Here is a 57,250-nt window from a genome sequence, read left to right as displayed (position 1 = left end):
GCTTTTCCGTATAGGTCTGGTGGCCTTCGAAATCGTGCAGCGAAGTCTTCAATATGTCGCCGGCCTTCTTGTCGGGGCAGACGACGTGCACCGTATGGCCAACCGCATGCATGGCCTGTTCAAATACGAAAATCTCGTACTCCTCGCTGAACTCGCCAACGAGCATCAATATCTTCTTGCCTGCCATGCCGGTTCCTCCCTTGCTGGCCAACATTTCGGATCGCGAAATAATGGCCTTATCCTAAGGGCATGCTCGCGACAGGGAAAGACCAAATCGCACAATTGGTCTTACCAGATAAGACAGTTTCCCATCGGAATTCGGGCCTTCCAGACGCGGCCCAGGAGAAACATCAAACGTGGTCCGACCAATGACTTAAAAGGTCAGGCGGCCCTGATCATGTCGGCCGCCTTTTCCGCGATCATGATGGTGGGCGCGTTGGTGTTGCCGCCGATCAAGGTCGGCATGACCGAGGCATCGACGACGCGCAACCCCTGCAGACCGCGCACCTTGAGCTCAGGATCGACCACGGCCATGGCATCGACGCCCATCTTGCAGGTACCGACGGGGTGATAGATCGTGTCGGCGCGCGCCCTGATATGCCCCATCAACTCGGCGTCGCTGGTAACGCCGGCGGTATAGATTTCCTTGTCGCGGTATTTCGCCAGCGCCGGCGCCTCCAATATGGCGCGCATCATCCTGGCACCCTTGAGCAGCAGGTCACCGTCCCTTTCGTCAGATAAAAAGCGAGGATCGATGCGCGGCGGCGCCAACGGGTCCGGGCTCGACAGCCCGACCTCGCCGCGCGAATGCGGCCGAAGCACGCAGACATGGCATGAGAACCCGTAGCCCAGATGCAGCTTGCGGCCGTGATCGTCGACGATGGCGATGCAGAAATGCAGCTGCAGATCGGGCCTGTCGACCGCCGGATCGGATTTGAGGAAGGCACCGGCTTCCGCATAGGGCGTGGCAATCATGCCAGTGCCGTTTCTGCGCCAGCGTGCCATATGCTTGAGCAGGCTAGGCAGACCGCGCAAGCCGATACCCATCATGTCGGCATTCTTCGATGTCCAGGCCAGGATGAAATCGAGATGGTCCTGCAGGTTCCTGCCGACGCCGGGCAGCTCATGGGCGACGGCAATGCCCTGCGCGGCAAGCTCGTCCGCAGGACCTATGCCGGATAGAAGCAGGAGCTGCGGCGAGCCGAAGGCGCCGCCGCAAACGATGACCTCGCGCCTGGCTTTGGCCACCGACTCGCTGTTGCCCTTGCGATAGCGGACGCCGGTGGCGCGCTTGCCGTCGAGCACAATGCCGGTGGCGTGCGCACCGGTGATGATTGTGAGGTTCGGCCGGTTCATCGCCGGATGCAGATAGGCGGCGGCCGCCGAGCAGCGCTCGCCATTCCTGGCCCCACCCCAGAACTGCGTGACCTGATAGAGCCCTGCCCCTTCCTGTTCCGGTCCGTTGAAATCCTCGTTGCGGCGGATCTGGTTTTCACCGCAGGCCTCGATAAAGGCTCGGGCGATCGGGCGCGGCTCCTGCTGTTCGCCGACCCTGAGTGGTCCGTCGCCGCCATGCAGCGCATCCGCGCCGCGCTGGTTACCTTCGGCCCGCCGGAAATAGGGCAGCACCTCACCCCACGACCAGCCCTCGCAGCCGAGACCCGCCCATTCATCGTAGTCGCTGCGATGCCCTCGCGTGTAAAGCATGGCGTTGATGGCGCTGGAGCCGCCCAGCGCCTTGCCGCGCGGCTGGTAACCCTTGCGGCCGCCGAGCCCTTGCTGCGGCACTGTCGCGAACGCCCAGTTGTTGATCTTGGGCCGGCCCGGCAACAGCGCAATGATGCCCGCCGGCGCACGGACCAGCAAATCCTTGCCCTCGCCGCCGGCTTCGATCAGGCAAACCGTTTTCGAAGGATCTTCGGACAGCCTTGCGGCAAGCGTGCAGCCGGCCGAGCCACCGCCCGCGATGACATAGTCGAAGTCCATGTCTCCCTCCCTGGCCGGCGGATATTTCCGTCCGGACAGCCAAGAGAAGGCCTGATTTCAGCCGATGTAAAGGCGGGTGGAATTGCCGCTGCGTCAGCTGTCGCGAACGCGCCGCCAGGAGTATTTCGGTCCCTTCGGCTCCGACGCTTCAGTCGGCTGGTAGTAGAGCCCCAGCCCGCCGATGCGGCCTTCCTCAAGCCGCTTCAGCAGCACCGGATTCGAAATCTCGAACTCGTCGAAGCCGAGCCGCAGCATATGTGGCAGCTGGTCGACCAGCACCTGGCCCGTGGCGCGAACCGCGCCCTCGAAATGGTAGCGGCTGCGCAGCAACTCGCCCTTGGAAAACGAGCGGCCGTCGTTGAAGGCCGGAAAGGCAAGCGCCACCAGCGACAGCTGGTCGAGCAGGTCAGCGATCTTTTCCAGCTGGTCACCGGGCTGCAGCGCAACGCCAAGCCGCTCCTTGGCCGAACGCCGCACTTCAGCATCAAGGCCGAGAAATGCCTGCAGCGGCAGGATGAAGCGGCCATTGCCCGCCAGCGCCTCGGCGCTTTCGGCGTGGCTCCACTCGTCCTCGCGAAAACCCGTCTGGGTCCAGAGCCGGGTCTCCGGTGTCGTCGGTTCAGTCATAAGAAATTCCTAAAAATTCAAACAGCTCAGGATGTGTTGAGATTCAGGTCAGGCCGAGTCGAAAATGGCTGATACCGAGAACCGGAGCGGAGCGTACTTGAAGTACGTGAGCACCGGAAGCGCAGGTAGCAGCCATTTGCAGACCGGCCTCACCTGAATATCAACACGTCCTAAAGGGAAGCGTCGGTCAGCGACTTCTCCAAGCCCGACAGATGGATGCCGCACTCGGTCTTGGCATGACCGGCCCAGCGGCCGCTGCGCGCATCCTCGCCGGGCTGCACCGGCTGCGTGCACGGAAAGCAGCCGATCGACAGATAACCGTAGGCAACCAAGGGATTTTCGCGCAGCGCATGCGCCCGCATATAGTCGGCCTGGTCCGATGTCGTCCAATGCGCCAGCGGGTTGATGCGCACGCGCGGGCCGACTGCCTCGAACACCGGCAGTGCCGCCCGCGTCGACGCCTGGAAACGCTTGCGGCCGGTGAACCAGGCGCGGAACGGTGCGACGCCACGCGCCAGCGGCTCGACCTTGCGCACGTCGCAGCAGGCATCGGTGTTGCTCTGGTGCAGGTTGCCGGTCGGGTCGATCCGCTCAAGCGCTGCTTCCTCGGGCTTGATCACCCTGACGTTGGTCAGCCCGAAATCGGCGACCAGCGCGTCGCGGTAGCCGAGCGTCTCCTCGAAATGCTTGCCGGTGTCGAGGAAGATGACCGGCAGCGTGCGGTCGACCTTGGCGATCATGTGCAACAGCACGGCCGAATCCGCGCCGAACGACGACACGGCGGCGATCTCGTCGTGAAACAACTCACCGGCCGCACGTTCGATGATCTCGAGTGCGCTCAGATGCCCATATAGCGCATCGAAGCCCGCCGCTTTCGCGGCGATGCTGTCGTCGACGTCGACGATACGGTCAAGCGGCCTTGGTTTCGCCAGCATAGAGCGCCTCCTTGAACGGCGCGGGACCGACACGGCGGTAGGCGTCGATAAAACGTTCACTGGGATTGAGCCGAAGGCCGAGATAGGTGTCGACGATCTGCTCGATGGCATCGGTGATCTCTTCCGAGGAAAAGCCGCGGCCGATGATTTCGCCGACCGACGTGTTCTCGTCGGCCGAGCCGCCGAGCGTCACCTGATAGAGCTCGGAGCCCTTCTTCTCGACGCCGAGAATGCCGATATGGCCGACGTGGTGATGGCCGCAGGCATTGATGCAGCCGGAGATCTTCAGCTTCAGTTCACCGATCTCGCGCTGCCGCTCCAGCGAGGCGAAGCGAAGCGAGATCTCCTGGGCGATCGGGATCGAACGCGCGGTCGCCAGCGCGCAATAGTCGAGGCCGGGGCAGGAAATGATGTCGCTGATCAGATTGGAATTGGCTGTCGCCAGGCCGATGTCGACCAGCGCGTCATAGACGGCCTTGAGATCGGCGCGCGCCACATGCGGCAGGATCAGGTTCTGCTCATGGCTGACGCGCAGCTCGTCGAAAGCGTATTTCTCGGCGATGTCGGCGACCGCTTCCATCTGGCTGTCGGTCGCGTCGCCCGGCACCTCGCCGATGCCCTTCAGCGAGATCGTCACCGCCGCATAATCCGGATGCCGATGCGTCACAACGTTCTGGTCGAGCCAGTCCGAGAAGCTTTTGGAATCGAGCCGTGCGAGCTTGACCGCCGCGTCGCCTTCCGGCCGATCCACCAGCCGAGGCGGGGCGAAATAGGCATCGATGGCGCGAATGTCGGCGTCCGGCAGCTTCAGTTCGGCGTCCTTCAATTCCTGCCACTCGGCCTCGACCTGGCGGGTGATTTCCTCGACGCCGGTCTCGTGCACCAGAATCTTGATGCGCGCCTTGTACTTGTTGTCGCGGCGGCCATAGAGATTGTAAACGCGCAGGATCGCCGTGCAGTAGGACAGAAGGTCGGCTTCCGGCAGGAAGTCGCGGATCTTCTTCGCCACCATCGGTGTGCGGCCCTGGCCACCGCCGACATAGACGGCAAAGCCCAGTTCGCCAGCTTCGTTCTTCTTCAGATGCAGGCCGATATCATGCGTCTGGATGGCGGCGCGGTCGCGTTCGGCCCCGGTCACCGCGATCTTGAATTTTCTGGGCAGGAACGAGAATTCCGGATGCACCGACGACCACTGCCGAAGGATCTCGGCGTAGGGGCGCGGATCGGCGACTTCGTCGGCAGCGGCACCGGCGAAGTGATCGGCGGTGACATTGCGGATGCAATTGCCGCTGGTCTGGATGGCGTGCATTTCCACACTGGCCAGATCGGCCAGGATCGCCGGAATGTCCGACAGCGCCGGCCAGTTGAACTGGATGTTCTGACGCGTGGTGAAATGGCCGTAGCCCTTGTCGTATTTGCGCGCGATGTGACCGAGCATGCGAAGCTGCGCGGCGTTCAGCGTGCCATAGGGCACCGCGATGCGCAGCATGTACGCATGCAGCTGCAGATAGACGCCGTTCATCAGCCGCAGCGGCCTGAACTGCTCTTCGGTGATTTCGCCGGACAGCCGGCGCTCGACCTGGTCGCTGAACTCGGCGACGCGGGCCTGGACAAAATCGTGGTCGAACTCATCGTAACGGTACATGCTTCGTCTTTCAGGGCGCGTCCGCCCGTTTTACTCAAAATCCTGGCTATGCCGCCCGCTCGGCCTGCTTGCCCAGATCGTTGCGGATGGTCGGGCCGGCGGCGCGGATCTTTTCGCGCAGCCGCACCGGCTCGACGACGCCATCGACCACTTCGGCGTCGATCAGGTTGACATCGACCACATCATTATCGGCATAGGCCTTGGCGCCGATCGCTTCGAGCCGATCTTCGGCCGCCTTGTCATGGGCGAGGTCGGCGTGGTCCACCGTCTCGGCCCAGCCGCCATCGGCGTACCAGACGGCGATGCCGTCGGTGAGGCGGTTTGCGGTCAGTATCTTCATTGTTCGACCTCTGCGGCGACCGTATTGGCGACGCCCTCATGACTATGTGCCGCGAGCGGCTCGGAACGTTCAAAGTTGGCGCCGGCGACCGCATCGCCGATGATGGTCATCACCGGGCCTGTCAGATCGGCGCGCGCTTCCAGCGACGGCAGATCGGCGAGCGTACCGTGGAAGCGGCGGCGGTTCTGCAGGCTGGCATTCTCGACCACCGCGACCGCCGTGTCCGGCGACAGGCCGGCCTCGATCAGCCGTCCGGCAACCTCGGCGGCGACCGAGCGGCCCATATAGACGGCGACGGTCGCGCCGGAGATGGCAAGCTTGGCCCAATCCGGCAGCGAATTTCCTTTCAGATCATGGCCGGTGGTGAACACCATCGACGACGAGACGCCGCGCAGCGTCAGCGGCAGTTCGAAATCGGCGGCGGCGGCGAAGGCAGCGGTGACACCGGGGATGACGTCATAGGCGATGCCGGCATCGCGCAGTGCGGCCATCTCCTCGCCGGCGCGGCCAAACACCAGCGGGTCGCCCGACTTCAGCCGCACGACGCGCTTGCCCTGCCCGCCGAGATCGACCAGCAACGCATTGATCTCGGCCTGGCTCTTGGTGTGGCAGCCCTTGCGTTTTCCGACAGGCAGGCGTTCGGCATCGCGGCGGCCCATAGCGACGATCGCCTCCGGCACCAGTGCGTCATAGACGATGACGTCGGCTTCCATCAAAAGCCGGTGCGCGCGCAGCGTCAAAAGATCCTCGGCGCCGGGGCCGGCGCCGACCAGGGCGATGTGGCCCGAAGCCGGTGCTTTCGACAGCAACAGATCGACGGCGGCGTCGTGCGCCTGCGAGAGCTCACCGGCCTCGACGGCACGGGCCGGCGCGCCTTGGAAAAAACTCCCCCAGAACTGGCGGCGGGCATTGCCTTTCGGCAGCAGCTTTTCGGCTGCACCGCGGAACGAGGCGGCAAGCGTTGCCAGAGGCCCGAGCGACGGCGACAGCATGCGGTCGATGCGGCTGCGCAGCATCTGCGCCAGCACCGGGCCGGCGCCCTCGGTGCCGATGGCAATGGCGACTGGCGCGCGGTTGACCAGCGCAGGGGTGAAGAAATCGCAGAGCTCCGGCCTGTCGACGGCGTTGACCGGGATACCCCGCCGGCGTGCATCCTCAGCGACGCGACGGTCGAGCGCCTCGTTGCCGCTGGCGGCAAACACCATGACCGCACCTTCGAGATGCGCGGCATCGTAGAGAGCGGCGACGTGGGTGGCGCCGGTCGCGGCGATGAAGGCCAGCAATTCGGCATCGGCCGTGTCAGTGATGATGCGCAGTGTCGCGCTCGACTGATCGAGCAGCCGCGCCTTGGCCAGCGCCTCGGCGCCGCCGCCGACAATGACCACAGCTTCGCCTTCGACCCGCATGAAGACGGGGAACGCGTTGAGCTTGGGATTGACCTGCGGCATGACGAACAGATTCCGGTACAAGGCGGCAGTTTTACGCGCGGGCGTGAAAAAGCTGAAGGAACCCACTCGCGCATCCCCACACGAGAGGCAATCGGTTTTCCGCAAGCCTGAAGGCGAAGAGAAAAATATTCCAGATCGGCTTATCGGGCGGATTCAAGCTGCTGCCGCAGGCCTTGTTCTGCGGCTCTTTTATCCGGGAGCAGGTCAGGCCGCAAAATTGTTTTTTCTAAATTCTACCAATTTAGTAGATTAAAGCCACCACCACGGACGCCGCTGCGATAGCCGGTTCGATCGACCGAATATGGGCTCGACGCGAGCCCGGCGAACGGAGTGGAACGTTCCCGTTCCGCCATGCGTTCTGGTCCCGCCGACGCCGACATCAGTCGGCTCAATTTGAACCCTTCAAGCAGGAGCACGCGATGAACAAAATCAACCTGAAACATGGCCTGTTGGTCATGGTGGCCGATGGCGAGAAAGCGCTGTTCCTGAAGAACGAAGGCGACAATCTCTATCCGAACCTGCAGCTCTTCCAGGAGATGAAGCAGGACAATCCGGCCACGCGCGAGCAAGGCAGCGACAGTCCCGGCCGTTACAATGACGGCCCTTCCGTGCACCGCAGCGCGGTCGAGGACACCGACTGGCACCGGCAGGGCAAGGAACGCTTCGCGCAAGAGATTGCGGATCGGCTCTACAAGTTCGCTCATCACGGCATCTTTAGCGACATGGTGCTGATCGCGCCGCCGCTTGTGCTCGGAACGATGCGCAAGAAATTGCACAAGGAAGTCACAGACAAGGTGCAGGCCGAAATACCGAAGACATTGACCAACCGCCCTCTGATGGACATCGAGGCAATGCTTCAAGCAGCCTGAAAATTAACCGGATGACCATCCGGTATCAGGTCTCAGGCGCGCGCAGGTTTTGCTGCGCGCGCCTTTCGTTTTTCGGCATCCCACCTTTTTTCGAGGCCGGGCAGGTCGTGCTCAGGTCCCGCGCCCCGGCATCAACGTCATCGCGCGCGCCCATTCCGATGCCGAGGTCGAGCATCTGAAGGGTCTCAGCGCCGACACCGTCATCATGGGCGAACGCGAAATCGCCCGCGGCATTGTTGAGGAAGTCATCGGCCATAAGCCACAGATGCCCGAGCCGTCGGCAGCCTAACCAATCAGGCCACGAAGGCAGAGCCGCCATTGTGGGCGACGCTGGCGAGATACTTTGCCGGCGGCTTGCCAAGCGCTTTCTTGAACATGGTGATGAAAGCCGTCACCGATTCATAGCCGAGATCGCCCGAGACCTGCTGTACGCTGGCGCCGGCGGCCAGTTCCCGTATGGCGACGATCAAATGCAGTTGCTGGCGCCAGCGGCCGAAGCTCAGTCCGGTCTCCTTCACCACGAGACGGGCGAGGCTGCTTTCGCTGAGCGCGACGCGACTGGCCCATTCCGCCAATGTGCTGCGATCGGCGGGATCTTGCGCCAGCGCTTCGGCGATCCGCCGCAAGCGGGGTTCGGCGGAGATCGGCAGATGCAGCTGCTGGACCGGCATATCAGGCAGTTCGGCAAGCAGAACGCTTCCCAGGAAAGCGCACCTGTCATCGTCCGGTGCGCAGTCCGACAGTTCGATGATCAGCTCGCGCAGCAGCGGCGAAATCGACAGCGTGCAGCACCGATCCGGCAGATCGGCAGCTCCCGGCTCGATGTAGACGAAGAAAATCCGCGCATTGGCGGTGGCGATGTTGCTGTGTTCCATCCCGCCGGGAATCCAAACCCCGCAATGCGGCGGCACCATCCATAGCCCGCTAGGGACGCGGCATGTGACGCCACCGCCGAGCGCGAAGACAAGTTGCCCTTTGCGATGCCAGTGGGCGGACACTTCTGCCTTGGTCTCGGGGACTTCAACGCGCACCGCAATCGCCGGCGCGGGCACATCGTCGACATCGAAATTGAGCCAGGGATACCGGAGAGGCTGTCTCACGATTGACTGCTTTTAGCAACTATTCGCCATGATAGCTAAATTCTTTGGTCGAGGAAGTCGATAGGGTCCGGCTTTGCGGCTGGCATCCGCAACCAGCAGGAAGGCTCCCGATGCGCGCCCTTGTCATCTCTCCCGAGAGCACCACCCGGCTCGGGCCCGCCGAGATCGACGAACCCCAGCCGCTCGCCAACGAGGCGCTTGTCCGCGTCCACGCAACCTCGCTGAATCGTGGCGAACTGCGCCTGCTCACTATACGCCCGGAAGGATGGATACCCGGCCAGGACGTGGTTGGAGTTGTCGAACGGGCAGCTGCCGACGGCTCCGGGCCGGTCGTTGGCGCCCGGGTTGCCGCCTTGGTCGACGAGGCCGGATGGGCCGAACGTGTCGCCGTTCCGACCGACCGTCTCGCCGTCATCCCGGATGGGGTCAGCTTCGCCTCCGCCGCGACGCTTCCGGTTGCGGGCACGACGGCGCTGCGGACGTTGCGTCATGCCGGCGAACTCGCGGGACAGCAGGTCCTGATCACCGGCGCAAGCGGCGCGGTCGGTCGTTTCCAGATCCAGATCGCCCGCGAGCAAGGCGCCGCGGTGACCGCGATTGCCGCCGCCCGGCACAACGACGATCTTCGTCAGCTGGGAGCCGGGCAGGTCGTCGAGTCGATCGAGCGGGCTGAGGGGCCGTTTTCGCTGATCACCGAGTCGGTCGGCGGTGAAAGCCTCGCCCGCGCCATCGAACGCGTCGCACCGGGCGGCACCATCGTCATGTTCGGCTCGAGCAGCGGCGAACTGACGCCAATTGGCTTCAGACAGTTCGTTCCCGGCCACGAGGGTGCGCGGCTTCAGACCTTCGCTTACTACACATCAGGTGCGGGCATCGGCGCTGATATCGCCTCCCTGCTCGCTCTGGTCGCGGCTGGCCGGCTGGAAACCCGCGTGTCCCTGACCGTTCCGTGGACGGATATCGGCCAAGCCCTGGACGCCCTGCGGCAGCGCAGCTTCAGCGGCAAGGCGGTCCTCACCATCGCCGGATGAGCAGTCCTTGGCTTGACCCTCTAGACGTGCTGGCCGCCATTGATGTGGATTTCCGAGCCCGTCACGTAAGACGCCTGCTGCGAGCACAGGAAGAAGATGATGTCAGCGACCTCCGCGGTCGTGCCGAGGCGCCGGAGCGGGATCGTCTCGACGATCTTGTCGGTGCCCGGCGACAGGATCGCCGTGTCGATCTCGCCCGGAGCAATCGCGTTGACGCGGATGCCGTGCGGGCCGAAATCATGCGCCATCTCGCGCGTCAGCGAACCGAGCGCTGCCTTCGACGTCGCGTAAGCCGTGCCGGCGAAAGGATGCACGCGGGTGCCGGCGATCGAGGTGACGTTGACGATCGAGCCCTTGGCCGCCGCCAACTCCTTGAACAAGCCGCGCGCAAGCATGATCGGCGCAAAGAAATTGACCTGGAACACGTCGCGCCAGACATGCATCGGTGTGTCGATCGAGTTCATCCGGCTGTTACCGTCCTTGAGTTTGGGCGAGATGCCGGCATTGTTGACCAGCGCGTGCAGTTGCCCGCCATGCGCCTCCAGCCGGTGGCGTATCTCGGAAACGGCGATGCCGACATCTTCCTGGTCGGCCAGATCGACCTTGATGTGGTCCTCCGGCCCCGCCGGCCACGGACAATCCTCGGCAAAGGCCTGGCGCGAGCAGGTGATGACCCGCCAGCCCTCACGCGAAAAGCGTTTGACGGTGGCATGCCCGATGCCGCGGCTGGCGCCGGTCAGCACGATGGTTTTGCGGGTGTCGGTCTCGGTCATGTCGCGGTCTCCGGCCGGAGATGTAGCCGAAGGTAACCTTGCTGGCGAGAGCCTACTTGTCGCTCACCCGCCGCCGAGAATATCCAGGATCGACGTCTTCCGCTTCTTGGTCGGGCCGCCGACGCTGCCGGGCGGTACCGGATGCTTGATCGAAGCTGTGGTGCCGCCGTCGCCGGGCATGTCGAAGCCGTCGGCATCGACGGTTTCGGCCGGGCGGCGGACAGCGCGGACCGGCGGCGCAGGAGCCTGGGCGGTCGCGGGAGCCGCTGGGGCAGCCGCCGGAGCTGATTGGCCGACCGACGCCGACGGGACCGGCGCCACTTGATTGTTGCCGGCGGAGGGTATGTCGTCGGGGACAATGGTGTCGGGCGGCGTCGATTTCCAGGTGCCGGGCAGCGGCCTGACCGGCACGCCTTCATGCGCGGCAACCATGAACTCGTGCCAGGCCTGTGCCGGCAGTGCGCCGCCGGTCACCTTCTTCATCGGCGTGCCGTCATCATTGCCGAACCACACGCCGGTGGTCAGATTGGCGGTGTAGCCGACGAACCAGGCGTCGCGCGAGTTCTGGCTGGTGCCGGTCTTGCCGGCCGAAGGCCAGGCAAAGGCCGCCTTCTTCGCCGTACCGATCTCGACCGTGCCGGTCATCATCGAGTTCATCATGCCGACAATGTCCTGCTTGACGACGCGCGGCGCGCTGCCGCCATTGTCGTCGAACAGGACCTTGCCTTCGGCCGTGGTGACGCGGCGGATGAAATGGATGTCGGGCTTGTAGCCGCCATTGGCGAAGGGAACATAGGCCGATGTCAGCTCCAGCGGCGTCACTTCCGAGGTTCCCAGTGCGATCGAGGTGTTGGCCGTCAGATCGGACTGAATGCCCATACGGTGCGCCGCCTCGACCACCGCGTCGGGGCCCACCTCCATGGTCAGCTGTGCGGCGACCGAATTGAGCGATTTCGCCAAGGCGGTCGCCAGCGTCACCTTGCCGAAGTACTTGCCGCCGTAATTGTCCGGCGTCCACTTGCCGATCTTGATCGGCGCGTCGTTGCGCACACTGTCGGGCGTGCGGCCGGCCTCGAGCGCGGCCATATAAACGAACGGCTTGAACGCCGAGCCCGGCTGGCGGCGCGCCTCGGAGGCACGGTCGAACTGGCTGGTCGAATAGTCGTAGCCGCCGACCATGGCGCGCACCGCGCCCGAATTGTCGATCGACACCAGCGCGCCCTGGCTGACATTGAGCTTCTTGCCGCTGTCGTCGATCAGCCGGCGGATCGACTGTTCTGCCAGCTTCTGCAGGTTCAGATCGACGGTCGTGTCGACGACGATGTCGCTGCGCACGTCACCGATCAGGTCGGGCAGTTCTTCCATGATGGTGTCGGCGACATAATTTTCCGAACCGGTCCAGTAGGACGGTGCGCGCGTCGCCGGCGCGCTCATTGCCGAGGCCAGTTCCTTGGCGCTGATCTTCCCTTCATCGCGCATGGCGGCCAGCACCAGCTGCGAGCGCTGTTCCGCGGCCTTCGGGTCGCGCGCCGGCGACAGCCGTGATGGCGCTTTCAACAGGCCGGCGAGAAGGGCCGCCTCCGACAGCGTAACATCGCGCGCGCTCTTGCCGAAATAGCGGCGCGAGGCCGCCTCGACGCCATAAGCGCCGGAGCCGAAATAGACCCGGTTGAGGTACATTTCGAGGATCTGGTCCTTGGTATGCTTGTGCTCCAGCCACAGCGACAGCAGCACTTCCTGCACCTTACGCTCCAGCGTTCGGTCTGGCTTCAGGAACAGGTTCTTGGCCAGCTGCTGGGTCAGCGTCGAGCCGCCCTGCGAGAAATGCCCGCCGAGCACATTGGTCACCATGGCGCGCGACAGGCCGATCGGATCGATGCCGAAATGCGAATAGAAGCGGCGGTCCTCGATGGCGATGACGGCTTCGGGAATGTAGGGCGACATTTCGTGCAGGCCGACCGCCTCGCCGCCGCTCATGCCTCTGTTGGCGAGCAACTGCCCGTCGACCGAAACGATCTTGATGTTTGGGGCGCGGTCGGGGATCGACCAGGTCGTGGCCGCCGGCATCTTGGCGCCGTAGTAGACGACAATGCCGGCCACCGCGATGCCGCCCCAGATGCAAAGCACGAAGCACCAATAGAACATCCGGGCCAGCGCACCGAACAGGCCGCGCCGGCCTTTGCCGCGCCGGCCGCGCGACGATGATTTTCCCTTGGAGGTTTTGCGCGCCGTGGAGGTTTTGCGATTGCCCGGCACGACGCGATCCTCCTCGTTCACCGAAAAACCGGCTGAAGATTTCGCCTTTGGCGATCCCTCGAAGCTGGGTTCGATGCGATTGTCTCTGCGGTTCGCCATGCGTTGCGCTGTCTTCCCGGTGCCAATGGCGCTCGGGTTGCAGGGTAGATGCGGCAGTTTAAGGGCGCGTTAAAGCAGGGTTTATGCACCCTTTTGAAATTTCTTAAGAATTTCTAAATTCGTTTGCGAAGGGCTAGCTTCCCAAGCTGGCAGCAACTAGCATTTTTTAGGCCGATGGAGGATGTCCTTTTGCAGTTTGAGTACACCCCGCCTCAAACCCCTTACGAAGAAATGATGGGTGGCCATCGCTGCATCAACGCCTTTGGGCGGGTTGAACTTGGCGATGATGAGAAATTCTCGGATTTCCTCAGGAAATCTCAGGTTCCATATCGCACAGATTTGTATATCGACTCTGTCGGTGGAAGCGTGGAAGCCGCCATAGAGATAGGCCGCCAAATCAGGGAGAACTGGTTTTCAACACACGTCGGACAGTACATATTAGACGTTGAAAATCAGCCCGAGAACAGAGACATATATAGCAAGCGGAGGTTCCTCACGGGCAAATGCATGAGTGCGGCAACCTTGATGTATCTCGGTGGCCGGCTCAGGTTCTTGCGCGAAAATGATCGCTTTGGCGTCCATCAATTCTCATTTCGAGATCCTACACCTAGTCACATCGGTCGGTCGCAGATACTGTCATCGAGAATAGCTCGGTATATTTCAGATATGGGTATACCGGCAGAATTCTTGGAAATTTCAGCCTCTGTTGATAGCGATGTTGTCAAAGATATCGATCACAGTGAACTTCGAAAATTAAGAGTTGTTACGGACGGCCAAACTCCTGTTGAATGGACTGTGCAGTCCAGAAACGATACGCTCTATGTTCGCGGCGAAAGAGACTCCATATTCGGGCACCACAAGTTGTGCCTCGGATTTGCTAAGCCTCAATTCTACCTTCACGCTGTCATCGAATCGCAAGGCAGAGCCGAGCAACTAACACAATTTGCATTGGTCGAATTGGTGATAGGGCCGAATGACCGTAGCGTTATTGATCTCTCGGAGCGAGCCTTGCGATTCGATGCAGGCTTTTACACCAATGTATTTTCTATGCTCTCTCCGGCAGAAGCGCTCGGTTGGCTGAGTCAGAAGCTTTCGGCCTAAGGGTCCGTGGCGGCCCCGACGCAGGTGTCTTTTTGGGCATCGATACGATGGCGACCAGTGGAAGCGAGGATTTGCTCAAATCGTTTGTGAACAGCCTCTCCGACGGTGCAGTTGCCGGCAGCAAAGCGAACGCTTAGAAACAATCGACCCTTTTTTCACGGGCCTGTAGCACCGAGCATTCGAGACGTCTTTTCTGTAACGCCTTTCAATGAAGGCAATGCCGTTCAGTCAAAGGCGCGCGAAGCAATGTGGATACAATTGGTTTCAGAGCGGGGTTCCACTCAATTCTGCTGGATCGAAATGCCCTTGTCGTCGATCTTGAGCTCGACGCCGTTGGGCTTGGTCTGCTCGCGATAGAGATAGACGCCGAGCACGATGACGACGACCACGAGCGCGCCGATGATGAGATAGAGTGGGTTCTGTTTCATGGCGCGCTCCTGTCGATCTCTAGCATCACGCTCGTTTCAAGACCTTGACCAGAACCAGCAGGATGACGGCGCCGATCGTGGCGTTGATGATAGCAGCCAGAATGCCGCCGCCGATGGCGAAGCCCAGCCTTGGGAACAGCCAACCTGCGATGAGGGCGCCGATGATGCCGACGACGATGTTGCCGATCAGGCCGAAGCCGAAGCCCGAGACGATGAGGCCGGCGAGCCAGCCGGCAATGGCGCCGATGATCAGGAAGATGAGAAGGGTTTGGACGTCCATGGCAGGTTCCTCCAGTAAGAGAGGCGGCGACGAAGCGGAAGGCCCCGAATCGGCCTCGTTATCAACGGTTTCAGGCTATGTGAAAGTGCGTGATCTCGCCAGCGGCGCTCACTGGTCGTCGTCATCGTCGCTGAAGGCCGGCCGCCAACTCGTTGGATCGACCTTCTTCTGGGTATCGCTGTCGGTGTAGACCCACCAGGCGCCGTCGCGATATTGCCCGACGGATTCGCTGACGACACCAGTACCGTCCTTCCACAGAACTGTGACCCTGGACCCGTCCGTAGGGGCGGTCGCTATCGGCTTGCGGTCTGCCATGTCATCCCCTCGTCGAGCAATTCCAGGAAAAGTGTGCAGCGGTTTTTCGTCCGGAATTGCGCAGAACAATTTGAGTCGACAGAAACGCCACGTGGCGGGTCTGGTTCCAAACGGGCCACGAGGACGGCTCAGCTGTGGGCAAAAATGTCCTCTTCGTCCCAGCCCATCAGATCGAGCTTGGCACGCGTCGGCAGGAAACGGAAGCAGGCGTCGGCTTCCTTGGTCCTTCCGTCCCGCGCCAGCCGTCCAGCCAGCACTTCGCGCAGACGGTGCAGGTAGAGCACATCGGAAGCGGCATATTCGAGCTGTTCGGGCGACAGGGTCTCGGCCGCCCAGTCCGACGATTGCTGCGCCTTCGACAGGCCGACGCCGAGCATCTCGAAGCAGATGTCCTTCAACCCGTGCCGGTCGGTATAGGTGCGGGTCAGCCGCGAGGCGATCTTGGTGCAGAACACCGGCTCCGGCATGACGCCAAAGGCGTTGTAGAGCACCGCGAGGTCGAAACGGCCGTAATGGAACAGTTTGGTTATGCCGCGATTCCTGAGCAGGCTGACCAGGTTCGGCGCCTTCTTCTGGCCGGGCGCAATCTGGATCACGTCGGCGGAGCCGTCGCCCGGCGAGATCTGCACCACGCAGAGCCGGTCGCGATGCGGGTTCAGCCCCAGCGTCTCGGTGTCGATCGCCACCGCATCGACATTATAGCGGGACAGGTCGGGCAGATCGTTTTTGTGGAAGCGGATATCGCTCATCGTCTTCTCCGGATCGCGGTTTACGGTGGTCCTCGCCGCGATCCGCTGAAAAATCAACCAGAAACTGGTTTTCCGTCGCTCAGCGCGTCAGCGCATCGAGAATCCTCGCCCAGGAACGCTGGCCCTTGTGGAAGGAGGTCAGTTCGTATTTCTCGTTCGGCGAGTGGATGCGGTCGTCGTCGAGGCCGAAGCCGACCAGCAGCGATTCCATGCCGAGATAGGTCTGGAAGTCGCCCACCACCGGAATCGAGCCGCCGCTGCCTGTCGTCACCGCCGGTTTCGGCCATTCGTCGGACAGTGCATTCTTGGCCTTGGCCAGGAACGGCGAGTCGTAGGAAAGCTGGATCGCCGGCGAGCCGCCATGCGGGTGGAACTCGACCGAACAGTCCGCGGGAATGCGCTCCCTGACGAATTTCTGGAACGCGGCGCGGATCTTTTCGGGGTTCTGCGTGTGGACGAGACGGAAGGAGATTTTCGCCGACGCCTCCGCGGCGATCACCGTCTTGAAGCCCTTGCCGGTATAGCCGCCGATGATGCCGTTGAACTCGGCCGTCGGCCGCGCCCAGGTCAGCTCCAGCACCGAGCGGCCCTTTTCACCCGAAGGAATCGACAAGCCTATAGGCCCAAGGAAGGTCTCGGCGGTCTCGCCGAGCGTCTCCCATGATTTCAGGATCTGCGAGGGCGTCTCCTCGACCCCGTCATAGAAGCCGGGAATGGTGATGTGGCCATTCTCGTCATGGATATCGGCCAGGATTTTCGCCAGGATGCGGATCGGGTTGGCGGCAGCACCGCCATAAAGGCCCGAATGCAGGTCGCGATCGGCCGCCTTCACGGTGATCTCCTCGCCCACCATTCCGCGCAAGGAGACGCAGATCGAGGGCGTCTCGCGGTCCCACATGCCGGTATCGCAGACCAGCGCGAAATCGGCCTTCAGTTCTTCGGCATTGGCCTTCAGGAACGGTATCAGCGACGGCGAGCCGGATTCCTCCTCGCCCTCGAACAGGATGGTGATGCGGCAGGGCAGATTGCCATGCACCTGTTTCCAGGCGCGGCAGGCCTCGACGAAGGTCATCAACTGCCCCTTGTCGTCGGCCGAGCCGCGGCCGGTGATCACCTTGTGGCCGGGCTCGACCTCCTTGACCGCCGGCGCGAACGGGCTGCTCTCCCAAAGCTCGATCGGGTCGACCGGCTGCACGTCGTAATGGCCGTAAAACAGCAGATGCGGCGAACCGGCCGGCCCTTCATGATGCGCCACTACCATCGGATGTCCCGGCGTGTCGCGCACGGACGCGTCGAAGCCGATCAGCTTGAGCTCCGCCACCAGCCACTCCGCGGCCTTGCGGCAGTCGGCGGCGTAGTCGGATTCGGTGGAGATCGACTTGATGCGGAGCAGACCGAACAGGCGCTCCAGGCTCTGGTCGAGATTTGCGTCGAGACGGTCGAGGACAGGGGAAATCGTGGACATTATTGCGGGCCTTTCTTTTCGGTGCCGGGACCGTAAAGGCAGCGCATCAAAACGAAAAGCTCGATGCAGCAGATTCAAAGTTTTAGAGCGTCCTTTGTGCGTCCGATAGGACGCACGGCGCTCTAATGGGCCACGCAATTGTTTGCTGAGGGCAAAAAAGAGCCGCCGTGGTGGAGGGGGAACCACGGCGGCCTTTTACTCGAAACGATGCGGCAGCCCGGAGAGGGGGGATAGGCTGCCGCAATTGTCCGGGATAGGCGGGGGACGGGCCTTGCTCCGGACTCGGCGAAAACTGCCGATGACCTGTATTTGTGTCTTCGAACGTGGCGTTTCAAGGGCAAGAAAATTACACTTTTGTAACATGGCCGTGAGCGCCCCGGGCATCCGGCGGCTTTGAGGCAGTCTCTGTCAGGATGTCGCCGCAACCCTGTTGGAAGTCCGCCTTTGCCATGGACCGCGAAGCTTGGCCGCGCTATCCCTGCCGGCATGAAAAAAGGCGATCATCTCTTCCTTATCGACGGCTCCGGCTACATCTTTCGTGCCTACCACGCGCTGCCGCCGCTGACCCGCAAATCCGATGGCCTGCCGGTTGGCGCCGTATCCGGCTTCTGCAACATGCTGTGGAAGCTGATGCAGGACGCCCGCAACACCGATGTAGGAATTGTGCCGACGCATTTCGCGGTCATTTTCGATTATTCGTCGAAAACCTTCCGCAATGAGCTCTACCCGGAATACAAGGCCAACCGCAACGCGCCGCCCGAAGACCTGATCCCGCAATTCGGCCTGATCCGGCAGGCAACCATCGCCTTCAACCTGCCCTGCATCGAGATGGAAGGGTTCGAGGCCGACGACCTCATCGCCACTTATTGCAAGCTGGCCTGCGAAGCCGGCGGCGACACCACCATCATCTCCTCCGACAAGGATCTGATGCAACTGGTCGGCCCCACGGTCGGCATGTACGACCCGATGAAGGACCGCCAGATCGGCATCCCCGAGGTGATCGAAAAATGGGGCGTGCCGCCCGAAAAGATGATCGACCTGCAGGCACTGACCGGCGACTCCGTCGACAATGTGCCCGGCGTGCCCGGCATCGGACCGAAGACGGCGGCGCAATTGCTGGAACAGTTCGGCGATCTCGACGGGCTGCTGGCGCGCGCCGGCGAGATCAAACAGGACAAAAGACGTGAATCCATCATCGCCAATGCCGACAAGGCTCGGATATCGCGCCAGCTGGTGACGCTAAAGAACGACGTGCCGGTCACCGATGGGCTCGACGATTTCGTGCTGCACGCACCGGACGGGCCGAAGCTGATCGGCTTCCTCAAGACCATGGAATTCACCTCGCTGACCCGCCGCGTGGCCGAGGCGACCAGCACCGAGGCCGGCGACGTCCAGGCCGTCGCTGTAACTGTCGAGCGCGCCGACACCGCGCACGGTCCCGATGTCGGGTCTGGCGCGCCGGCAGTTGCCCGCGGCGACGGAACCAGCGAAGCAGAACAAGCTGCAGCCAAGGCCGATACCGCCAAGGCCGGCGATACCCCTTCTTTGCTTTCAGCGCTTCGTCTCGAAGCGGCGTCCTCCGCCAAAATCGATCCCGGCGCCTATGTCGCGGTCCGCGACACGGCAACGCTCAAGAGCTGGCTGGCCCAGGCGAAGGAAACCGGCATCGTCGCTTTCGACACCGAGACCACATCGTCCGATCCGATGCTTGCCGACCTCATCGGCTTCTCCCTGGCGATTGGCCCCGGCCGCGCCGCCTATGTGCCGCTCGCCCACAAAAGCGGCGCCGGCGACCTGCTCGGCGGCGGCACACTGGAAAACCAGATCCCGGTTCGCGAGGCGCTGGCGCTGCTGAAACCCTTGCTGGAGGACAAATCGGTCCTCAAGATCGCCCAGGACGCCAAATACGACATCGTCGTCATGAGCCGCCACGGCATCGATATCGCGCCCTTCGACGACACCATGCTGATCTCCTACGTGCTCGACGCCGGCACCGGCCACCACACTTTGTCGTCTCTTGCCGACAAATGGCTTGGCCACGCCACGATCCCGCTCAAGGAGCTCGCCGGTTCGGGAAGGAGCTCCATCGGCTTCGAACAGGTCGATATCGACAGGGCAACCGCCTACGCCGCCGGCCATGCCGACGTGGCCTTGCGGCTGTGGCAGGTGCTGAAGCCGCGACTGGCTGCCAAGGGACTGGTCTCGGTCTATGAGCGGCTGGAGCGGCCGCTGGTGCCGGTCCTGGCCCGGATGGAACAGCGCGGCATCTCGGTCGACCGCCAGATCCTGTCGCGGCTCTCGGGCGAGTTGGCGCAAGGTGCGGCGCGGCTGGAAGAGGAAATCTACGGCCTCGTCGGCGAGCGCATCAACATCGGCTCGCCAAAGCAGCTCGGCGACATCCTGTTCGGCCGCATGGGTCTGCCCGGCGGTTCCAAGACCAAGACCGGGCAATGGTCGACCTCGGCGCAGCTTCTGGAAGATCTCGCCGCCGAAGGTCACGAACTGCCGCGCAAGATCGTCGACTGGCGCCAGCTGACCAAGCTGAAATCGACCTATACCGACGCCCTGCCCGGCTTCATCCATCCCGACACCAAGCGCGTGCACACCTCCTACGCGCTCGCCGCAACCACAACTGGCCGGTTGTCCTCCTCCGATCCCAATTTGCAGAACATCCCGGTGCGCACCGCCGAGGGACGCAAGATCAGGACCGCCTTCATCGCCGATAAGGGCCAGAAACTGGTCTCGGCCGACTACAGCCAGATCGAATTGCGCGTGCTTGCCCATGTCGCCGAGATTCCGCAGCTGACGCAGGCTTTTGCCGACGGCGCTGACATCCACGCCATCACCGCTTCGGAAATGTTTTCCGTGCCGGTCGAAGGCATGCCTTCGGAAGTGCGCCGCCGCGCCAAGGCGATCAATTTCGGCATCATCTACGGCATTTCGGCCTTTGGCCTCGCCAACCAGCTGTCGATCCCGCGCGAGGAAGCCGGCGCCTACATCAAGAAGTATTTCGAGCGTTTCCCCGGCATCCGCGACTATATCGAGGCGACCAAGGCCTATGCCCGCGAGCATGGCTTCGTCGAAACCATCTTCGGCCGCCGCATCCACTATCCGGAAATCCGGTCGTCAAACCCGTCGATCCGGGCCTTCAACGAGCGCGCCTCGATCAACGCCAGGCTGCAAGGCACCGCCGCCGACATCATCCGCCGCGCCATGGTGCATATGGACGAGGCGCTGGAGAAGGCCGGCCTGTCGGCCCGCATGCTCTTGCAGGTGCATGACGAATTGATCTTCGAGACGGTGGAAGCGGAAGTCGAGGCGACGATCCCCGTTGTGCGCCGCGTCATGGAGAACGCGCCGATGCCGGCAATTTCGATGTCGGTGCCGCTGCATGTCGATGCACGGGCGGCGAACAACTGGGATGAGGCGCATTAGCGCCCAGCCCTTGCGGCGTCCCGCCGTAGGGACGTCGAGATTCAGGTCAGGCCGAGTCGAAAATGGCTGATGCCGAGAACCGGAGCGGAGCGTACTTTTCGTACGTGAGCACCGCAAGCGCAGGTATCGGCCATTTGCAGGCCGGCCTCACCTGAATATCGGCGTACCTAAGCAGCCTCAGCCCGACACTTGGCACACACGCCTCGAAACTCGATCACCGCCTTCTTGGCGGCAAACCCCGTCGATCGAACCCACTCATCGAGCCGGTGATCGACATCGTGATCCGACATCTCCGTCACCTGCCCGCATGTATCGCAGATGGCAAAGGCGGTCATCGAATGGCTGTGGTCGTGCGGCTCGGCGCAGGCGACGAAGGAGTTGAGGCTTTCGAGCCGGTGCACGAAGCCTGACTTCACCAGACTGTCGAGCGCCCGGTAAACCTGCAGCGGCGCGCGAAAACCGCGCTCGCGCAACTGGTCGAGCAGCGTATAGGCGCTGAGAGGTCCGCTGGCGGCCTCGAGCTTCTCGAGCACGCTCAGCTGATTCTTCGTCAGCACATCCCTTGCCGCCATGATCCTGTTTTCCGATCGTTCAGAGCATGATGCCGAAAAGTGTGAAGCGGTTTTCGGACGACATCATGCTCTATCTCTTCACTTGGAGACGCCACATTATTTCTGCCATGCGACGGTCTCAATTCCCTTGAGATAGCGATGAAACGGGCTTTTTGCCAATGTTTCCGTTATCGCCATCGACGTCATCACCGCTACCGCTGGTTGACGGCACCAACCACCTTCAAAATACTGACAAAATTCGCGACGAAAGGTGCCGCACTTGCAAATTCGATCGGGCTTGGGGAAGCAATCATGATCAAACTGACACGACGCACGCTGCTCGTCGGCACGTCGGCGCTTGTGGCCGCCGGTACGGTCTCGTTCCGCGCCCTCGCCGCCTCGCGTACCTATCATGCGCTGCTGGTCGCCTGCACCGACTATCCCAACCTGCCGCAGAAGAACTGGCTGATCGGGCCGAAGAACGATGCCGGTCTGGTCCGCGACTATCTCCTGAAGAACACGCCCGATCCGGTCAAATTCGCGGCCGGGAACGTGACCTTGCTCGCCAAGGATGTCGAAGGCGCCAACGGCCCGCCGACGCATGCGGCGATCAAGGCCGCTCTTGCCGACCTCGCCGGCAAGGTGCAACGCGACGATTTCGTCTATCTGCATCTGTCGGGCCACGGCGCCCAGCAGCCGCAGGCCAAGGCCGGCGACGAGACCGACGGGCTCGACGAGATTTTCCTTCCCTCCGACATCGACAAGTGGATCAACCGCGAAGAAGGCGTGCCCAACGCACTCGTCGACAATGAGGTCGGCGCCGCGCTCGACGCCATACGCGACAAGGGCGCCTTTGTATGGGTCGTGTTCGACTGCTGCCATTCCGGCACCGCAACGCGCGCCGCGGAAGTCGATGACGAACTGGAGCGCAAGGTCGAGTTCGCCGATCTCGTCGGCGGCGATGATGCGGCGAGAGCAGCGGCCGTGAAGGCCTATGACGACATCTCGGCAAGCGCATCGCGCGGTTTCGACGAGAATGGCGGGCGCAAGCCGGCCTTCAACCTGATGCCGACCGGCGCCGAGCCGATCGCCAGGGGCAAGCTGGTTGCTTTCTATGCCGCGCAGACGGTCGAGACGACGCCCGAAATGCCGCTGCCCAAGGGCACGCCCGACGCGCCGCGCTTCGGCCTGTTCACCTTCACCATCCTGTCGAAATTGGCCGAGAACCCCAACGTCACCTATCGCCAGCTCGGCCAGGCCGTGCTGCAGCAATATTCGGCCGACGGCCGCACAAGGCCGACGCCTTTGTTCGAGGGCGAGCTCGACGCCCGCGTGTTCGGCACCGACAAGACCGACGCGGTCATGCAATGGCCGATTGCCGTCAAGGACGGCGATGTCGCGATCGGCGCCGGGCTGCTGCAAGGCCTGACCCCCGGCAGCAAGCTAGCCATTCTGCCTTCGGCGCTGTCGAAGCTCTCCGAGGCGGTCGGCTATCTCGAAGTGCAATCGGCCAGGAACCTGGAGAGCAACCTCAAGCCGGTCGAATTCGACGGAAAGCCGGCGCTTGCGCCGACGGCCGTGCCTGCCGGCGCGTATGCGCGCGTCGCCGAACTCGCCGTCGACTACAAGCTGCTGGTGGCAAAGCCGGCGGCAACCCCGGGCCTCGAAAAGGAAACCGAGCTGGTGAATTCGGTTCTCGACGAACTGGCGGCGAAGCCGAATTCCGGCTTCCATATCGCGTTGGTCGAGCCCGGCAGGAGCGCCGATCTGCGCCTTGCGGTGCTGCGCGAAAAATCCATTGCCGGCGCCGCGGCAGATGCGACCGAAGAGCCGGCGCTGTGGTTCCTGCCAGCGTCCGGCGACATCAGCCTGAAGGACGGCAGCATGCCGCCGCGCATCGTCATCCATCCTGATGGCCGCGAGAAGCTCGCGGAAAACACCGCCAAGAACCTGACCACCATCTTCCGCGCCACGGGCCTGTCGCGGCTCGCCGCCGCTTGCGACTACCGGCCGGACGAAGTCAGCGTCCAGTTTCTGATCAAGCGCCAGGACAGCGATGCGATGGAGCCGATCGAATCCTCGACCGTGCCACGCGTTTCGCCGGGCGATCAGGTGCATATTGCTGCCAGGAACGAGTCCGACGAGTTTGTCGACATCAACGTGCTCTATATCGGCAGCGACTACTCGATCACCCACATCGTGTCCGAACGGCTGGCGCCGATCAACCAGCAGGCCGACCAGGGCCTGAAGGAAGGTCTGCTTGCTTTCACCGACACCAGCTTCGGCATGGAGCGCATGATTGCCGTGCTGACCGAGGCGCCGCCCCAGAGCGAAAAAGAGGATCTGAGCTTTCTCGCCCAGGAAGGTGTCCGCGCCGTGACGCGGGCAGCTTCGGGAACACCCGGCTTCTCCGACATGCTGGCCGACATCGGCATAGCGCCGGCGACGCGCTCGGTGATGCGGCTTGCCGACAAGACCGGTCCGAAGGGCGCGGTGATGATCTTCCCGATGGAAACGGTGCCGCGCGCCTGAACATGCTTTGTCGGCTCTTGCGCTACCGGCATGATATGGTGAAACATTTCCCGGCTCGCGGCGCCTCGATGTGCCGCGACACGCAACAGATGAGGAATTCAGTGACTATCCTCGTGCTTTCCTGGCGTGCAGCGACTGCCGGCCTTGCCGCCGGCCTGTTGCTGGTTGCCAGTGCCTCGGCGGACGAAAACTGCGGCCTGTGTGCCAAGCAGATCGTCACCAATTCCGAGCTCGCCACCTGCTTTCTCGACCAGTACGACCAGATCGCCAAGACCGGCGGCACGGCCGTCGTCGTCGATCTCTCCAGTTGCGCCTCGCGCGGCGTAGTCGAGCCCTTGCCGTCACCGAACAAGGCGGCTGCCGAGCCGGACGTACAGTTCATGATTTCGCACACGCAGCTCGATTGTCTGAAAAAGAAGCTGGAGGCGCCCGGCATCGTGCTCGATCCCTCCGCCACCATACAACTGGACAGCTGCGGATGAAAAAGCCGGGGGGCACTGCAACACAAAAGTCGCCGGCCGCATCGCTGCCGGCTCCAGCACCGGCACCGGCCAAGAAGCCGGAGAGCTTGCCCGAGACCACCGAAGGCTTTCCGTGGCCCAGCAGTCACGAGATCAAGAAGGAATCGAACCCGTTCACGGATCGCGACTGGCGCATGCTCGCCTACGCCTGGTCGGGCCTCGCCGTGCGCCTGGCGATCATCTTCACCCTGGGTTTCTCGGTCCTTCAGTTTCTGGCAAACCAGGAACAGAAGCGCGTCGAGCAGACCATGTCATTGGTGGAGCTCTGGGAAAGCAAGGATTTTCAGCAGGCGCAACGCGCGCTCAAGGAGCGGCTGGCGGCGCTCAACGCCAAATATGACAATCTGCTCAGCGCCACGCCATCGCCGACCGAGGAGCAGGTGTTTCGGCAACGCATCGGCATCGAGGCGATGACGGCCGGCGGCGGGACCATGTCTGTCGCCGATTTCAACGACAATTTCGACCGCATCGTCTATTTCCTCAACCGTCTCTCCATCTGCGTCGAGGGCAAGCTCTGTTCGCGCGATGTCGCCGATGCCTATTTCCGCGACTATGCCGTGTCGTTCTGGAGCTACTTTGCCGGCTACATAGAAAAGGAACGCAGGACCGGTTCCGCGAATTATGCCCAGGCGATCGAGAACTATGTGCGCCACGGGTCGCCGCCGTCCACTGAATCCAAATAGCGGCGCACAAGATGCCGGGCAGCTCTCTCCCCTTGCGTGCTTTCCGGTGGCTGATCCTGATCGGTCTTGTGGCGCTGGCGTCGACCGCGCGTGCCGAAGACCTCGATTTCCATCTCGATCTCAACACCGGCGGTCACAGCGCCAGGGTTTCCGACCTTGCCTTCACGCCGGACGGTCAGGAACTGGTCTCGGCGTCTGACGACAAGACCATCCGCATCTGGGACTGGCAGAGCGCCGTCACGCTGCGCACCATCCGCGGCTATCTCGGCAACGGCAATGACGGCAAGATCTTTGCGATCGCCGTGTCGCCGGATGGCAAGACCATCGCGGCCGGCGGCTATTTCGGCGCCGGCATCGGCGACAAGCCGCCTTATGGCGATATCAGGCTGTTCGATTTCGCCACCGGCAAGATCAAGGCCGTGCTCAAGGGCGCCGACTACGCAGTCTATGATGTCGCCTTCTCGCCGGACGGGAACATGCTGGCCGCTGGCGGTGGCGATGGCTTCGTTTATCTCTGGCGCGTGGATGACAAATCCGCCTCGGGCTGGATGCTGGCCGAAAAACTCGATGCCGATTCCTGGCGTGTCGAAAAGCTTAGCTTTGCCGCCGCGGGAACCCGGCTGGCAGCGACGACGACCGACAATGGCATAAGGCTCTGGGACGTCGCCAAGTCAGAGGAAATCCCGCTGCCCGCCGAGGCCGAGCCGCTGCGCGACGTCAGCGTCGCCGCACTTGCTGTCTCGCTGGACGGGAACCTCTTCGCCACCGGCAGCAAGGATGGCGATGTTCAGCTATGGCAGGCCAGCGACGGCAAGTTCGTCCGCGCCATGCCGAAGCAGGATTTCCAGATCGGCGCGCTGAGCTTCTCTGCGGGTTCGCGGCTTGTCGCATCCTGCAGCTATCGCTGCGCCGACAAGCACCGCACGGTGGTCTGGAATACCGACAGCGGTGAGCAGGTGCTCGACTATAGCGGCCATGACGGCACGGTCTTTGCCAGCGCCAGCAATGCCGACGGCTCGCTGGTGGCGACGGCAGGCGGCACGCGCAATGCCATCCAGGTCTGGAACCCCGCGACGGGCGAGCGCAAGGCGCTGCTGCAAGGGGTCGGCGAACCGGTGACGGCGGTCGGTATCGATGCGGCAAGCAATTCTGTCGCCTGGGGCAACGCCAACCCCTGCCCCGAACGCGTGTCCTGTCCTGAACTCCAGGGCACGCTGGACAAGACGCTGGCACTACCGACGGTCGACCGGTTCTTCGATGATCCGGAGGCCTTGGCGCAACAGAGCGCCTTTGCCCGCGCCGTGCTGGCCGACAGTCGGTGGTCGCTTCGCGCTGTTCCCGGCGGTAAGGACGGCCTGGAGAATTCCGTGCTGGAACTCTCGAGCGGCGGCAAGGTGGTGCACAGCATAGAGAATGCCGCCACCAATGGCTTCGTCCATTCGGCCTATACGCTGATCGGCAACGGCCTTGGCCTGATCACCGGCGGCAGTGACGGGACGCTGCTGGAATACAAGACCGCGACCGCCGAGGTGTCAGGCGAATTCACTGGCCATACCGGCGAAATCAACGCTATTGCCGCCTCCGGGAAGGAAGGACTGCTGGTCACCGGCAGCGCCGACCAGACCTTGCGGTTGTGGAATTTGAAGACGCACAAACTGATTGTGTCGATGTTCTTTGCCGGCTCCGAATGGATCGTCTGGATGCCGCAGGGCTACTACTATTCCTCGGCCAATGGCGACAAGTTGATCGGCTGGCAGGTCAACCAGGGCCGTGACCATGAGGGGCGCTTCGTCAGCGCCGGTCAGCTGAAGAAGTATCTCTGGAGCCCGGAAATGGTGCGCCGGGCCATCATCCTGGGCAGCGCCGAACAGGCGGTGCAGGAGATGCGCCCGGGCGTCGACCGCCAGCTGGAAAGGCTGCTTGAGCGCAAGCCGCCGGAATTCGGCATCAAGCTTGCCGCCGACCAAAGCAATGTCCGCCAAGGTTATGTCGCCGTCGAGATCACTGGGGCAGCCGAAGCTGGTGCCGATGTCGCCGGGTTTTCGATCCTGTCGAACAGCCGCAATGTCGGCGATGTCACCGAACGCTCGGTCGATGGCGGCAAGAGCACCATCGTCGAAGTGCCGGTCGAGAGTGGCGAAAACACCATCCGCATCACCGGCACCAACGAATTCGGCTACCTGACCGAGCGCAGCGTCACAGCCCTGGCCAGGAAAACCGAGAAGCAAGCCAACAGGGGCAAGCTTTATGTCGCCGTGATCGGCGTCGACAAATATCCCTTCCTCACCGATGCCTGCGCCGGCCGCGCCTGCGATCTGCGCTACCCCGTCGATGACGCGACGGAGTTCCTCAAGGTGATCTCGCAGAAATCGGCCCCCTTGTTCTCGTCGATGGAAACGCTGGTGCTGGTCAACCGCGAAGCGCTGGACGAGGCGCCCGGCGCCGGCAAGGACGTGTTCAAGGTCGCCAGCGCCGACAGCATCCTGGAACCGGACTCCGACACGATCGACGACCAGCTCGCCGACTTCCTCAACAAGCCCGGCGAGAACGATACCACCATCATCTTCGTCGCCGGCCACGGCATCAACATCGACGAGGACTATTATTTCATCCCGACCGATGGCCGCAAACAGGACGCCGACCGCTGGAAGCGCTCCTCGCTGGTCGACTGGGGCGACATCCAGAAATCGGTCGAGCGCGCCAAGGGCATGCGTTTCATGCTGCTCGACACCTGCCATGCCGCCAACGCCTTCAACCCGCGCCTGGAAAAGGACGCGCAGGACGCCCGCATCGTCGTGTTCTCGGCCACCGCCGCCAACAACACCGCCGCCGAACTGCCCGAGCTCGGCCATGGCGTCTTCACCTATTCGATCCTCGAAGGCCTGCGCGGCCGGGCCAAGACATCGGATGGCGGCGTGACGCTGTTCGGCCTCGCCGACTATATCTCGCGCGAAGTGCTGAGGCTGACCGCGTCGAAGCAAAAGCCGTTCTATTATGTCGGCGGTGTCGAAAACATTGTTTTGGCTGAGCCGTGAGAGTGAACCGTCAGCGCCCAGGCACCCCCCTCTGGGTGCGAACTTGGCTGTCAGTCGCAGCAGCATTGTTCACCTTCATCTTCACGCTGCCCGCCCTCGCCGCCCCCATCCCCTGCCCGCCAGGCAACGCAGACTTCCCAGCCTTCTACGACAACCCCGCCCTCTTCACCGACGCCATCACAGCCGTCGCCAAAATCGAGCCCTCCAACCAGCGGCTGACCGGCATCACCGTGCCGCACCATCTGCTGGTCGCCGATCTCGTCGCGCTCGGTTTCCACGCCGCATCCGGCTTCCACTACAAGCGCATCGTCATCCTGTCGCCGGACCATTTTCACAAGACGCAAAAACTCTTCGCCACCACGACGCGCGGCTTCGGGACGGTGCTTGGCCCGGTCTTGGCCGACACGGCAGCCGTGCGACTTCTGGAGGAGAACAGCGACACGGTCGAAGACTCCTGCCTGTTCGCCAAGGAGCATGGCGTGCAGGCCATGCTGCCCTTCCTGCATCATTATTTTCCCGAAGCTGAAATTGTGCCGGTGGCAATGTCGGTCAAGGCCAGACGTGGCGACTGGGACCGGTTGGCTGAGGCCCTGAAGGTGATCGTCGACAAGGACACGCTGATCGTCGAATCCACCGACTTCTCGCACTATCTGCCGCAGCACGAGGCAAGGCGTTTCGATCAGCAGACGCTGAACATACTCGCCACCGGTTCGCTCGACGGCATCGCGGCGCTGCAACAGCCGGATCACGCCGATTCCGTCGGTGCGCTCTACATCCAGACCAGGCTGCAGCGCGAACTGTTTGGTGCTGCGCCGCTGGTCGTCGCCAACGAGAATTCGCAGGCGCATTCGAGCGACTATGTCGAGCGCACCACCAGCTATGTCGTGGCACTGTTTGGCGCCTTCGGCCCCGGTTTCAACAACCCGACCCGACCCGACGACAAGCTCTATTATTTCGCCGGCGATGTGAATTTCGGCCGCGCCATGAAGAAGATCCTGGTCCGCGACGGCGTCACCGAGAAGATCGTCGACAGCGTGCTTGCTTTGACCCGCTCCCGGCCGCTGATCGTCAACCTCGAAGGCGTCATCCTGCCCAACGTTCCAGAAGCGATCGACGACATGACGCTGGCCATGTCCGCCGATCTCGCCATCGGCATGCTCAGGAAATTGCATGTCGCCGCCGTCAGTCTTGCCAACAACCATGCCTACGACCTCGGCCCGTCAGGCTACGCCGAGACGCTGGGCGCACTCGATGCGGCCGGTATCGCCCATTTCGGCCAAAGCGAGACGCTGGCGCTTGCCGACCTCGACCTTGTCGGGCTGACCGACATCGACACCAATGGCTCCAGAAACACCGACCTTTTGACGCCTGCCTTGCTCGACCGGCTGCTGCACGACAATGCCGAGCGGCCGGTGATTGCCTTTGTCCATTGGGGCCGCGAATACAAGACCGAGCCATCGCTGCGCGAAGAGACGCTGGCCGACCAGATGCGGCTGCGCGGCGTGTCAGCCATCGTCGGTGGGCACCCGCATGTGTCGAGCGAAGCAATCCTTCCGCTCGCCGGCGGCGATGTGGCGGAGATCTATTCGCTCGGCAATTTCCTGTTCGACCAGAAGGCCGAGCGATCGTCCGGATCCATGCTGGAACTCAGGGTGTTCAGTCAGGGCACGATCTTTGCCAGGCTGATCCCGCTGCCCAACTATTTCGAGATGGGCTCGAAATAGAGCAATTCCGGGAAGCGGCGTATCAACACCCCTGCAGATCTTCCGGCAGATAGCACACCGCCGGCTTGGTCCTGGTCTCGAACAGGGACTGCTTCGGCCGGAAATAGAAGAAGGTCGCCGGCTTGCTCTCGCGCGTGCTGCCGTCGGCAAAATGGGCGGCGATGCTGAAGCGATGGACCGACGACATAGACGACCACATCTTCAGCCGCGCCGTATAGCTGCTGAGGTTCTTGTTGCCGCGCACCGGCATGGCGATGCTGTAATCGGTCTTGCCGATCGGAAATTCGATGTTCTGGTAACGCAGGGCTTCGGGCGAGGCACCGCCACCATCGCCGCATTCGGCCAGCGATTCGGGAACCTCGATGCTGACCAGCGAGACGACAACGCGAAACGGCTCGCTCTGCTGGTAAACAGCGCCCTGATCGTCGGCCCAGGAATAGTCTAGCTTGCCGATCCCGGTCACGCTCATCTTCTCGACGCTGCCGTTGACGTAATCGGCGACGTCGCCAAACTTGACCTTGTTGGCGACCTGGGCGCGGCAGACGTCGAGCGCGTCCCTCGACGGGCAAGTGAAGCGCTGGGTCTCTAGCGTTGTCGTGTCGACGCCGGCCTCGGCCAGCACATTCTTGACCGACACATCGACGCCATCGCCGAAAGTGCCGATGTCTTTTGTAAACATGCGGCTCGGCTCGCCGGTCGCGTTGTCTTCCTCGTCGGTCCTGGTGAACTGGATCGACATCTTCATGTCTTTCACGTCGCCCCAGCCATTGTTGACGATCGAGAAGTCCGGGCGGAACCCGACGCAGCCATAATGCTCGCTGATCGACAGCATCGGCTTGCGGTAGGCTTCGCTGGAGGCAACCTTCATTTCCAGGCTGTCGAGCTTGACCCGCGACTGATCGGTGGTCTTGAGGTCGACTTCGGCGAATGCCGGCGCCGTCTCCCAGTCCATGCCGTCATAGACATTGCCGGGGCCGAGCTGCCCGGTGCCATTCCAGGCGTCATTGTATTGGTCCGACACCGGATAGATCGCGATGTCGTCGTCGCGCACCAGATGCTGGTACTGCATGTCGGCCTGCTGCGTCATGCGCTGGTCGACGGCAATGCCGATCTCGACCTTGTCCGCGGCACCGCTGCCGGTCTGCGCCTTGAGCAGCCCGCCCACCCTGGCATCGGCCAGCACATCAGGGCGCGCGCCGCCGATCTCCTTGCCCATCGCCCATTGCGACCAGTAGACGGTGCCGCCCGGCAGCCGGGTTCGCCCTTTGCCGTTCTTCAGCCCATCGGCAAACGGGCCGACGAATATTTCGCCCGTCTTCGTCTCCAGCCGGCCGCTGCCATTCGGCACGCCGGCGCTGAATTCCCCCTCATAGCGATTGCCGTCGGCGTCGACATGGATGCCGTGGCCGTCGAGCTGGCCGGCGACCCAATGCCCGTCGAGTATCTCGCCTGATCGCAGTTCCAGCCGGCCCTGCCCATCGGGCCGGCCATTCTTGATCTCGCCGAAATAGCTGGAATAGATGGTCTTGGGGTCATAGCTCGCAGAGCCGCGTACCCGCCAGACCAGCCTGCCCTTGCCGTTGACGGTGCCGTCGGCGGCAACCGTCCGGTCCGGAGACTGGCCGGCGGCCGGCTCCCAGACGAAGTCGAGACCGAGTTCCGGATGGAAATCCCAGACCCGGACGTTCTTGCGCAGCACCGAGCGCGTCTGACTCTGATAGAGGATTTGCACCCGCTCGGCCCAGGCGCCAGGTGATGCGCCACCTTGATCGGCCGCCGCCGGAAAACATGACAGCGCGGCCAGCATGGATGCAGCCGCAATTGCTTTGACCCCGAAGATCACCCCTGCCCGCGCCATCGTTCCCAACCCCTTGGATCGCCCAGCGTAAGCGCCACTGTAAAACTGTGCAAGGGAGTGATTTCGATACAAAAAACCGGCGGTGGGAAAGTCCCGCCGCCGGTCTGGTATTGCCAGTCTTCGCTACTGTTTGCCGGCGAAAGATCAGGCGGCTTTATTTGTACAGGCTGTTGATCCACTCCACATTGGCGGCGTTCAGGCGCACGGCCGTGTTGGCATTCGGGCTTTCGGCCACGTTGACGCCGGTGACAACCCGCTGCTTGGCGCCATTGTCATAGGCGTATACCGAGCTGCCGCTCGAGCCCGGATAGGTATCGCAGTCGTACTGGAAATACTCCGCGCCGATATTTTCGGCGTGCACTTCGCAGGTCGCCTTCCACATCGTGCCCATCGGCTTGTCGCCGGGATATCCGACGATGTTGGCGGTGAAATCGCCGAGATTCTCATAGTTGGCATAACCCAGCCAGCCGAGATTGGTGCCGACATCCTGCTTCAGCGTGATAATGCCGAGGTCCCACGGAATGACCGAGCCGTAGTAACCCTGATAATTGTCGATGAAGCCCTGCAGGATATAGACGCTCTCATAGCTGAAAGCGCCAAACGGTGCGTCGTCGGCCGTGTTGCCGTTGAGCGACGGCACGAAGATGACGTCGTCGAGCCAGGCCTTGTCTTCATTGCTGTAGAGGCAATGCGCGGCGGTGAGCACCGTGCGCGGACCGATCAAGGTCCCCGAGCAGCTGCCATAGCCGCTCTTGGCTTTGCCTTCGATATACCCGATCGCGGTGAACGGGTAGGTCTTGGTGTTCTTGATCTGCTCGCGGTCGTCGGCCCCGAACACCTGGCGGCCGGCTTCGTCGCCGCCCGTCAGCCCGGTCTTGTCGGCGGCCGGTGCGTTGGCAGGCGCATTCAGTTCCTTGATGACAAGGTCCTTCAGCGTCTCGTCGGCATCGATCTTGATGTCCTTGCCATCGGCCGAACGCCCGACGATGCCATAGGATTTGACCGCCGTCCCCTCGTCGGTCAGCGGCGCCGCCCGGCTGGCTTCGTCTTCAGTCAGTTTCGGCGGCGCGATCGGTTTTGCCCGGCCGGGCTGGTAGTCGCCCGTGCCAAGATCGCGCATGCTTTCGCCATTGCCGGCATTCGCGGAACCAGGATCGGCGGCGAAGGCGGGCATCGCCCACAGTGCGGTGGAAAGCAATGCGGACGCAATGATAGTGCTTGTCAGTTTCGTCATGGTGAGACTCTCCCAAAAGTCAGCAAGGAGTGGATCAAAATACAGAAATATTGTCGAGATCGTGGTGGCGTTAAGAAATCAGTTTGGTTACCCGCCCGTATCGGATCATCGTTCCGAACGGCCTCCCTCCGCCAAACGCATCCGCGTCGATATACTGCCTAAAATAATTCAACATTGGCAATGACAAATCGCTTCCACGTAGCCCGTGGGGGGCTATAGGGTTTGGGGTGGGTTCTGCCCGACTGGGCACGATTAGCAAAAGTGGTATTTCGGTTTTATGACCGCGCGGGTGCCGTTCGATCTGGGCGATCGACGAACCAACCCACTTCTGCCGATCCTGCTTCGTGGCGACCTCATCAGGCAATTGTCGTCTCAGGAGGTTTCAAGGTGAACATTATCCATCGGTTCAGGCCGCTCGCCACTGCATCGCTGTTGGGCATCGCAGCCGCCTTTCCCGCCGTCAACGCGCTGCAGGCGGCCGACGCCGCCGTCAGACCGGAAGCGGCGGTCTCGCCGATGCAACGCGTCGCCGAAGCCAGGGACAAGGCCAAGGCCGAGAACCCCGACGGCGCCGACCGCGTCTATGGCGGCAAGGAAGCCGACAAGGGCGCCTATCCGTTCCAGGTGGCGCTGCTGACCACCGCGCGGCTGGACCCCAGCCCGGCCTCGCAGCCGAACGCGCAATTTTGCGGCGGCAGCCTGATTGCACCGCAATGGGTGCTGACGGCGGCGCACTGCCTCAACGACAAGGGCCGGCCGATTTCGCCCGACACGGTGACGGTGCTGACCGGTGCCACCGACCTCACCGAAGGCAAGCGCTACAAGGTGGTCGAGGTCATCGTCAACGAGGGCTACAGCGAACAGACGCTGGACAACGACCTCGGCCTGCTCCGGCTGGCGGAGCCCGCTGATGCGCCGGTTATCAAGATCACCAATGAGCCGACACCCGACAGCGGCAAGACCACGGTCATCGGCTGGGGCAAGATGCAGGACGGCACCTTCCCGACCGCGCTGATGGTCGCCGATCTCGATCTCGAGCCCAGTGCTGCCTGCAACAGCGGCATCAAGTCGATCTACGCGCATGACCTCAAGGCGGCGCTCAGCGATCTCTCACACCGCATGCGCTATTCGGAAAAGGGCATCGATGCCGCCGCCAATGCGATTGCCGCCGATATGTCCGATCCGCTGACCAACAACATGATCTGCGCCGGCACCGACAGCGGCGAACGCGATGCCTGCAACGGCGACAGCGGCGGACCGCTGTTCATGACCGGCGCCGACGGTCCGGTGCAGGTTGGCGTTGTCAGCTGGGGCGAAGGTCCGTCCGACGGCACCGCCGCCTGCGGCCACAAGAACGCCTATGGCATCTACACGCGGCTGGCCAACTACACCGGCTGGATCGAGGAGAAGATGAAGACCGCGGCTCCGGCTGCCGCCGCTGCGCCCAAGGCTGGTCTCGGCACAGCCAAGAAGCCCTGAGGCGAGAGCGGCTCATCGTCTCATGAAAATGTAAAACGGCGGGATTCTCCCGCCGTTTTCGTTCGTATCGTTTGCCGGCTGTCTTACTTCCTCGGCGGCCCTTTGCGCTCCGCCGAAGCCGCCCACAGATTGATGTCGGATTCCCGCGCGTAAGTGTCGATCTCGGCGAGCTCGGCGTCGCTGAACTCGAGCACCTTGAGCGCACCGACGCAGTCCTCGACCTGTTCCGGCCGGCTGGCGCCGATCAGCGCCGAGGTAACCCGGGCCTTGCGCAGCACCCAGGCCAGCGCCATCTGCGCCAGCGTCTGGCCACGCTTGCCGGCAATCGCGTTCAGCGCCTGGATGTTGGCGATAGTCTTGTCGTTGATGAAGGCGGGACGCAGCGACTTCCCTTGGGAAGCGCGGCTGCCCTCGGGAATGCCGCCGAGATATTTGTCGGTCAGCATGCCTTGCGCCAACGGCGAGAACACGATCGAGCCGACGCCGAGCCCTTCCAGCGTGTCGAGCAGCCCGTCCTCCTCGACCCAGCGGTTGAGCATCGAATAGCTCGGCTGATGGATGATGCAGGGCGTGCCGAGCTGCTTCAATATGTCGGCCGCCTCGCGCGTGCGCTGCGAATTGTAGGACGAGATGCCAGCATAGAGCGCCTTGCCGGAACGCACCGCATGATCGAGCGCACCCATGGTTTCTTCCAGCGGCGTATCGGGGTCGAAGCGGTGCGAATAGAAGATGTCGACATAGTCGAGCCCCATCCGCTTCAGGCTCTGGTCGAGGCTGGCCAGCACATATTTGCGGCTGCCCCACTCGCCGTAAGGACCGGCCCACATCTCGTAGCCGGCCTTGGTCGAGATGATCAGTTCGTCGCGATAGCCGGAGAAATCGGTGCGCAATATCTCGCCAAACGCCGTCTCGGCCGAGCCGGGCGGCGGACCGTAATTGTTGGCGAGATCGAAATGGGTGATGCCGAGATCGAACGCCTTGCGCGCAATCGCCTGCTTGGTCTTGTGCGGCGTGTCGTTGCCGAAATTGTGCCACAGGCCAAGCGAGATCGCCGGCAGCTTCAGGCCGGATCGCCCGCACCTGTTGTAGAGCATTTTCTCATAGCGGTTTTCAGCCGGCTGCCAGCGCATGGGGACATATCCTGGATTGAATGGGTGTCGGCGCGACCGCGCCGACACCCTTCTACCTCATTTCTTCTTCGCCAACAGCCCTTTTGCGTCCTTGACGCGGAGTGCAGCCGGCCGCTCGCAACTGGTCTGCATGGCGACGAACTTGCCGGTCTCGCCCGACCGCAGCAGCCCGGTCATGACGTCGACGGCATGCAGCGCCAGCTCCATCGAGCAACGGTGCGGGCGGCCCTCGGCGATCGCCAGCGCCATGTCGGCAAGGCCTGCGGTGCGATAGTTGGCCATCATGCCCTGGCCGTGCATTTCGTTGGGCACGCCGAACGGATGCTTCCATTTCGGCAGTTTCTTCACCGGCTTGGCCGCCTCGGTGATGCGCACGTCGCCGCCGAAGAAATTCGGATCCGGCACATACACCGTACCCGCCTCGCCATAGAGTTCCATCGGCGCATGGCCATGGCTCCAGACGTCCCAGCTGGTGTTGAGCGTGATCACCGCACCGTTCTCGAATTCCAATAGGCCGTGGATGGTGGTTGGGGTGTTGACCGGGATTTTTTCGCCGGCGCGCGGCTTCGATGAAATTGTCCGCTCCTTGGCCGGCGTTGTCGCAAAGGCCGCGACCTGTTTCACCGGCCCGATCAATTGGATCAGATTGGTGATGTAGTAGGGTCCGATGTCGAGCACCGGTCCGGCGCCCGGCTGGAAGAAAAAGTCCGGATTGGGATGCCAGTGCTCCATGCCGTGGCCCATGACATGGCAGGTGCCGCTGGTGATCTTGCCGAGCGCGCCGGTGTCGATGAGATTGCGCACCAGCTGGTGCGCGCCGCCGAGGAAGGTGTCGGGGGCCGAGCCGATGCGCAGACCCTTCTTCTCGGCGCGGCTCTTCAGGTCGAGCCCTTCCTTGACTGACAGCACGAACGGCTTTTCCGAATAAACGTGCTTGCCGGCATCAAGGATCTGCTTCGACACCTCGTAATGCACCGCCGGAATGGTCAGGTTGACGATGATGTCGATCTCGTCGTCCTTGAGCAGTTCCTCGACGGTCTCGGCGCGCAGCTTGAACTCCTTCGCCCGCGCCTTGGCCGCGTCCATGTTGATGTCGGCGCAGGCGCGCATCTCGATGCCGCGAAACAGCGGCGCCAGCGAGAAATACGCCTTCGAGATGTTGCCGCAGCCGATGACGCCGATACCCAGTTTCTTTGCCATGATGATTTGTTCCTAGTAAGCCTTGACGGATGCGAGCGAGCGGCTGGCGAAGCGCTCGATGTCGTTGGGGTTGTCCTGTTCCATGACGTAGTATTTGGCCGTACTCTTGGCACGCAGCGTCTTGATCAGGCCGGCCCAGTCGATGGTGCCGTGGCCGACATCGGCCCAGCCGTCTTCGTCGAGGCCCTCGCCCGGTTTGGCCATATCCTTGACATGGACGGCGCTGATGCGCTTGCCGTGCTTTTCGATCCACGAAAGCGGATCGACGCCGCCGCGGATCACCCAGGCGACGTCCATTTCCCAGCCGATATCGGGCGCTGCCGACAGGATGTGGTCCTGCGGCACCGAGCCGTCGGCGAGCTTCTTGAACTCGAAATCATGGTTATGCCAGGCAAAGCCGTAGCCGGCCTTCTTTGCGGTCTCGCCGACCTTGGCCAGACGCTCGCCGAAGCCGCGCCAGCCGGCCGCATCCGCAGGCCGCTGCTCGGCCACGAGATAGGGACAGATGACCAGCGTGATGCCGAGCGCATCGGCTGTTTTGCGCACGCCGTCGAAATCATTCTCCAGCGCGTCGATCGAGAAATGCCCGGTCGGCATCGCAAGCCCGTTCCTGTCGAGTTCGGCGCGGAACGCCTTGGGGTCGTCATAGACGCCGCCAAAGCCTTCGACTTCCTTGTAGCCGACCTTGCCCAGCATTTTCAGGATGCCGTCCCAAGGCAGGAAATTGCGGGCGCTGTAGAGTTGGAATGACCAGTTCATCGTCTCTGTCCGTTTCTTGGGTGGTGGGTCTTGGGGGACCGTTCTTGGGGGATGTGATTGGGATGATTGTCGAAAGTTACAGGCGGTTGCCGGTGGCGGCATCGAACAGCGAAGCGCGCGCCGGATCGAAACCGAACTGGACCGGGTCGCCGCTATTCAGCGTCCTTTCCGCCTCGACGCGGAACGAAAGGTTGCGGCCGCCGAGCTTGGTCCATACCAGCGTGTCGGAACCCATCGGCTCGACGATCTCGACCGAACCGGTGGCGGAAAACGGCATCGACTTAGCCGCGTCACCGAAGGCGATGTGTTCAGGCCTAATGCCGAGCACGCAAGCTCCGGTCGGACGCTGCGTACCGTCAAAGGCATAGCGCTCGAGCGGCACCGAAACACCGTCGGTCTTGAACGTCGGACCGGCCTCCAGTTCCCCTTCGAGAAAATTCATCGCCGGCGAGCCGAGAAAGCCGGCGACGAAGCGGTTGACCGGGCGGTTGTAGATCGTCTGCGGGGCGTCGAGCTGCTGGATGACGCCGCCGCGCATGACGGCGATGCGATCGGCCAGTGTCATCGCCTCGATCTGGTCGTGGGTGACGTAGATCATGGTGTTTTGCAGCTTGCGGTGCAGGAGCTTGATCTCGACGCGCAGTTCGGAGCGCAGCTTGGCATCGAGATTGGACAGCGGCTCGTCGAACAAAAAGACGTCGACGTCGCGCACCAGCGCCCGCCCGATCGCCACGCGCTGGCGCTGGCCGCCGGACAAGGCTGCGGGCTTGCGCTGCAGCAGCGGCTCGATCTGCAGGATTTCGGCGGCGCGCGCGATGCGCTTGGCGATCTCGTCCCTGGGCACGCCGGCAACGCGCAGGCCGAAGGACAGGTTCTTCTCCACCGTCATCTGCGGATAGAGTGCATAGGACTGGAACACCATGCCGATGCCGCGGTCCTTGGGCTCTTCCCAGGTGACGTTCTTGCCCTTGATGAAGATGCGACCGTCGGAAATGTCGAGCAGGCCCGCGATGCAGTTGAGCAAGGTCGACTTGCCGCAGCCCGAGGGGCCGAGCAGCACGATGAACTCGCCCTCGGCGACATCGAGGTTGAGCGTCTGCAGCACCGATACAGAGCCGAAATTCAGCGACAGATCCTGGATCGAAACGCTGGTGCCATTGGCTGCCGTCATCGCCATCACCCTTTCACCGCGCCGGCGGCGATGCCGCGCACGAAAAGCTTGCCGGAAATGAAGTAGACGATGAGTGGCACAAGGCCGGTCAGGATGGTGGCGGCCATGTTGACGTTGTACTCCTTCACGCCTTGCACCGAATTGACGATGTTGTTGAGCTGCACCGTCATCGGATAGGTGTCGGGGCGGGTGTAGACGACGCCGAACAGGAAGTCGTTCCAGATGCCGGTCACCTGCAGGATGATGGCGACGACGAAGATCGGCAGCGACATCGGCGCCATGATGCGCAGGAAAATGCCCCAGAAGCCGGCGCCGTCGACACGCGCCGCCCGGAACAGTTCTTCCGGCATCGAGGCAAAATAATTGCGGAACAGCAGCGTCAGGATCGGCATGCCGAAGATCGAATGCACGATCACCAGCCCACTGAGGCTGCCATAGAGGCCGATCTCGCGCAGGATGATGACGATCGGATAGATCATCACCTGGTAGGGGATGAAGGCGCCGACGATCAGGATGACGAAGAATGTGTCGGCCCCCTTGAAGCGCCAGTTGGCGAGTGCATAGCCGTTGACCGAGGCAATCGCGATCGACAGCAGCACCGAGGGGACGGTGATGCGCACCGAATTCCAGAAGCCGCGCGAAAGCCCGTCGCAATTGAGGCCGGTGCAGGCCGTCGCCCACGCCTTGACCCACGGCTCGAAAGTGATTTCGAGCGGCGGTGCAAAGATATTGCCGAGCCGTATCTCGGGCATGCCCTTGAGCGAGGTGACGACCATCACGTAGAGCGGCAGCAGATAATAGACCGCCATCACGATCAGGGTGCCATAGAGGAAGATGTTACGGCGCGACAAGACATGCCGCGGCTTCGGCCCGCGCGGCCCCAGGGCTTCGCGCTCGGTGGCACCCGCGCCGGCGGGCAAGGAGACGGCCGGGTCAGCCACGCTTCCTGCCTCCGAATTCGAGATAGGCCCACGGCACGATGACGATCACCACCGAGAGCAGCATCATGGTCGAGGCGGCGAAGCCCTGGCCGAGGTTCTGGGCGAAGAACATATAGTCGTAGACGTATTTTGCCGGCACTTCGGAGGCGATGCCGGGGCCGCCGCTGGTCTGGGCGACGACAAGGTCGTAGACCTTGACGATGCCCGAAGCGATGATGACCAGCGTGGTGATGAAGACCGGCCGCATCATCGGAATGACGATGAACAGATAGGTCTTCCACATCGGAATCCCGTCCACCCGCGCCGCCTTCCAGATGTCCTCGTCGATGCCGCGCAGGCCGGCCAGCATCAGGCACATGATGAGCCCTGTGCCTTGCCACAGTGCTGCGATCGATATGCCGTAGATGACGATGCTTGAGTTATAGAGCGGGTCGAAGCTGAAGCTCGTCCAGCCGAGGTCCTGCACCACTCGCTGGATGCCGAAATCGGGATTGAGCAGCCACTGCCAGACCAGACCGGTGACAATGAAGGAAAGCGCGAACGGATAGAGGAAGATGGTGCGGAACGTGTCCTCGAAGCGGATCTTCTGGTCGAGCAGTGCCGCAAGCAGGAAGCCGATGACCAGCGAAAACACCAGCGAGATCGCGCCGTAGATCAACAGGTTCTCGATCGAGATCAGCCAGCGCGGTGTCGACCACAGCCGGTAGTACTGATCGAGTCCAACAAAATTCAGCCGCGGCAACAGCTTCGAATTGGTGAAGGAATAGAGCACCGTCCACAACGTGCCGCCAACGAAGACCACCGACGCGGTGAGGATCATCGGGATCGAGGCGACCTTCGCATTGAGGTTGCGGAACAGCGGGTTGGGGCGTTCGCTCTTGCTCATCTCGTCAGCCGGGTGGGTAAGGGCGGGAGGGTCCCGGCCCTGCTTGTGGCAAGGCCGGGACCGGGGAGGATTGGCTCAGGCCTTAGTCGGCCGAAGCGATAAGGTCGGCGAAGCGCTTCTGCGCCTCTTCGACCGTCATGTCCGGCTTGGCGAAGAATTCGGAGAAGAGATCCTCCTTCTGCTTCTGGCTGTCCTGCGACATCAACTGGTCGGTCCAGGGCATGACGCTGCCCTTGGCCAGGATGTCGAGGCCCTTCTTCATGCAGTCATTCGCCGCCTGCAGGTCGACGTCGCCGCGCACCGGTAGCGAGCCCTTCTTCAGGTTGAAGGCAACCTGCGTCTTGGGATCGAGCAGCGTTTCGGCCAGCACTTCCTGCGCCTTGGACTTGTCGGCGTCCTTCAGCAGCGGGAAGTAGAAAGCATCGCCGCCGGTGGCAATCACCTCGTTCAGCCCGAGGCCCGGAAGGCAGGTATAGTCCTTGCCGGCGGTCTGGCCGGCGACCTGGAATTCGCCCTGTGCCCAGTCGCCCATGATCTGGCCGCCGGCCTTGCCGGTAATGACGAGATTGGTTGCCTGATTCCAGTCCTGCACATTGGTGTTCTTCGCCATCTTGCGGGCATCGTCCGCGGCCTTGAACACCTTGGCGACCTCGGGCCCGGCGGCGAATTTCGCGTCCTTGTCCTTGTAGACCTTGAGGAAGGTATCGGTGCCGCCGACAGCCGCGAGCAGCACGTCGAAGGCGCCGGAGGCCTGCCAGGGCTGCCCACCGACGGCGAGCGGGATGATGCCTGCCTTCTCCAGCGCAGGGGCGGCCGCCACATATTCATTCCAGTTCTTCGGCACCGGCACGCCGGCCTTTTCGAAGGCCGCGTTCGACAGCCACAGCCATTGCCAGGAATGGATGTTGACCGGCACGCAATAGATCTTGCCGTCGATGGTGCAGCTGTCGAGCAAGCTCTTCGGCCGCACGATTTCCGTCCACTTTCCCTTGGTGGCGACATCGGTGAGGTCGCGCATCAGGCCGGCCTGCACCAGCTCCTCGGCCTGCCGGCCGTGGTTGAACTGGGTGGCGCCCATCGGATCCCCGCCGGTGATGCGGCTGATCATGATCGGCCGCGCCGTACCACCGGACCCGGCGATGGCGCCGTCAACCCAGTGATTGCCCGTGGCATCGAACGCCTTGGCGAGTTCCGCAACCGCCGCCGCCTCGCCGCCGGACGTCCACCAATGGGTGACTTCCAGGTCGGTCGCGGCTGCGGGGCCGGCAAACTGCAGCGCGGCCGTCGCGGCTGCAAAAGCAGCGGTCAAGAGTTTATAGCGCATTTCGGTTCCTCCCAGAATCTGAAACGTTACAGATTTTCGATACGGCAATTGTGCGGTGCGCGCAACCCCTCGGTGGAAGCTGGTTCGATATTTTTTCGAGGCGCGAACAAATTCCTTGCTCGCAAGCCGGCAAATTCATCACAAAATTGGCTGCTGCGCTGCAAAATCATGCTGCAGTGCAAGAGATCCATCCCAAGCCTCGTTTTCTCGCCTGGCTTCGACTTGGACCGAAAACCCTGCCAGAAGCATGAATTGAGGCGGTCTGCGGTGGCAAGATTGGCAATCTGTAACGTTTCAGTATATTTGACGCTTGGCGGGTGAACGGCCTTGCCGCATCGTCATGGAACGATTGTCGGCAGGCCCGGCGGCTGCTATGCGCCTGATGGGGCGGGACGAATGGACAGGGACCAGACGGACAAGGACGACGAAGCGTCGGCGCATGAGCGGCCGACGCTGAAGACGCTTGCCTTCATGACCGGGCTCGGCGTCACCACCGTCTCGCGCGCGCTCAAGGATGCACCCGAGATCGGCGCCGAGACCAGGCGGCGCGTCCAACTCGTCGCCAGGCAGATCGGCTACCGGCCGAACCGCGCCGGCGTGCGCCTCAGAACCGGCAAGACCAACGTCATCAGCCTCGTGCTCAACACCGAGCGCGAGATCATGAGCTTCGTCTCCGACATCATCTACGGCGTCTCGGAGGTCATTGCCGACACGCCCTATCACCTGATCGTCACGCCCTATTCGCGCTCGCAGGATCCGCTTGATCCGGTGAAGTACCTCGTCGAGTCCGGCTCGGCCGACGGCGTCATCATTTCGCGCACGCAGCCCAATGACCCACGCGCCCGCTACATGCTGGAGCGCGGCATTCCCTTTGCAACGCATGGCCGCACCGATATGGGGCTGGTGCACCCCTATCACGACTTCGACAACTACGCCTTCGCCGCCGAGGCGGTGCGCCATCTGGCCGGCATCGGCCGGCGCCGGCTGGCGCTCGTGACACCGCCTGTGGGGCTCACCTATTACGGCCACACGGTGAACGGCTTTGCCGATGCGCTGGGCGAGGTCGACGCCAGCGAAGTGCCGTTCAACACCGTTTCAATCGACCAGTCGATCGATCAGATCAGGACGCGGACCGCGCAGCTGATGCGCCGCGACGTCCGGCCGGATGGTTTCGTCAGCAGCGCCGCCGCGGCAACGCTGGCCATCGTTGCCGGCATCGAGGATGCCGGCTTGAAACTCGGCCGCGACGTCGACGTCGTGTCCAAACAGTCGTCGGAGCTGCTGCACCTGTTCCGCCGGGAGTTGCTGATCGTCAACGAAGACTTCCGCCTGGCAGGCACCGAGCTTGCCCGCGCCGTGCTGGGGTGGATAGGCGGCGCGGCGCCCGGCTCTTTGCAGACTGTGGTCAAGCCCGGCGACGTCGTCGCCTACCGCGGCTGATGGCCGGCATCACCTGACTCTAGCCGGCAGCGCCGCTGCCCCATGGTCCATGGAATGCGCCCTGCTCGCCGATGCGCTCGAAACCGTGAGCGCCGAAGAAATCGCGCTGCGCCTGGATCAGGTTCGAGGTGCCGCGGCCCTGGCGGTAGCTGTCGAAATAGGCGAGCGCCGAGGCCAGTGCCGGCACCGGCGAGCCGGCCTCCGATGCCCTGGCGACGATGCGCCGGAGCGACGGATGCGCCTCCTGCATCATGGCGATGAAAGCCGGCGCCATCAGAAGGTTGGTGGCAGCGCCGCCGGAGCCGAAGGCTTCCGCCATCGTGTCGAGCATCTGCGAGCGGATGATGCAGCCGGCGCGCCAGATCTTGGCGATGGTCGGCATCGGCAGGTTCCAGTTGAACTCCTTCGAGGCGCCGCTCATCACCGCGAAACCTTGCGCATAGGCGGCGATCTTGCCGGCGAGCAGCGCCAGCTCCAGGTCTTTCAGAACTGCCGCCTTGTCGCCGGAAATCTTGGTCACGCCGATATTGCCATAGGCCTTTTCTGCCGCCTGGCGCTCGTCCTTGATCGAGGACAGCACGCGCGCCGCAACCGCCGCCTCGATCGCTGTCGCCGGAATACCAAGCTGCTGCGCCTCGATGACAGACCATTTGCCGGTGCCCTTCTGGCCGGCGCGGTCGAGGATGATGTCGACCACCGGCTTGCCGGTTTTTGCATCGTCGGCGGCCAGAACCTTGGCGGTGATCTCGATCAAATACGAATCGAGCCGGCCCTTGTTCCAGTTTTCAAAGACGGTGCCGATCTCCTTCGGCCCCATACCGAGGCCGTCGCGCAGGATGCCGTAGATCTCGGCGATCATCTGCATGTCGGCATATTCGATGCCGTTGTGGATGGTTTTCACGAAATGCCCGGCGCCGTCGGTGCCGAGCCAGGCAGCGCACGGTTCGCCCTTGAATTTGGCCGAGATCGCCGTCAGCACGCTTTCGACGCGCTTCCAGGATTCTTCGGTGCCGCCGACCATGATCGACGGGCCGTGGCGTGCACCTTCCTCGCCGCCGGACACGCCCATGCCGATGAAGGTGAGGCCCGAGCCGGACAGCTCGGAAAAGCGCCGCATCGTGTCGCGGAAATTGGCGTTGCCGGCATCGATGACGATGTCGTTGGCCGACAGCACGCCGCGCAAGGACGCGATCTGCTCGTCGACCGGCTTGCCGGCCAGCACCATGATGATGATCGGCCGAGGCGGTCGGATAGCGTCAGCAAGCTCCTCCAGGCTGTAGCAGGGCACCACCCTATCCCTGAGCGCGCCAGCACTTTCGAGGAAGGCGTCGGTGCGCGCCTTGGTGCGGTTGAAGACGGCGATGCGATGCCCGTGCTCGGCAATGTTGAGCGCCAGGTTGGAGCCCATCGTGCCAAGGCCGATCAGGCCGATTTCGGCTTTTTCCATCGTTTCTTCCCTGCTTTCGGATTTTGTTGAGGTCGCGTTTTGCGGCGATGATTGACGGGCCTTTCGCGCCGCGTCAACCGCTTCGCTGAATTGTGACGACCCGCGTTGCGTGAGACTTGAGGTCGAGCCGAGTCAGGAAGTGTCCGTTGGGAGGCCAGGTGACGCCTTGCCGATTGAACATCCGGCGTTACGTTGGACATATGGCAGTCAAACGGATGGACAATGTAGGAATCGTCGTCGATGACCTCGAAGAGACGGTTGCCTTCTTTCGCGAGCTCGGCCTCGAGCTCGAAGGGCGGGCCACGATCGAAGGAGAATGGTCCGGACGTGTCACCGGACTGGGCGATCAGCGCGTCGAGATTGCCATGATGCGCACGCCGGACGGCCACAGCCGGCTCGAGCTCTCCCGTTTCCTGACGCCGCCTGTCGTCGCCGATCACCGCAACGCCCCGGTCAACGCTCTGGGCTACCTCCGCGTCATGTTTGCCGTGGACGACATCGACGACACCCTTGAAAGGCTCCGTAAACGCGGCGCGCAACTCGTAGGCGAAGTCGTCCAGTACAAAGACGTTTATCGGCTCTGCTACATCCGTGGGCCTGAAGGGCATCTCATCGGGCTCGCCCAGGAGCTCGGCTGAGCGCCCTTCGCGGGCCGGCTGAATATTACTTTGCGCGGATGTCGATAGGCGCCTCGATCTTTATCACCTCGAGATCCGAAACCAGAATATCGAGCCGCGCCGTCCACCGGCCCGGAACCGGAATGACGAGATTGTCGATGCGCCAGGTGCCGTCGCCGGGTTTGGTCGCCGGACGCTTGATCGGCTCGATGCCGGAATCGGGCTTGGACAGCACCAGCGTCACCTCCTTGGCGTCGAGCGGTCCGAAATCGCCGTCCATGATGACGATGGAGGCGGCAACTGGGCCGGAATGGCCGGGCGTGATGTCGAGATCGGCCATCGCCTTCAGTGTGTGGATATGGATCGACGCCGGCTGTGCCGCAGCGATGGCCAGCGCCCGTGGCGGCGGCGTGAAGCGCCAGCCCGCGGCAACGCCGAAGATCAGAAGCACGATCAGCATTTCGACTGAGATCGAACGGGTGAGCCGGCGCCGCACTTCCGTCGCGCCTGCCTCGGCCGAGGCGGTGAGCCGCCAGCGATTGACCGCCGCCAAGGTGAACAGAAACACCAGCAGCGCCAGCTTGATGACCAGCAGCCGGCCATAGGCGGTGTCGACCAGTGCCGCCGGCGTCTGCACCTGGATGATGGCGAGCACGACGCCCGCCCCTGCAAGCACCGCCACCACAGGCAGGATCGTGCGTGAAAACCGCCGCAGGAACGCGCCGGCCTCCGCCGATTGGCTGTTCAGTGCCAGGCCGAGCGGCAGCAACGCCCCGGCCCAGAAGGCGATGCCGGTGCCGTGCAGGAACACCATCGGCCGCGTCAGCCATTGCGGCTCTGCCGCACTGGCATGGCCGCTGGCGGCAAGAGCTACGCCCACACCGGCCAGTCCGGCGAGCGCCAGCGGCTTGGCGCCGGCGCGCGGCCCGGCCAGCGACAGCAGGCCAAGCCCGAGCGCCGCCAGCCCGATCATCACCGTCCAGCCAAAGCTGGTGGCGAGGCCGGTGCGCCAGATCAGCGGCTGCGTCAGCTGGGCGAGCGGCGCACCCAGCGCATCCAGCCCCTGGAAACCAAGCGACAAGGGTGCGACGACAAGGCCGCACAGGATGGCGGCAATGACGCAGCGCTGACCCCAGCGCACGCCTTGCGCCAGCCAGGTCAGCGCGAAGGCGCCGCCGACACCGAGGAAGAGGCCGATGTAGAGAAGAAGCTTGGCGGTCCATATTGCCGACCGCAGATCCAGGTCAACGGCCTCCCCCGTCGCCGGCACGGAACTTGGCGCGCCGACGGAAAACAGCACGGAACCGCCGACCGGATGGCCGTCGGCGGAAATCACCCGCCAGCTCAGCACATGTGTGCCCGGCCCGAGCTTTTGCGGATTGTCGATCGCAACCGTCTGGTCGTTGAGCCTGAACGAGGTCAGAGCAACAGGCGAGCCGTCGGGCCGCACCAAGGTCAGCACCAGCGGCGACACCGGCTCGCTGAAGGTCAGCGAAAACTGCGTCGGCGCCTGCTCCAGCACCGCCCCGTCGGCCGGCTCGGCCTTGATCAGCGCCGCATGGGCAAGGGCCTGGTTTGGCGTAGCGAGGACGGCAAGCAGCAGGATCGCAACCAGCAGGCCGAGGCACCTGCCGACTGTCCGCCCTATCCGCTGGAAACAGGCCACGCTCATGCCATCCACCAAACAGCGGCGCGCCGCTTCGAAGCAGCGCGCCACCAATGCATCACTTCTTGGGCAGCAGGTTGAGGCCGGGCGCCGGATCTTCCAGCGCATCCTCATCCTGACCAGCCGCCGGAATCTCTATCCAACGCGTAGTGGCGCCATCGCATTCCTGCACCACCGGAAAATAGAGTTTTTGACCGGCCGGCAGATCGGGGGCCAGCGTGCCGCGGAAGACAAACTCGTCATAAAATTCGTCAGGCAGGCTGCCGCCGCTCCAGTCGACCTCCTTCACGCCCGACGTCACCGCCTCGCCATAGAGCTGGTAGGACTTCTCGTATTTGCCCTTCTTGACCTGCAGCGTCCAGCCCGGCTTCGGCATCGGCTTCACCGCAATGACCCCTTCCGGTATCTGCACTCGCACGGCAGTCGTCGCCTTACCGTCGCAGCCATGCGGCACGCGCAGCACGGCCTTGTAGGTCGAGCCGACGGGCGCCTCCTGGGTTTCGAGCGTGATATGGGCGAAGGCGGCACTTGTCCCCAGGACGAGACATGCAGCGGCCGACAAAAGATACTTGTTCATGATGGTCCCTCTCGAAAAATCGCTTGGCAACAATTGGTCAGTCGTTGTCTTCCTGGGGCGGTGCGCTGCCGATGGCTTGCACGGCGAACTCGACGTTCACCGTTCCGGCCTTCTCGAAAGTGAGCGTGGCGGCAAACATCTGGCCCTCCTTGGGCGGCTGCTTCAGATCCATGAACATGATGTGGTAGGCGCCGGGACCCAGCGTGACCTTGCCGCCCGCCGGGATTTCAAGGCCGCCCTCGACCGGGCGCATGGTCATGACGCCATCCTTCACCCCCATTTCATGCAGTTCGGCTTTTGCCGAGATATCGGAGGAAATCGACAGCAGCCGGTCCGGCGCGCTGCCCTTGTTGACGATGGTGAAGTAGCCGCCGGCGACCTTGGCGCCCGCCGGCGTGGCGCGCGACCAGGGATGCTCGATCTCGATGTCGCCGCCCTTGAATTCATGCGCAAGGACGGAATGGGCGCCGACGAACAACAAGGCGAAGGCGAAGACGGCGCCGCCAAGACGGCGCTCGAGTGTGCGGAGGAAATGCGTGCAGCGCGACGCGGTGGCACGAAGAAAACGGGACATGGCTAGGCTCCATGGATGTGAGGTCGCGCCGTTGCCGGTCGCAAACGATGTCGATCATTGGATGATTGTCGCTCGCGCAAGTTACGCGAGGCAGTTTTCAGACGGTAAGCGGCGGCGCGCGTGGATTGGCCGGAGAACGCTCGCGTGTGAAGTCCAGATGCCTGGCTACCGGAACGACAAAGGCGACCGATTCAAAGGACAGGCTGACCGGCCCTATGCCGACACCCGGTGGCGGCGCATAGGCAGCTGACACCATGCTGCAGCCAAGCATGCAGCATGCCGGCATATGCTGTTGGTGCGGATCGCCACCGGGACGCTTGACCGCCCCCTCATGGGTGCAGATGACATTGCCGAAGGCATCGAGTTGCGAGGCGCCCGGCGCCGCGCCGAAAGCGAACGCGCCGAGCGTCGACTGGAGCAGCAACACACAGGCCGCGACAAACGCGGCCGTCATGCTCCATCTCTTACGCCGGATGTTCAAAGACCTGCCTCTTCACGCAGCAACGGCAAATACCTAGCACGCGACTCGCAGCCGGAAAATCGCCAAATCATCGCTGCGGCAACGCGGCGCGTTCAATGCATGTCGCCCAAAAGCATGCCCTCGGGCTCGACCCGGGGGTGCGCAGCGGTCTTGGGATAACGACGTGCATAGGCAAGACTCCTGAGCGCGTCGCGCGCTCAGGAAACGGTGCGGCCGCCAATCTCCGGGATCGAGGTCAGCAGCGTGTGGCGCGCCGACTTCAGATGCTTGCGGCAGGCAACGTCGACCTTGCCGAGATCGCGCGATTTCAGCGCGGCGATATAGGCGAGATGCTCGCTCACCGCGACTTCATTGCGCTCGCGTTCCTGCGCCTTGTTCCACTGGTAGTGATAGTGGAAGATCATGGCGATGACGTCGTAGAAATCGACGATGAAGCGGTTGTGCGAGGCGCGGTGGATCAGCCGGTGGAAGCGTTCGTCGAGCTCCGAGAATTCGTTGAAGCGGGTGGAGATCTCGCTGGCCAGAAGCCGGTGCTCGTCCTCCAGCCGGTCGAGGTCGGCCCAGACCGGACTGTCCTGCGGCAAGGCGGCAAAGGCTGCCGCCGAGCGTATCTCGAACATTTCGCGGATTTCGGTCAGTTCCAGCGCAAAGGCTCGCGTAAAGCCCTTCAGGACCCAGTGGCTGTTGCGCCGTTTCTCGATCAGGCCGAAGCGGGAGAACCGGATCAGGAATTCGCGCACGCTGGTGGTGCCGACGCCGATCTCGCGCGCCAGCTCGAGCTCATTGATCTGCATCCCGGCCTCGGCGCCGCCGGCGAGCAGCCTGCGCATGAACGAGCGCTCGATGATCTGGGCCAGCGTGTCGGTTTCCTCCTCGGGGAAGAAATCATCCGGCTTCGGCGCCCTGAGCACTGTCTTGCTGCGTTTGTTCCACGCTATCAGCCCGGTCTCTTCCATGCGCGCCAGGATGGTGCGCACCGTGGTGCGGCTGACGCCGAGCATAGTGCCAAGCTCCGGTTCCGACGGCAGGCTCTGCGTTTCATCGAGCAGCCGCAGACCTCTGTTATAGGCGTCCTTGTAAACGTTGTTGCTCTTCGACATCCCTGCCCCGTTGCGCGCCGGCGCTTGCTGTGGCTGGCTTGAAGCGCGATATCACCATGTCCTCGCGCATGACCCAGCAAAGCAAAACGCTGTGCGTGTCAGACGCGGCTTCCTACAACCCACGCGTCCATCGGATGCATGGTCTCTCCCCCTGAAAAAACAATTGACGCAAAAATGTTTTTTCCCGATAAAAGACATTATATGTAAACAGACGCGTGTCAATCCGCGCATCCCCCAGGAACAGACCCAGGAAACTGCCCGTGAACGCCTCGAACAGCATTCTTCTGTCCCCCGCCGACAATGTCGCGGTCGCCAATGGCCGCATCGAGATCGGCACCGCGCTTCCCGGCGGCGCCGTTGCCACGGCCTTGATCGAGCCCGGCCACAAGGTGGCGATCAAGCCTATCGCCGCCGGCGAGGCGGTGGTCAAGTATGCCCAGGCCATCGGCCGCGCCACGATAGACATCGCGCCAGGCGACCACGTCCATTCGCACAATCTGGTTTTCGAGAGCGGCCGCCTGCCGGTGGTGCCGCCAAGCGAGGCCGAACACGCGACGGACGCCGACCGTGTCAGAACCTTCATGGGCTATCGCCGCGCCGACGGCCGTGCCGGCACCCGCAACTTCATCGGCATCATAGCCAGCGTAAACTGCTCGGCTACCGTCTGCCACGCCATTGCCGATGAGGCCAATCGTGTGCTGTTGCCGAAATATCCGGGGATCGACGGCTTCGTGCCGATCGTCCACGGCCAGGGCTGCGGCATGAGCGGCACCGGTGACGGCATGATGGTGCTGCACCGCACGCTCGCCGGCTATACCCGTCATCCGAACTTCGGCGGCGTACTGATGGTCGGCCTCGGCTGCGAGGTCAACCAGCTTACCCTTTACGGCCAGAAGGGTGCTGCGGCCGGAAAACGCCATTTCAACATCCAGGACGCCGGCGGGTCGCGCAAATCGGTGGAAAAGGCGATGGGCGTGCTGGCGGAAATCGCCGAGGAAGTCGGTACATTGCAGCGTGAGCCGATCCCCGTCAGCGAGATCGTCGTCGGTCTGCAATGCGGCGGCTCCGACGGTATGTCGGGCATCACGGCCAATCCGGCGCTGGGTGCGGCCGTCGACATCCTGGCCGGCGTTGGCGGCATCGGCATCCTGTCCGAGACAACGGAGATCTATGGCGCCGAGCATCTGCTCGCCTATCGCGCGGCGACGCCTGAAATCGCCGCCAAGCTCGACGGCTATATCAAATGGTGGGAAGAGCATGTCGCCAAGCATGGCGCGTCGATCGACAACAACCCTTCGCCCGGCAACAAGCGCGGCGGCCTGACCACCATTCTGGAAAAGTCGCTGGGCGCGGTCGCCAAGGGCGGCCAGACGCCGCTCAACGGCGTCTTCGGCTATGCCGAGAAGGTCACCGGCAGCGGCCTGGTGTTCATGGACACGCCCGGCTACGACCCGGTCTCGGCGACAGGCCAGGTGGCCGGCGGCGCCAACATCATCGTCTTCACCACCGGCCGCGGCTCCTGCTTCGGCTGCCGGCCGACGCCCTCGATCAAGGTCGCCACCAACTCGACCATGTATCAGCAGATGGAAGAGGACATGGACGTCAATTGCGGCGTCATCGCTTCGGGTGAAAAGACCATCGCCGGCATGGGCCGCGAGCTCTTCGAGCTGATCGTCGAGACGGCGTCGGGCCGCAAGACCAAGAGCGAGGCGTTCGGCTACGGCGACAACGAATTCGTGCCGTGGCATCTCGGCGCCACGCTGTAAACACCAAAAAAACATGGGCCGCAAAAGACAGCCCGCAGAGCAATTCCAGGAAAAGTGCAATCGGTTTTCCGTCCGGAATTGCGTCAAAACAGTCCGCCGTTTTCTTGAAATGGCGAAATGCTCTCGGGGAGGCTTCGGATGAACAAACGCCGCATCGGCACGACTGCGCTCGAGGTCACCGAGATAAGTTTTGGCGGTGCGGCCATCGGCGGTCTCTACCGGGCCTGCCCGCGCGAGGCGGCGATGGAAACGCTGCAGACCGCCTGGGAGGCCGGCCTGCGCTATTTCGACACCGCGCCCTTCTATGGCTTTGGCCTGTCGGAACGTCGGACCGGCGATTTCCTGCGCTACAAGCCGCGGGATTCCTATGTCTTGTCGACCAAGGTCGGACGGCTGTTCCGTCCCGTGCCGGAAGACCAGGTTCCCGATCACTCCTATGTCGACCCGCTGCCTTTCGCGCTCGACTACGACTATTCCTATGACGGTATCATGCGCTCGGTCGAGTTCTCCTACGCGCGGCTCGGGCTAAACCGGATAGACATCCTGTTTGTCCACGACATTGGCGCCTATACGCATGGCGTCGAGAAGACGAAGCTGCACTTTCGCCAGCTGATGGATGGCGGCCTGAAGGCGCTGGAAGAGCTGAAATCGTCCGGCGTGATTTCCGCCTACGGGCTCGGCGTCAACGAGGTGCAAATCTGCCTCGACGTTCTGCGCGAAGCGCCGCTCGACTGCATCCTGCTCGCCAGCCGCTATTCGCTGCTCGACCGCTCGGCCGAGGCCGAGCTGCTGCCACTTTGCCGTCAGCGCCAGACCACGCTGATCATCGGCGGTGTCTTCAACTCCGGCATCCTCGCGACCGGGCCGGTGCATGGCGCCCATTTCGACTATGCGCCGGCGACGCAGGACATACTCGAGCGTGTCGGCGCGATGGAGAAAATCGCTGATGAGGGCGGCTATCCGCTGGCGGCGGCGGCGTTGCAGTTTCCACTGCACGAACCTGTCGTGGCCAGCGTGCTGACCGGAACGGCCAAAGCCGCCAACCTGACACGCAATCTCGACCTGTTCGACATCAAGGTGCCGCAAACAGAATTCGCCCGCTACGCTCCATACACCATCGTGCAGGAGCTCGGCTGACGAAAAGCCACGCTCACCCGATTCTCAAGAAAGAATGAACATTCCATATTGACTGATCGATGGAATTAATATTCCATAGCGGTCGTGGAGGATCGGGAGCGTCGGAACGTGCCACGGAGGATCGGTAAGGGAGACTTCCTTCGCCGCCGAGCCATGTGCAGGCCGATATGAAACACCGCTTGCGTCGGCTGGGTCGATGCACTATCAAAAAGCGGCAACTGTTTTTTATTGATAAAGTTCCGTTGGGGCCACGCCTATCCGAATGGAGCTTCCGTAACCTTCACCGGGCGATCTAGGGAGGATTCCTAATGAAATTCGTGACCAGCATTCTCAACCGCCGCTCACTTGTTGCGCTTGCAGCCGCCTCGATGCTTGCCGGCGCGCTGCACACGGCGCCGGCTTCGGCGGCGGACGTGACCATTCCGATCATCGTCAAGGACACCACGTCCTTCTATTGGCAGATCGTCCTGGCCGGCGCCCGCAAGGCGGGCAAGGATCTCGGCGTCAATGTGCCGGAGCTCGGCGCCCAGGCTGAGACCGACGTCAACGGCCAGATCTCGATCCTCGAGAACGCCGTCGCCGGCAACCCGGCCGCCGTCGTCATCGCGCCGACCGAAGCCAAGGCGCTCGGCAAGCCGATCGACGAGGCCGCGGCCAAGGTCAAGGTCATCGGCATCGACTCCGGCGCCGACTCCAAGGCCTTCACCTCGTTCCTGACCACCGACAACGTGCAGGGCGGCCGCGTCGCAGCTGACGGTCTCGCCGCCGCGATCGGCGCCGCCAACGGCGGCAAGGTCGAGGGCAAGGTTGCGCTTATCACCGCGCTCCCCGGCGCCGGCTCGCTCGAACAGCGCGCGCAAGGCTTCAAGGAACAGCTCAAGGCCAAATATCCCGGCCTCGAACTGATCGCCGACAAATACGCCGACGGCCAGGCCACCACCGGCCTCAACATCGCGACCGACCTGATCACTGCCAATCCGGACCTGAAGGGCATCTTCGCGTCAAACCTGATCATGGCGCAAGGCGTCGGCCAGGCGATCGCCGAGAACAACCTTGCCGGCAAGGTCGGGCTGATCGGCTTCGACAGCGACGAGAAGCTGATCAAGTTCCTCAATGATGGCGTCATTTCCGGCCTCGTCGTCCAGGATCCGTACCGGATGGGCTATGACGGCATCAAGACCGCGCTCGCCGCCTCGAAGGGCGAGAAGGTGGAGGCAAACGTCGACACCGGTGCCAATCTCGTGACCAAGGACAACATGAAGGATCCCAAGATCGACGCGCTGCTCAATCCGAAGCTCTAAGCAGCCGGTGTTCGAAACCGTTTCCGGGGCGTCGCGCCCCGGAAACATCCGCCGCCACAAGCGGCTTGGCAATCGGCCGGCTTCGGTTAGGCTGTTTGAAAAGACGATCACAGCCTCGCCGGGTGCCAGCCGCGAGGCCAATCTGGGAGGATCGCCATGACGCCGACGGCGCACGAACTGCATCCGGCTCCCGCGCTGGAGCCCGGCAGGACCATCCTCGAATTGCGCGGGCTGGAAAAGCGTTATCCCGGCACTCACGCCTTGAAGCCGGTGGACCTTGCCTTCAAGGCAAGCGAGATCCACGCCATCGTCGGCGAGAACGGTGCCGGCAAATCCACGCTCATCAAGCTTTTGACCGGCGTCATGCCGCGCACCTCCGGAGAAGTGATCTGGGAGGGCCAACCGGCTGCACTGGCGACCCCGCATGAGGCGATGGCGCTCGGCATCAACGCCGTCCATCAGGAAGTTGTGCTCTGTCGTCATCTGACCGTCGCCGCCAACATGTTCCTCGGCGAGGAGAATTCGCGCTTCGGCATCCTGCAGCAGCGCGCCATGGTCAAGGAAGCGCAGAAGATCATCGATGATCTCGGCTTCGACTTGCCGGCGCATGTCACATTGGGCGATCTGACCATCGGCCAGCAGCAGCTGATCGCCGCCGCCCGCGCCACCGTGCGCGGCACCAAATTCCTGATCTTCGACGAGCCGACCGCCTACCTGACCCGTAAGGAGGCCGACCAGCTCTTCACCTTGATCCGCCGCCTGAAGTCCGAAGGCGTGACAATCATCTATATCAGCCACCGGATGGAGGAGGTGTTCGAGCTCGCCGATCGTGTTTCGGTGCTGCGCGACGGCACGCTGGTCGGCACCAGGAACATCAGCGAGACCAATGACGCAGAACTGGTCAAGCTGATGATCAACCGCTCGATCGAACAAATCTACCACAAGGAGCATTTCACTCCGGGTGCCGCGATCGTCGAGGCCAGGAACCTCTCGGGCAAGGGCTTCGAAAACGTGTCGATGACAGTCCGTGCCGGCGAGATCGTCGGGCTCTACGGCCTGATCGGCGCCGGGCGCAGCGAATTCGTCACCACGCTCTATGGCCGGCACAAGAAGTCGGCCGGCCAGGTCCTGTGGGAAGGCAAGGACGTCCAGATCAACTCCGAGCATGACGCGATCAAGCTCGGCATGGCGCTGGCGCCGGAAAGCCGCCGCGACCAGGGCCTTTGTCTCAATTTGCCGGTCGGCCTCAACCTCAACCTGCCGATCTACAAGCGCATCTCCAACAATCTGTTGATATCGAACGCGAAAGAGAAGGCTGAGGCCGACCGCCAGATCGCTGGCCTCAGGATCAAGACGCCGACGCGCCATGCGTTGGCTTCCAGCCTTTCCGGCGGCAATCAGCAAAAGATCGTCATCGGCAAATGGCTGGCCCATGGCGCCGAGCTGTTCATCTTCGACGAGCCGACGGTTGGCGTCGATGTCGGCACCAAGGCGGAAATCTACCGCCTGTTCAGCGCGCTCTTGTCGAAGGGCGCCGGCATCATCCTAATCTCGTCCTATTTGCCGGAGGTCTATGAACTGGCCGACACGCTGCACGTGTTCCGCCGCGGCAAGCTGGTGGCCACGCACGGGTTCCACACCGCCGATCACGAGGACATTCTTTCACAGGCGCTCGCCGAGAAACAAGAAAAGTTGGGAGGAAAGACATGAGCACCGAGGCGATTCCTGCCGAAAAACCGAAGCGCAATTACAACGCCCTGTTCGGACTGACGCTGCTGGCGTTGCTGGTGCTGCTGTGGGTCATCCTGTCGTTATCCACATCGAGCTTCGCGTCGGCCAACAACATCTCGAATCTGCTGCGTCAGGGTTCGATGATCGCCATTTTGGCGGTCGGCCAGACCTTCGTCATCATCACCGGCGGCATCGATCTGTCTGTCGGCGCGGTGGTCGGCTTCGCCACCGTCATCGCCGCGATGTTGATCAATGCCGGCGTCCCGGTCTTCCTCGCCATTCTGCTCACCCTGCTGGTCGGCGTCGCCATCGGCCTGTTCCACGGCTTCGGCATCGTCAAGATGGGCCTGCCGCCCTTCATCATCACGCTGGCGACGCTGACCTCGCTGCGCGGTATTGGCCTTTTGATGACCAACGGCAACTCGATCTCGATCAACAATGATGCTTTCCAGGAATTCTCGCGCAACTCCTTCCTCGGCATCCCCAATCTGTTCTGGATGGTCCTGCTGGTCGGCATACCCGCCTATGTCTTCCTGCATCACAGCCGCTGGGGCCGGTACCTGTTCTCGGTCGGGTCGAACGCCGAGGCCTCGCGCCTGTCCGGCGTCAACGTCCAGCGCACCATCTTCATGGCCTACACGCTCTCGGGTCTCTGCGCGGCATTCGTCGGCGTGCTGCTCGCCTCGCGCATCGGCATCGGCAACCCGACCCAGGCCGAGGGCTGGGAGCTGCAGGCGATCGCCTCGTCGGTGATCGGCGGCACCTCGCTGTTCGGCGCGGTCGGCTCGGTGCACGGTCCGCTGCTCGGCGCCTTCATCCTCGCCACCATCAACAACGGCGCCAACCTGCTTAACGTCAACGCCTTCTGGCAGCGTATCATCACCGGTGTGCTGATCATCGTCATCGTCTACTTCGACGGCCTGCGCCGTCGCGGCAAATAATCCTCCCTGACTGCGCCGGTCCGCTCGACGGACCGGCGCCTTTTTGAACACTGGAATTGCTGAATGAAAGCCGTTATCTGCCGCTCGCCCGGCGATCTTGTCCTGGAAGATCGCGCCGCACCCGGCGCGCCGCCTGCGGGTTGGGCGCTGGTCGCGGTCAGCCATGTCGGCATATGCGGCACGGACTACCACATCTTCGAGGGCAAGCACCCGTTCCTCGCCTACCCCCGCATCATGGGCCACGAGGTGTCGGGCACCGTCGTCGAGGCCGGCGAAGGCGTTGATCTGGCCATCGGTGAACCGGTCGTCATCAACCCCTATCTCGCGTGCGGCAAATGCATCGCCTGCCGGCACGGCAAGCCCAATTGCTGCGTCAAGATCGAGGTGCTCGGCGTCCATCGTGACGGCGCCATGGCCGAGCAAATTCTTGTCCCGGCACAAAATCTCTATCCGACCAACGGCTTGTCGTTGGCGGACGCCGCCGCTGTCGAATTCCTCGCCATCGGCGCGCATGCCGTTCGCCGCGCCCGCGCCGAACCGGGGGCCCGCACGCTGGTGATCG

General features: G+C 62.9%; 50 protein-coding genes and 1 pseudogene (2 of these 51 cut by a window edge). 20 read left to right on the top strand and 31 right to left on the bottom strand.

Features of this window, described 5'->3' with window-relative positions:
• The 7 genes from ACWTU9_RS07080 to cysG all read right to left on the bottom strand — a co-directional run.
• Positions 1-187 carry the 5' portion of a DJ-1/PfpI family protein gene (locus ACWTU9_RS07080; protein ID WP_455857684.1) on the bottom strand. The gene continues 434 nt to the left of window position 1, outside the view, so the window shows 187 of its 621 coding nt (coding positions 1-187); the start codon lies at positions 185-187; its stop codon lies beyond the left edge, outside the window.
• A 194-nt stretch (positions 188-381) separates the two neighbouring features.
• Entirely contained in the window at positions 382-1,986 is a 1,605-nt protein-coding gene (locus ACWTU9_RS07075; protein ID WP_455857683.1) for a GMC family oxidoreductase, read from the bottom strand.
• A 93-nt stretch (positions 1,987-2,079) separates the two neighbouring features.
• Complete coding sequence (locus tag ACWTU9_RS07070) at positions 2,080-2,613, bottom strand: DUF934 domain-containing protein (protein ID WP_454586026.1); 534 nt, start codon at positions 2,611-2,613, stop codon at positions 2,080-2,082.
• Between the two features lie 170 nt (positions 2,614-2,783).
• Positions 2,784-3,548, bottom strand: coding sequence for a phosphoadenylyl-sulfate reductase (locus tag ACWTU9_RS07065; protein WP_455857682.1), 765 nt, complete (start codon positions 3,546-3,548; stop codon positions 2,784-2,786).
• Positions 3,523-5,193: a nitrite/sulfite reductase gene (locus tag ACWTU9_RS07060; RefSeq protein WP_455857681.1), complete on the bottom strand. Its 1,671-nt coding sequence runs from the start codon at positions 5,191-5,193 to the stop codon at positions 3,523-3,525. The genes ACWTU9_RS07065 and ACWTU9_RS07060 overlap by 26 nt, the downstream gene beginning before the upstream one ends.
• Before the next feature lie 46 nt (positions 5,194-5,239).
• Positions 5,240-5,533, bottom strand: a complete 294-nt coding sequence (locus tag ACWTU9_RS07055) for a DUF2849 domain-containing protein (protein ID WP_455857680.1) — start codon at positions 5,531-5,533, stop codon at positions 5,240-5,242.
• The gene (gene cysG, locus ACWTU9_RS07050; protein WP_455857679.1) at positions 5,530-6,981 is read right to left on the bottom strand and encodes a siroheme synthase CysG; all 1,452 of its coding nucleotides are present in this window, start codon (positions 6,979-6,981) and stop codon (positions 5,530-5,532) included. Before cysG ends, ACWTU9_RS07055 begins: the two co-directional genes overlap by 4 nt.
• On the opposite strand from cysG, the gene ACWTU9_RS07045 reads away from it, so the two are divergent.
• The 3 genes and pseudogenes from ACWTU9_RS07045 to ACWTU9_RS07035 form a co-directional block, all read left to right on the top strand.
• A complete protein-coding gene (locus ACWTU9_RS07045) occupies positions 6,980-7,234 on the top strand; it encodes a hypothetical protein (protein ID WP_455857678.1) in 255 nt (84 codons plus the stop codon). The genes cysG and ACWTU9_RS07045 overlap by 2 nt on opposite strands.
• Positions 7,235-7,400: 166 nt before the next feature.
• The gene (locus ACWTU9_RS07040; protein WP_455857677.1) at positions 7,401-7,850 is read left to right on the top strand and encodes a baeRF12 domain-containing protein; all 450 of its coding nucleotides are present in this window, start codon (positions 7,401-7,403) and stop codon (positions 7,848-7,850) included.
• 77 nt (positions 7,851-7,927) lie between these two features.
• Positions 7,928-8,139: pseudogene (locus ACWTU9_RS07035) on the top strand (sodium:proton antiporter); the annotation flags it as partial.
• Between the two features lie 4 nt (positions 8,140-8,143).
• Here the strand turns inward: ACWTU9_RS07035 and ACWTU9_RS07030 are convergent.
• Entirely contained in the window at positions 8,144-8,950 is an 807-nt protein-coding gene (locus tag ACWTU9_RS07030; RefSeq protein ID WP_455857676.1) for an AraC family transcriptional regulator, read from the bottom strand.
• A gap of 110 nt (positions 8,951-9,060) precedes the next feature.
• Here ACWTU9_RS07030 and ACWTU9_RS07025 point away from each other — a divergent pair, with 110 nt between their 5' ends.
• A complete protein-coding gene (locus tag ACWTU9_RS07025) occupies positions 9,061-9,981 on the top strand; it encodes a zinc-binding dehydrogenase (protein WP_455857675.1) in 921 nt (306 codons plus the stop codon).
• Between the two features lie 20 nt (positions 9,982-10,001).
• Here ACWTU9_RS07025 and ACWTU9_RS07020 read toward each other — a convergent pair whose 3' ends face one another.
• Both ACWTU9_RS07020 and ACWTU9_RS07015 read right to left on the bottom strand, forming a co-directional pair.
• Positions 10,002-10,754 carry an SDR family NAD(P)-dependent oxidoreductase gene (locus ACWTU9_RS07020; protein WP_455857674.1) on the bottom strand — a complete coding sequence of 251 codons (753 nt, stop codon included), beginning with the start codon at positions 10,752-10,754 and terminating at the stop codon, positions 10,002-10,004.
• A 63-nt stretch (positions 10,755-10,817) separates the two neighbouring features.
• Positions 10,818-13,109, bottom strand: coding sequence for a transglycosylase domain-containing protein (locus tag ACWTU9_RS07015; RefSeq protein WP_455857673.1), 2,292 nt, complete (start codon positions 13,107-13,109; stop codon positions 10,818-10,820).
• Between the two features lie 189 nt (positions 13,110-13,298).
• On the opposite strand from ACWTU9_RS07015, the gene ACWTU9_RS07010 reads away from it, so the two are divergent.
• A complete protein-coding gene (locus tag ACWTU9_RS07010; protein ID WP_455857672.1) occupies positions 13,299-14,210 on the top strand; it encodes a hypothetical protein in 912 nt (303 codons plus the stop codon).
• 281 nt (positions 14,211-14,491) lie between these two features.
• On the opposite strand, the gene ACWTU9_RS07005 is transcribed toward ACWTU9_RS07010, so the two are convergent.
• The 5 genes from ACWTU9_RS07005 to ACWTU9_RS06985 form a co-directional block, all read right to left on the bottom strand.
• On the bottom strand, positions 14,492-14,638 hold the full coding sequence (locus tag ACWTU9_RS07005; RefSeq protein WP_455857671.1) for a hypothetical protein: 147 nt from the start codon (positions 14,636-14,638) through the stop codon (positions 14,492-14,494).
• 25 nt (positions 14,639-14,663) lie between these two features.
• The gene (locus ACWTU9_RS07000; protein WP_455857670.1) at positions 14,664-14,918 is read right to left on the bottom strand and encodes a GlsB/YeaQ/YmgE family stress response membrane protein; all 255 of its coding nucleotides are present in this window, start codon (positions 14,916-14,918) and stop codon (positions 14,664-14,666) included.
• A 108-nt stretch (positions 14,919-15,026) separates the two neighbouring features.
• Positions 15,027-15,233, bottom strand: a complete 207-nt coding sequence (locus ACWTU9_RS06995; RefSeq protein ID WP_455857669.1) for a hypothetical protein — start codon at positions 15,231-15,233, stop codon at positions 15,027-15,029.
• 128 nt (positions 15,234-15,361) lie between these two features.
• On the bottom strand, positions 15,362-15,982 hold the full coding sequence (locus ACWTU9_RS06990; RefSeq protein ID WP_455857668.1) for a ribonuclease D: 621 nt from the start codon (positions 15,980-15,982) through the stop codon (positions 15,362-15,364).
• Between the two features lie 79 nt (positions 15,983-16,061).
• Positions 16,062-17,447 carry a M20/M25/M40 family metallo-hydrolase gene (locus tag ACWTU9_RS06985; protein WP_455857667.1) on the bottom strand — a complete coding sequence of 462 codons (1,386 nt, stop codon included), beginning with the start codon at positions 17,445-17,447 and terminating at the stop codon, positions 16,062-16,064.
• A 486-nt stretch (positions 17,448-17,933) separates the two neighbouring features.
• Between ACWTU9_RS06985 and polA the strand changes: the two genes are divergently transcribed.
• On the top strand, positions 17,934-20,882 hold the full coding sequence (gene polA / locus ACWTU9_RS06980) for a DNA polymerase I (RefSeq protein WP_455857936.1): 2,949 nt from the start codon (positions 17,934-17,936) through the stop codon (positions 20,880-20,882).
• Positions 20,883-21,049: 167 nt separating this feature from the next.
• Here polA and ACWTU9_RS06975 read toward each other — a convergent pair whose 3' ends face one another.
• On the bottom strand, positions 21,050-21,454 hold the full coding sequence (locus ACWTU9_RS06975; protein WP_454586038.1) for a Fur family transcriptional regulator: 405 nt from the start codon (positions 21,452-21,454) through the stop codon (positions 21,050-21,052).
• Positions 21,455-21,745: 291 nt separating this feature from the next.
• On the opposite strand from ACWTU9_RS06975, the gene ACWTU9_RS06970 reads away from it, so the two are divergent.
• From ACWTU9_RS06970 to amrB, 5 genes are all read left to right on the top strand, one after another.
• Positions 21,746-23,965, top strand: a complete 2,220-nt coding sequence (locus ACWTU9_RS06970; protein ID WP_455857666.1) for a caspase family protein — start codon at positions 21,746-21,748, stop codon at positions 23,963-23,965.
• Positions 23,966-24,066: 101 nt separating this feature from the next.
• Entirely contained in the window at positions 24,067-24,447 is a 381-nt protein-coding gene (locus ACWTU9_RS06965) for a hypothetical protein (protein ID WP_455857665.1), read from the top strand.
• A complete protein-coding gene (locus tag ACWTU9_RS06960; RefSeq protein ID WP_455857664.1) occupies positions 24,444-25,169 on the top strand; it encodes a DUF4760 domain-containing protein in 726 nt (241 codons plus the stop codon). Before ACWTU9_RS06965 ends, ACWTU9_RS06960 begins: the two co-directional genes overlap by 4 nt.
• Positions 25,170-25,180: 11 nt before the next feature.
• The gene (locus ACWTU9_RS06955) at positions 25,181-28,204 is read left to right on the top strand and encodes a caspase family protein (protein ID WP_455857663.1); all 3,024 of its coding nucleotides are present in this window, start codon (positions 25,181-25,183) and stop codon (positions 28,202-28,204) included.
• A gap of 65 nt (positions 28,205-28,269) precedes the next feature.
• Complete coding sequence (gene amrB / locus ACWTU9_RS06950; RefSeq protein ID WP_455857662.1) at positions 28,270-29,928, top strand: AmmeMemoRadiSam system protein B; 1,659 nt, start codon at positions 28,270-28,272, stop codon at positions 29,926-29,928.
• A gap of 22 nt (positions 29,929-29,950) precedes the next feature.
• Here the strand turns inward: amrB and ACWTU9_RS06945 are convergent, their stop codons facing one another.
• Both ACWTU9_RS06945 and ACWTU9_RS06940 read right to left on the bottom strand, forming a co-directional pair.
• Positions 29,951-31,786: an MORN repeat-containing protein gene (locus ACWTU9_RS06945; protein ID WP_455857661.1), complete on the bottom strand. Its 1,836-nt coding sequence runs from the start codon at positions 31,784-31,786 to the stop codon at positions 29,951-29,953.
• A gap of 154 nt (positions 31,787-31,940) precedes the next feature.
• On the bottom strand, positions 31,941-33,020 hold the full coding sequence (locus ACWTU9_RS06940; protein WP_455857660.1) for a trypsin-like serine peptidase: 1,080 nt from the start codon (positions 33,018-33,020) through the stop codon (positions 31,941-31,943).
• A gap of 387 nt (positions 33,021-33,407) precedes the next feature.
• On the opposite strand from ACWTU9_RS06940, the gene ACWTU9_RS06935 reads away from it, so the two are divergent.
• The gene (locus tag ACWTU9_RS06935; protein WP_455857659.1) at positions 33,408-34,499 is read left to right on the top strand and encodes a S1 family serine peptidase; all 1,092 of its coding nucleotides are present in this window, start codon (positions 33,408-33,410) and stop codon (positions 34,497-34,499) included.
• Between the two features lie 83 nt (positions 34,500-34,582).
• Here the strand turns inward: ACWTU9_RS06935 and mgrA are convergent, their stop codons facing one another.
• The 7 genes from mgrA to ACWTU9_RS06900 form a co-directional block, all read right to left on the bottom strand.
• Positions 34,583-35,629: an L-glyceraldehyde 3-phosphate reductase gene (gene mgrA / locus ACWTU9_RS06930; RefSeq protein WP_455857658.1), complete on the bottom strand. Its 1,047-nt coding sequence runs from the start codon at positions 35,627-35,629 to the stop codon at positions 34,583-34,585.
• Between the two features lie 57 nt (positions 35,630-35,686).
• Positions 35,687-36,829 carry a Gfo/Idh/MocA family protein gene (locus tag ACWTU9_RS06925; protein WP_455857657.1) on the bottom strand — a complete coding sequence of 381 codons (1,143 nt, stop codon included), beginning with the start codon at positions 36,827-36,829 and terminating at the stop codon, positions 35,687-35,689.
• 12 nt (positions 36,830-36,841) lie between these two features.
• Positions 36,842-37,588 (bottom strand): sugar phosphate isomerase/epimerase family protein, encoded by a 747-nt coding sequence (locus ACWTU9_RS06920; RefSeq protein ID WP_455857656.1) that lies wholly within the window; start codon positions 37,586-37,588, stop codon positions 36,842-36,844.
• A 76-nt stretch (positions 37,589-37,664) separates the two neighbouring features.
• Entirely contained in the window at positions 37,665-38,759 is a 1,095-nt protein-coding gene (locus ACWTU9_RS06915) for an ABC transporter ATP-binding protein (RefSeq protein ID WP_455857655.1), read from the bottom strand.
• Positions 38,760-38,764: 5 nt separating this feature from the next.
• On the bottom strand, positions 38,765-39,700 hold the full coding sequence (locus ACWTU9_RS06910; RefSeq protein ID WP_455857654.1) for a carbohydrate ABC transporter permease: 936 nt from the start codon (positions 39,698-39,700) through the stop codon (positions 38,765-38,767).
• Complete coding sequence (locus ACWTU9_RS06905; protein WP_454586052.1) at positions 39,693-40,586, bottom strand: carbohydrate ABC transporter permease; 894 nt, start codon at positions 40,584-40,586, stop codon at positions 39,693-39,695. Before ACWTU9_RS06905 ends, ACWTU9_RS06910 begins: the two co-directional genes overlap by 8 nt.
• An 82-nt stretch (positions 40,587-40,668) precedes the next feature.
• Positions 40,669-41,910 (bottom strand): ABC transporter substrate-binding protein, encoded by a 1,242-nt coding sequence (locus ACWTU9_RS06900; protein WP_454586053.1) that lies wholly within the window; start codon positions 41,908-41,910, stop codon positions 40,669-40,671.
• Positions 41,911-42,306: 396 nt separating this feature from the next.
• Here ACWTU9_RS06900 and ACWTU9_RS06895 point away from each other — a divergent pair, with 396 nt between their 5' ends.
• Entirely contained in the window at positions 42,307-43,350 is a 1,044-nt protein-coding gene (locus ACWTU9_RS06895; protein WP_454586054.1) for a LacI family transcriptional regulator, read from the top strand.
• Between the two features lie 19 nt (positions 43,351-43,369).
• On the opposite strand, the gene gndA is transcribed toward ACWTU9_RS06895, so the two are convergent.
• Positions 43,370-44,797, bottom strand: coding sequence for an NADP-dependent phosphogluconate dehydrogenase (gene gndA, locus ACWTU9_RS06890; protein WP_455857653.1), 1,428 nt, complete (start codon positions 44,795-44,797; stop codon positions 43,370-43,372).
• Positions 44,798-44,997: 200 nt separating this feature from the next.
• On the opposite strand from gndA, the gene ACWTU9_RS06885 reads away from it, so the two are divergent.
• Entirely contained in the window at positions 44,998-45,435 is a 438-nt protein-coding gene (locus tag ACWTU9_RS06885) for a VOC family protein (RefSeq protein WP_455857935.1), read from the top strand.
• Positions 45,436-45,460: 25 nt separating this feature from the next.
• Here the strand turns inward: ACWTU9_RS06885 and ACWTU9_RS06880 are convergent, their stop codons facing one another.
• The 5 genes from ACWTU9_RS06880 to ACWTU9_RS06860 form a co-directional block, all read right to left on the bottom strand.
• Positions 45,461-47,086 carry a copper resistance CopC/CopD family protein gene (locus tag ACWTU9_RS06880; protein ID WP_455857652.1) on the bottom strand — a complete coding sequence of 542 codons (1,626 nt, stop codon included), beginning with the start codon at positions 47,084-47,086 and terminating at the stop codon, positions 45,461-45,463.
• A 52-nt stretch (positions 47,087-47,138) separates the two neighbouring features.
• Positions 47,139-47,657 (bottom strand): YcnI family copper-binding membrane protein, encoded by a 519-nt coding sequence (locus tag ACWTU9_RS06875; RefSeq protein ID WP_454586061.1) that lies wholly within the window; start codon positions 47,655-47,657, stop codon positions 47,139-47,141.
• Between the two features lie 37 nt (positions 47,658-47,694).
• Positions 47,695-48,231 carry a copper chaperone PCu(A)C gene (locus tag ACWTU9_RS06870; RefSeq protein ID WP_455857651.1) on the bottom strand — a complete coding sequence of 179 codons (537 nt, stop codon included), beginning with the start codon at positions 48,229-48,231 and terminating at the stop codon, positions 47,695-47,697.
• 97 nt (positions 48,232-48,328) lie between these two features.
• Positions 48,329-48,685, bottom strand: a complete 357-nt coding sequence (locus ACWTU9_RS06865) for a DUF2946 family protein (RefSeq protein WP_455857650.1) — start codon at positions 48,683-48,685, stop codon at positions 48,329-48,331.
• A gap of 224 nt (positions 48,686-48,909) precedes the next feature.
• Entirely contained in the window at positions 48,910-49,812 is a 903-nt protein-coding gene (locus tag ACWTU9_RS06860; RefSeq protein ID WP_455857649.1) for a GntR family transcriptional regulator, read from the bottom strand.
• 260 nt (positions 49,813-50,072) lie between these two features.
• Between ACWTU9_RS06860 and ACWTU9_RS06855 the strand changes: the two genes are divergently transcribed.
• The 6 genes from ACWTU9_RS06855 to ACWTU9_RS06830 form a co-directional block, all read left to right on the top strand.
• On the top strand, positions 50,073-51,578 hold the full coding sequence (locus ACWTU9_RS06855) for a UxaA family hydrolase (RefSeq protein WP_455857648.1): 1,506 nt from the start codon (positions 50,073-50,075) through the stop codon (positions 51,576-51,578).
• Between the two features lie 138 nt (positions 51,579-51,716).
• Complete coding sequence (locus tag ACWTU9_RS06850; protein ID WP_455857647.1) at positions 51,717-52,715, top strand: aldo/keto reductase; 999 nt, start codon at positions 51,717-51,719, stop codon at positions 52,713-52,715.
• A gap of 308 nt (positions 52,716-53,023) precedes the next feature.
• Positions 53,024-54,016, top strand: coding sequence for a substrate-binding domain-containing protein (locus ACWTU9_RS06845; RefSeq protein ID WP_455857646.1), 993 nt, complete (start codon positions 53,024-53,026; stop codon positions 54,014-54,016).
• Positions 54,017-54,172: 156 nt separating this feature from the next.
• Positions 54,173-55,726, top strand: coding sequence for a sugar ABC transporter ATP-binding protein (locus tag ACWTU9_RS06840; protein ID WP_455857645.1), 1,554 nt, complete (start codon positions 54,173-54,175; stop codon positions 55,724-55,726).
• Complete coding sequence (locus ACWTU9_RS06835; protein WP_455857644.1) at positions 55,723-56,688, top strand: ABC transporter permease; 966 nt, start codon at positions 55,723-55,725, stop codon at positions 56,686-56,688. Before ACWTU9_RS06840 ends, ACWTU9_RS06835 begins: the two co-directional genes overlap by 4 nt.
• A 63-nt stretch (positions 56,689-56,751) precedes the next feature.
• Positions 56,752-57,250: the start of a zinc-binding alcohol dehydrogenase family protein gene (locus tag ACWTU9_RS06830; protein ID WP_455857643.1), read on the top strand. 518 nt of this gene lie beyond the right edge of the window; the window shows 499 of its 1,017 coding nt (coding positions 1-499); its start codon is at positions 56,752-56,754; its stop codon lies off the right edge, out of view.

The organism is Mesorhizobium sp. 128a (assembly GCF_053848025.1).
The sequence above is the reverse complement of the archived record's forward strand: the minus strand, read 5'-3'. Positions and strand labels throughout refer to the sequence as shown.

Bases quoted from the DNA above. Each gene is read 5' to 3' on its own strand.
- ACWTU9_RS06915 (WP_455857655.1), bottom strand. From the start codon at position 38,759: ATGACGGCAGCCAATGGCACCAGCGTTTCGATCCAGGATCTGTCGCTG.
- ACWTU9_RS06975 (WP_454586038.1), bottom strand. From the start codon at position 21,454: ATGGCGGCAAGGGATGTGCTGACGAAGAATCAGCTGAGCGTGCTCGAG.
- ACWTU9_RS07045 (WP_455857678.1), top strand. From the start codon at position 6,980: ATGACGAACAGATTCCGGTACAAGGCGGCAGTTTTACGCGCGGGCGTG.
- cysG (WP_455857679.1), bottom strand. From the start codon at position 6,981: ATGCCGCAGGTCAATCCCAAGCTCAACGCGTTCCCCGTCTTCATGCGG.
- ACWTU9_RS07065 (WP_455857682.1), bottom strand. From the start codon at position 3,548: ATGCTGGCGAAACCAAGGCCGCTTGACCGTATCGTCGACGTCGACGAC.
- ACWTU9_RS07075 (WP_455857683.1), bottom strand. From the start codon at position 1,986: ATGGACTTCGACTATGTCATCGCGGGCGGTGGCTCGGCCGGCTGCACG.
- ACWTU9_RS06835 (WP_455857644.1), top strand. From the start codon at position 55,723: ATGAGCACCGAGGCGATTCCTGCCGAAAAACCGAAGCGCAATTACAAC.
- ACWTU9_RS06940 (WP_455857660.1), bottom strand. From the start codon at position 33,020: ATGACGAAACTGACAAGCACTATCATTGCGTCCGCATTGCTTTCCACC.
- ACWTU9_RS06990 (WP_455857668.1), bottom strand. From the start codon at position 15,982: ATGAGCGATATCCGCTTCCACAAAAACGATCTGCCCGACCTGTCCCGC.
- ACWTU9_RS06985 (WP_455857667.1), bottom strand. From the start codon at position 17,447: ATGTCCACGATTTCCCCTGTCCTCGACCGTCTCGACGCAAATCTCGAC.
- ACWTU9_RS06925 (WP_455857657.1), bottom strand. From the start codon at position 36,829: ATGGCAAAGAAACTGGGTATCGGCGTCATCGGCTGCGGCAACATCTCG.
- ACWTU9_RS07020 (WP_455857674.1), bottom strand. From the start codon at position 10,754: ATGACCGAGACCGACACCCGCAAAACCATCGTGCTGACCGGCGCCAGC.
- ACWTU9_RS07060 (WP_455857681.1), bottom strand. From the start codon at position 5,193: ATGTACCGTTACGATGAGTTCGACCACGATTTTGTCCAGGCCCGCGTC.
- ACWTU9_RS07025 (WP_455857675.1), top strand. From the start codon at position 9,061: ATGCGCGCCCTTGTCATCTCTCCCGAGAGCACCACCCGGCTCGGGCCC.
- ACWTU9_RS06870 (WP_455857651.1), bottom strand. From the start codon at position 48,231: ATGTCCCGTTTTCTTCGTGCCACCGCGTCGCGCTGCACGCATTTCCTC.
- ACWTU9_RS06955 (WP_455857663.1), top strand. From the start codon at position 25,181: ATGCCGGGCAGCTCTCTCCCCTTGCGTGCTTTCCGGTGGCTGATCCTG.
- ACWTU9_RS06845 (WP_455857646.1), top strand. From the start codon at position 53,024: ATGAAATTCGTGACCAGCATTCTCAACCGCCGCTCACTTGTTGCGCTT.
- ACWTU9_RS07000 (WP_455857670.1), bottom strand. From the start codon at position 14,918: ATGGACGTCCAAACCCTTCTCATCTTCCTGATCATCGGCGCCATTGCC.
- ACWTU9_RS06895 (WP_454586054.1), top strand. From the start codon at position 42,307: ATGGACAGGGACCAGACGGACAAGGACGACGAAGCGTCGGCGCATGAG.
- ACWTU9_RS06960 (WP_455857664.1), top strand. From the start codon at position 24,444: ATGAAAAAGCCGGGGGGCACTGCAACACAAAAGTCGCCGGCCGCATCG.
- ACWTU9_RS06880 (WP_455857652.1), bottom strand. From the start codon at position 47,086: ATGAGCGTGGCCTGTTTCCAGCGGATAGGGCGGACAGTCGGCAGGTGC.
- ACWTU9_RS06945 (WP_455857661.1), bottom strand. From the start codon at position 31,786: ATGGCGCGGGCAGGGGTGATCTTCGGGGTCAAAGCAATTGCGGCTGCA.
- ACWTU9_RS06840 (WP_455857645.1), top strand. From the start codon at position 54,173: ATGACGCCGACGGCGCACGAACTGCATCCGGCTCCCGCGCTGGAGCCC.
- ACWTU9_RS07055 (WP_455857680.1), bottom strand. From the start codon at position 5,533: ATGAAGATACTGACCGCAAACCGCCTCACCGACGGCATCGCCGTCTGG.
- ACWTU9_RS06865 (WP_455857650.1), bottom strand. From the start codon at position 48,685: ATGACGGCCGCGTTTGTCGCGGCCTGTGTGTTGCTGCTCCAGTCGACG.
- ACWTU9_RS07040 (WP_455857677.1), top strand. From the start codon at position 7,401: ATGAACAAAATCAACCTGAAACATGGCCTGTTGGTCATGGTGGCCGAT.
- gndA (WP_455857653.1), bottom strand. From the start codon at position 44,797: ATGGAAAAAGCCGAAATCGGCCTGATCGGCCTTGGCACGATGGGCTCC.
- ACWTU9_RS06875 (WP_454586061.1), bottom strand. From the start codon at position 47,657: ATGAACAAGTATCTTTTGTCGGCCGCTGCATGTCTCGTCCTGGGGACA.
- ACWTU9_RS06995 (WP_455857669.1), bottom strand. From the start codon at position 15,233: ATGGCAGACCGCAAGCCGATAGCGACCGCCCCTACGGACGGGTCCAGG.
- ACWTU9_RS07015 (WP_455857673.1), bottom strand. From the start codon at position 13,109: ATGGCGAACCGCAGAGACAATCGCATCGAACCCAGCTTCGAGGGATCG.
- ACWTU9_RS07070 (WP_454586026.1), bottom strand. From the start codon at position 2,613: ATGACTGAACCGACGACACCGGAGACCCGGCTCTGGACCCAGACGGGT.
- polA (WP_455857936.1), top strand. From the start codon at position 17,934: ATGAAAAAAGGCGATCATCTCTTCCTTATCGACGGCTCCGGCTACATC.
- mgrA (WP_455857658.1), bottom strand. From the start codon at position 35,629: ATGCGCTGGCAGCCGGCTGAAAACCGCTATGAGAAAATGCTCTACAAC.
- ACWTU9_RS06905 (WP_454586052.1), bottom strand. From the start codon at position 40,586: ATGAGCAAGAGCGAACGCCCCAACCCGCTGTTCCGCAACCTCAATGCG.
- ACWTU9_RS06920 (WP_455857656.1), bottom strand. From the start codon at position 37,588: ATGAACTGGTCATTCCAACTCTACAGCGCCCGCAATTTCCTGCCTTGG.
- ACWTU9_RS06860 (WP_455857649.1), bottom strand. From the start codon at position 49,812: ATGTCGAAGAGCAACAACGTTTACAAGGACGCCTATAACAGAGGTCTG.
- ACWTU9_RS06900 (WP_454586053.1), bottom strand. From the start codon at position 41,910: ATGCGCTATAAACTCTTGACCGCTGCTTTTGCAGCCGCGACGGCCGCG.
- ACWTU9_RS06850 (WP_455857647.1), top strand. From the start codon at position 51,717: ATGAACAAACGCCGCATCGGCACGACTGCGCTCGAGGTCACCGAGATA.
- ACWTU9_RS06970 (WP_455857666.1), top strand. From the start codon at position 21,746: ATGATCAAACTGACACGACGCACGCTGCTCGTCGGCACGTCGGCGCTT.
- ACWTU9_RS06885 (WP_455857935.1), top strand. From the start codon at position 44,998: ATGGCAGTCAAACGGATGGACAATGTAGGAATCGTCGTCGATGACCTC.
- ACWTU9_RS07005 (WP_455857671.1), bottom strand. From the start codon at position 14,638: ATGAAACAGAACCCACTCTATCTCATCATCGGCGCGCTCGTGGTCGTC.